The following is a 57,566-nucleotide window of genomic DNA, read 5'->3' on the forward strand; positions in this document are numbered from 1 at the left end:
TGCGCTCTCCTTCGCGTTCGCGTGGCTCATTCACCAGCTGCCGAGGAGCATCCGCGACTATTTCTCGCTGGCCGTATACGCCCCGTCCATCATGGCAACTTCGGTGGCGCTTACGATGGTGTGGAACGCCGCGTTCAGCGGGGATAGCGTCGGTTACCTGAACCAAATCCTGCTGGGTCTGGGGCTGATCGATACTCCGCAGCTGTGGCTTCAGGATCCGAAATATCTGATGACGTTCATGATCGTCGTGACGCTGTGGACGAATATGGGCGTCGGCTTTCTGGCCATGCTCGGCGGGCTGCAGACGGTGAATACCGAGCTGTACGAAGCGGGCCGAATCGACGGCGTCAAGAACAGCCTGCAGGAAGTGTACTACATTACGATTCCGAGCATGAAGCCACAGATGCTGTTCAGCGCGGTGATGGCGATCGTCGGCGCAATCAAGGCGGGCTCGATCTCGAGCGGGCTCTCGGGCATGGCGATTACGCCGCAATATGCCGGGCACGTCATCAACAATCACATTTACGATTACGCGTTTCTGAGATACGAATGGGGTTACGCCTCCGCGCTGTCGGTCGTGCTGCTCCTGATGAGCTACGGCCTCATGAGGCTGAGCTACAAGCTGTTCGGCACGAAGGAGGGGGAGTAGATGCGGCCGGCTTTACGCAGACGGTTCTCCTGGTCCCGGATCGGGCTGATCGCGGTTATGGCGGCGGTCGGGATTTTTATGCTGCTGCCGATCGTCTTTCTCGTCAATAACGCCTTTAAGCCGTTAAACGAAATGTTTCTGTTTCCGCCGAGAATTTTCGTGCAAAATCCGACGACGTACAATTTCGAGCAGCTGTTCCTGCACAGCGCGGCTGGCGTCGTGCCGTTCAGCCGATACCTGTTCAACAGCGCCTTCATCTCGCTGGCGACGACGTTCGCCGTCATCGTCGTCAGCACGATGGCCGGCTACGTCCTGTCGAAGCACCGGTTCCACTTCAAGGCTTCCATCATGGGGGCGATTATGATAGCGCTGATGTTTACGCCGGAGACGGTATCGATTCCGCGTTATTTGATCGTCAGCGGGCTGGGGCTTAAGGATACGTACTGGGCCCACGTGCTTCCTTTTCTGGCTTCGCCGGTGGCGGTGTTCCTAATGAAGCAGTTCATCGATCAGATTCCCGATTCGCTGATCGAGGCGGCCAAGCTGGACGGCGCGGCGGAGCGGTATATTTTTCTCCGGATCATTCTTCCGCTGACCTCTCCGGCCGTCGCCACGACAGGAATCATTACGTTTCAACTGGTGTACATGGACGTGGAGGCATCTTCGCTCTATATGACTAAGGAAACGATGAAGACGCTGTCCTACTATGCGGAAGCGATGTCGCAGAACATTCCGGGGGCGGCTCAGGTCAGCATCGCGGCCGCTATCGGGCTGATGATGTTCGTGCCCAACCTGGTCATCTTCCTGATCTTCCAGCGGAGAATGATCCAGACGATGCTGCATTCCGGCGTGAAATGAACCCGAAGACGGAGAGGAGGGATCTCAGATGTTCGGACGAACCCGGAACGGGCTGGCGGCATTCGCGACGGCCGTCTTCCTGCTCCTCGGCGCATGGAGCCCGCAGCCGGCCTCGGCCCAGCTTCCGTACGACACGTGGTACAACGATCTTAATTCCGGCATGATCGCCACGCAGCCGATCTACGTGCCGGACCGAATCGTCGACGGCAACGGAATGGACGGATCGCTCTCTTCGCCGAGCGACCTCTTCATTGCCGACGACGACCGCGTGTATATCGCCGATACGGGCAACGACCGCATCGTGGAGCTGGACGCGAGCGGCGAATACGTGCGAAGCATCGGCCGGGAGGAGGGACCGGGCAAGCTGACCCAGCCGGAGGGCGTATTCGTCGCGGAAGACGGCACGATCTACGCGGCCAATACCGGGGGGCAGTCGATCGTCGTCTATGCGCCGGACGGAAGCTTCAAGCGCGAATTCAAGAAGCCGGAGTCGACGGCGCTGACGGCGGACTATCACTTCCTGCCGACCAAGATCGTAGCCGATCGGCGAGGCGTAATGTACATCGTCGTCAAGGACACGTTTCTCGGCCTGCTGCGCATGAGCCCCGAAGGGGAGTTCACCGGATTTTTCGGAGCGAACAAGGCGAAGCTGAGCTGGATGGACCGGCTGAAGCGGGCGCTTCTGAATGAGAGGCAGCTCGCCCAGGAGATAGCCAAGCAGCCGAATCCGATCCAGAACGTAACGCTCTCCGGCGACGGCTTCCTGGTGACGACCAGCTCGGGGACGGCCAGCGACGGACAGATCAAGAAGCTGAACGCCGGCGGCTTCGACGCCTTCCGCAACAAGGCGTTCTCCGAGACTCATCTCGTCGATACGGCGGTTGACGGCAGCGGCTTTCTGTACGGCCTGAACCGCAACTCTCCGATCAGCCTGTCGGTCTACGATCCTACGGGCGAGGTCGTCTTCTACTTCGGCTCGACGCAGAAGAACGCGCGCCAGTTCGGCGTTACCGACTACGGCGTCAGCGTCGAGATCAACAGCCGCAACGAGCTGTGGGTTGCCGACAATGCGTCGGGCCTCATCCAGGTGTTCAAAAGAACGAGCTTCGGAGAGACGTACATGACGGCGGCGCACTTGTATTTCGAAGGCGATTACGAGCGTAGCCGGCCTTATTGGGAAGAAGTGATCCGGCAGAACGGCATGCTCAATATCGCTTACAACGGCTTGGGCAAGATCGCCCTGCACGACGGGGATTACGCGGCGGCGCTCGAGTATTTCAAGCAGTCGAACGATCCTCAAGGGTATTCCGACGCTTACTGGTATATCCGGTACGAATGGCTGAACAAGCATTTTCTGCTTGCCGTTGTCGCTCTGTCGGCAGGCATCTGGGGATTGTCGTTCGCGGTTCGCCGCCTCTCGGCGTTCGTCCGCAGCCGCTCGTGGCCGCCTCTGCTGCGAAGATATGCGGGGGAGCTCAGAGATGCGCTTTATTTGACGGTGCGCCCCTACAGCGGCTTCTATCGGCTGAAAGACCGCAACATCTCCTACACGGTCGTCTTCTTCCTGCTCGCGATGGCTGTCGCCGTTCATATCGGTTCGGTGTTCGCCGCAGGTTTTATCGCTTATCCTTTCGACCTGGGAGATTACAATCTTCCGTTATCGCTGGCGTTCATGGCAGTGCCTTGGGCGACATGGGTAATCGCGAACTATTTGGTCAGCACGGTCAAGGGCGGCGAAGGCCGCTTCCGCGAAGTGCTGCAGGCGAGCGCCTTCGCGATCGTCCCCTATATCGTCGTCACGATTCCGGCGACGATTCTGACGAACTTCGTCGTGCTCGAGGAATGGATCGTCATCGATCTGCTTCGCCAGGCGATGTGGATCTGGATCCTCGTGCTGTTTTTCGTCATGACGCAGGTCATCCACAACTTCGACTTTACCGAAGCGGTCAGAAATGCGGTCATTACGCTGCTGACGATCGGGGTCATCTGGGTGTTCGCCATGATCGTCTCCGGTCTCGTCTACAATTTCTACGACTTTTTGACACAGGTGTATCGGGAGGTGACCTTCCGTGCTTAGAACGATCGGACCGATCTCTGGAAAGCGCCGGCTGCTGCTTGTTCTCGCCGCGGCAGGCATCCTTGCGGCGGCGCTCATCGTCTACGGCAGACGGGATACGCTTCCCCCGCTGCAGGCGATGGGCATCGGCGAACCGCTCCGCCAGTATGCCCCCGTCGCGGAAGGGGCGGTCTGGCAGCCGGGGGAGTTCGACCGGGAGGGGTTCGCCCTCGCGGCGGACAATGCGGGCTATTCGATTCTGCTCGAGCCGAAGACGAGCCGGCTCGCCGTCGTTGACAAGCGGAGCGGATACGTATGGCGGAGCAACCCTTCGCCGGAGCAGCTGGCGCAGGAGACGGTCAAGGGAGCGCTGCTGGAAAATCTGCAGTCGCCCTTCGTTGCCGAGGTGGTTGCCGCCGGACAGACGAGAAGGACGATTCTGAACACCCTCTCCAGCGGCGCGAAGATCGACTATGCGCCGATCGGCCGCGAGGGCGTGCAGGCGACCTATACGTTCGAGAAAGAGGGGCTGAGCTTCGTCATCCAGTTTCGGGTGACCGAGCACGGCATGGAGGCGGTCATTCCGACGGACGGCATTCGGGAGTCGGGCGATTACTGGCTGTATTCCCTCCAGCTGCTGCCTTATTTCGGAGCGGTACCGACCGGCGGCGAGGACGGCTATCTGTTCGTGCCGGACGGTCCGGGCGGGCTCATCTATTATGACCGGCTAAGACCGCCGGTTGCGAGCGGCTACGAATTTCCGATCTACGGAGACGATCCCGCCCATCTTCAGTTCGACGAGAACGCGCCGACGCGGCGGGAGCAGATCGCTTATCCTCTCTTCGGCTTGAAGCGGGGAGATCGGGCCTTCGCCGCGATTGTGAAGGAGGGGCCGTACACCGCCCGGATCAAAGCGGCGACGCCAAGCGGCACCTCCCGGTTTCATTCGGTCGGCGTCAGCTTCGGCTATCGCGAGGAATACGGGCGCAAGGTGAGCGGGATTACGAAAGAAACGGTCAAGTCGATCCGCCAGGAACGGACCCGGGAGGATCGCCGGGTGGAATATCGGCTTCTGTCCGGGGAAGAGGCCGATTACGTCGGCATGGCGCACGCCTACCGCGACTATCTGGAGAGCAGCGGGCAGCTTGGCTCGCCGCTGCCGAAGACGGATCACGTTCCGCTGATGCTGTCTCTCGTCGGAGGGGGCAGCAAGCCGAAGTTCGGCACTCGCGGCTTCGAGACGGCGACGACGTTCGAGCAGGCGGAGCGGATCGTCCGGCAGCTGCGGGAAGCCGGAGCGGCGAATATGACAGTGATCTACCAGGGGTGGCAGAGCAGCGGCCATGCGTACACGGACGAACGGTTCCCGATCGTCTCCGAGCTGGGGGGAGCGCAAGGGGCCAAGCGGTTCGTGCGCAGTATGCACGAGCTCGGAATCCCGGTGCTGTTCGCCGATTATATGGCTTGGAAGGGGGAGGCGCACAGCACCTTCTATAAGAAGGCGGACGGCATTCGGGGCATCGACTCGGCCGTGGTCGCGGGCCCCGGCGGCGAATTTATCGTCAACCCGGTGAAAGCGGTTCGTCAGCAGAAGCAGGTCGTCGATGCGCTGCAAAAGCTCGGGATCGACGGCATCCATTACGTCGACGGGCCGGGCAGCCTGACGTTCAGCGACTATCGGTCGAGCGCGCCGCTGACGAGAAGCGATACGGTTCATTACTATCAGGCGCTGCTGGATTACGTCCGGGAGTCGTTCGGGACCGCCGGCGTTCGGCGGGGCGAGCAGTACGCGCTGAAGCATGTCGACTATATCGAAGGGCTGCCGCATGCCTCCAGCGGAGATTTCATCATCGACGAGACGGTGCCCGTCTATCCGATCGCGATCCACGGCGCGGTCGTCTATACGGCGGCGCCGGGCAATCTGCGCGACGTCTACGACGACGAGCTGCTGAAGGCGATTGAATACGGCGCCGTGCCGGCCTTTACGCTCACTTACGCCGAGAGCCGCGTGCTTAAGCGCACCGATTACCAGAACTTGTACAGCACCGAGTTCGAGATCTGGAAGGACCGCGTCGTCGAGGACTACAACCGCTTCGATCGGCTGGCCGGGGTGCTCCACCAGCGGATCGCGAACCACGAGAAGGTGGCCGACGGCGTCTACGCGACGACGTACGAGGACGGCACCAAGGTTACCGTCAATTATCATACGAAGCAATTCGACGTGGAAGGAGGGAGGCGGGAATGAACGGGAAAACGTCGCGGCGAAGACAGCTGCTGCTGTTTCGCTGGAAGGAATACGGGATGGGCTATCTGTTTATGCTGCCTTGGATGATCGGGTTCGCCGCGTTCGTGGCGTTCCCGATCGGCTGGTCGCTGTGGAACAGCTTTAACCAGGTGTTCATTACGAGCGAGGGCTTTAAGTATACGTGGGTGGGACTGGACAATTTTCGAAGAATGCTGATTGAGAACAACGCTTATCCGATCATTTTGCTCACCTATTTTCAGGAAGTGCTGCTGATCATTCCGCTTATTCTCATTTTCTCCTTCCTTGTGTCGCTGCTGCTGAACGAGAAGTTTCCGGGAAGGGGCTGGATGCGCGCGCTTTTCTTTCTTCCGGTCATTTTCGCCACAGGCCAAGTCGTGATGGAGCTGTTCGTCCAGGGTGCCGGAGAGCTGCCGTTCATGGAGCAGTACAATCTGGATTTGATTTTGCGGCAGTACTTCAACGAGGGCACGGCCAGTATGCTGCTCGGCATTCTAAGCAAGGCCGTCATCATTCTCTGGTATTCCGGGGTGCAGATTCTGATCTTCATCGCCGGCTTCCAGACGATTCCGAAGACGGTGTACGAGGCGGTCAAGGTGGACGGAGCCTCTCCCTGGGAAAGCTTCTGGAAGATTACGTTCCCGGGCATGCTGCCTTTCATCGGACTGAATGCGGTGTACACGATCGTCGATTTGTTCACGTTCCCGTTTAACCCGGTGCTGGAGATCGTCCGCAACAACATGTTCTCGCCGACGACGGGCTACGGCTACGCAAGCGCGATGGCATGGCTGTATTTTGCTCTCGTGCTGATGCTGCTCGGGCTTGCGCTGTGGCTGACTTATCGCGCGACCAAGGGAAGGGGAGAGCTTCGATGAAGCTGGAAGAGACGTTCAAGCAGGTGAGGCTCGAGATCTCGGAGACGCTCGCGCACCGGAGGACGCAGAAGCTGAAGAGAGCGGTTCTCGGCCAGAACGTGAAGGACGGGATGATCGCCAAGCTGGTCCTATTCGCGCTGCTGACCGTGATCGCTTTTCTGTACGTCAAACCGATTTTGTACATGATCTCGACCAGTCTCAAGAGCGTGGCCGACATGATCGATCCCGTCGTCGGCCTCATTCCCCGCGAGCTCCATCTGGGCCATTATGCGGATGCGTGGCGCGGCCTCAACTATCCCGAGGGCTTCCTCGACACGATGACGATCGCGCTCGTCGGCTCAATTTTTCAGGTGTTCACGTGCGCGCTGACCGGTTATGCGCTGGCGAGGCTGAAGTTTCCGGGAAAAAACCTGATGTTTTTCCTGATTCTTGTCGCCTTTCTGATTCCGCCGCAGCTGACGATCGTTCCGCTTTATATGATCTACAGCGAGCTCGGGTGGATCAACACCCCGTTCGTGTTTCTCGTGCCGGCGCTGTTCGGGCAAGGCTTGCGGGGAGCGCTGTTCATCATCATTTTCAGGCAGTTTTTCCACTCGCAGCCGAAGGCGCTGGAGGAAGCGGCGAGGATCGACGGAGCTTCGGCCTTCCGCCTGTTCTTCCGCATCATGATGCCGCTGGCCGGAGCCGCATGCCTGGTCGTCTTCCTGTTCTCGTTCGTCTGGTACTGGAATATGAGTTACGAAGCCGCGCTGTTTCTGAGCAAGGATTTTACCCCGCTGTCGCTTCGGCTCAGCTCGATGCAGATGGAGCTGGTCGGCAACAAGGCGATCGACTACAGCGCGGGGGTCGGCCAGGACCCGATCTCCGAAGGGCCGCGCATGGCCGGAGCTTTCCTGGTGATTATGCCGCCCCTTATCGTCTATCTGATCGCGCAGCGCTGGTTCACCGAGGGGATCGAGCGCACCGGATTAGTGGAGTAGGAGACGTCCGCGGCGTCGATGGGGCTGGCCCCGCGGGCGCGTAGAACGCCGCAGAGGCAGGCGCTCGCCCGCGCCAAAGCCTCGGCGGGGTGTCGACAGAAAGGGCGGGCGGCCCGGGAAGGAACGGGCCGCCCGCCTCGGAAGAGGGGAGAGGAAGGGGCAAGGGGCCATGTTGCTGGCTAAGCAAACGGTCAAAAAGGAGCCTAGCAGGAAAACATCTGGGTCGGCAATTGGCCAACCGGCTCATCGAGACGGTGCTAGAAGAAGACGATGCGAAAAGGGGACATCCTGCACGAACGATTCCTCGACGAGCTGCAACGCCATATGGTTCCCATCGTCACGTCGACGACTTCGAACCGCTCCTTCAAACGCGCTAAACAGACTGGAGCCAACAAATTCACGAAGCTCAAGAGGCGGAGGCTACAGGCGCCGCCGGCGGGGTCCTGACGCTCATCGCCGAACTTACGCCAACTTGCGTCAACTTGTGTCACTCGCGCCAACCTGCGCCAGCTCGAGCCGACTTGAGCCAACTGCACCAACTTGCGTCAACTCGAGCCGACTTGAGCCGACTGCGCCAACTTGCGTCAACTTGCCAACCTGCGCCAACCTGCGCCAGCTCGAGCCAACTGCGTCAACTCGAGCCGACTTGAGCCAACTGCACCAACTTGCGTCAACTCGAGCCGACTTGAGCCAACCTGCGCCAGCTCGAGCCAACTGCGTCAACTTGCACCGGCTTGCGCCAACTCGAGCTGACTTGAGCCGACTTGAGCCAACTGCGCCAACTTGCGTCAACTTGCCAACCTGCGCCAGCTCGAGCCAACTGCGTCAACTTGCGCCAACTTACGCCACCCCGCTAACGTAACGGTTGCCAGAGCCGCTAATCGTGCCGTTTTCACAATATGGAGATTGTAACGGTTGCGACAGCGGCTATTTCAGCCGAAACCGCTCCGTTTCGCTCAACAACCCCAAAATAAGCGCGGTGGCAACCGTTAGCTTTTCCTTTTTCAAGAAAACGATCGATTAAGCGCCACTGTAACCGTTAGACGTTGCCGGCAGGATGCGCGCCTTCGATCGCATACGACAACGGCTAAAACCTGACAACAATGAAGACGAAGGGGCCCCCTTCCCGTCCCTTCCGAACGGCTTGCGGGCCCCCCCTATCGTCTTGTCGCGTTAGGGCTTGTTGGCCAGTTCCATCTCGATCGCCTTGTTAAGCTCGGTCTCCGCCGACTGCAGCGCTTCCTCGACGCTGAGCTCTCCGAGAATGACCTTCTCGAACTCGTAGGCGAGAAGCGACGGGGCGTTCAAAGTAAGCGTCGGGTGAATGGCGGGCGTAGGCGCGAATGAATTGTAGTAGATGGCGGCGGCGTTTTTCCCTTGCAGCAGGGGCACCTCGGCGCCGAACGCCTTGCGGATCTCCGCGTTCAACAGCGGGGTCGGCCTGCCCTCCTTGGCCGCCGCGAGCTGGGCTTCGTCGGACAGCAGCTCGTTCACAGCCTGAAGCGCCGCTTCCTTGTTCGCCGCCGTATCCGTAATATAGATCATCGTCGGAAGCGACTGGAAGCCGACGCCGCCGTTGTCCTCGAAGGTCGGAGCGGCGACCATATCCCAGTTCAGCTGCTCGAAGCCCGGACGCTTGTAGCTGGAGCTCAGGGACAGCACCATGGCGATGTTTTTCTGCTCGTAGAACTTGTTCAGCTCCAGACCGGAGTCGCGTTCGTAGCCCTCCATGTTGCCGGGAATCTGGTAGAAGCGGGAGAGGTTCTCGAAGATTCGCTTCCAGCCTTCGTTCTGGACGGCGGCCTTGCCGGTCTCCGCGTCGATAATCGGCAGGGAAAACTCGTTGCTTAGCAGGGCGAACCGATAAAACATGCTGATGCCGCGGTAATGGACGCCGTCCTTCGTTCCGGTGACCTGCCGGGCGAGCTCATAGAGCTGATCCCAGGTCATGCCGTCCGTCGGGTAGGGGGCGTTAAACTTGTCGAACACGTCTTTGTTGTAGAACAGCACCATCGGGTTGGAGCTTTCCGGCAAGCCGTACAGCTTGCCTCCGGAATAGTTTCTCGCCGTCTCGATCGAGAAAGGGTCGAAGCGGCTCAGGTCGACGATTCCGGAATCGACGAGAGGGGTCAAGTCCGTCTGCAGATTGTCGGCGAGCAGCACCCGCAGATCGCCTTCGGCGGCGCCGTAATGAATGTCGGGCGTCACGTTCTTCTGAGCTTTCAGGTCGGGAATGTTCAGGATGCAGGAGCAGTAGTAGGTCAGCTTGAAGTGCGGATATTTCGCCGTCACCCAGTTGTTGATCTGGGGATCGAAGGCCTCTTCCGGGATGGAGCCGAATACGCTCAGCTCGACCGGCTCCGGCTCCGGAGACGGGGATTCCGAAGGGCTGGGCGTCGGCGTAGCCGAGGGAGAAGCGCTTTCAGTCGCCGCCGGGCTGGAGGACGTGGCCGCTTCGTTCCTGCTGCAGGCGGACAGCGCCGCTGTCAGCAGCAGAAGGGTTGCGGCCAGTGCGGCAACGATTCGGGACTTGTGAACCATTCTTGTAACCTCCCTGAGTATCTGATCGGAATGTCTGCATAGATGAATATCCGTTGCTTCAATTTTGCAGAAAAACAGGGAGCCGGTATATGGAATAAAGGTGGATTGTCATGGATAAAAAGTTGAAAAATTGTTTTATATTCGTGAAAACGGTGAGGGGATGCCCGTGTACGAGTTTTTTGACCGCTTTTATCCGCAAATTCTGGACGTTATTCACGGAAAGCTGGAGCACTGGGAGACGCAGGGGACGCAGATCTACAGGAAGTCGTCCGGAAGGCTCTGTCTGTTCTATGTGTACGAGGGCCGCGGAAGAATGGAGCTCGACGGACAGAGCCACCCGCTCAAGGAGGGCTGCATCGCCCAAATTCCGGTCAAGCGCAAGTTTATTCTGCGCAATATTCCCCCGGGACCGCTTCGTTACTTTATGATCGAATACGACTTCAAGCTGATCCGATGGCAGGGGGAGTTGACGCGATGCGAGGAGCCGCCCGAGAAGCGCCTGCCTTTCGAACTGGTCGTGCCGATGATGGACCACAGGGGGCTGCGCTCGGACCTGCAGCTGCTGTGGCGAATCTGGCAGGAGAAGAGGAGCGGGCACGCCGGACAGGCCAAGCTGCTGTTCTTCAATCTGCTGCTGCGGATCAGCGAGCAGCTGCAGGAGCGGCAGCAGGACGATTCGGCCGAACGTTCGATCATGGAATGCGTCAACTATATTAACAACCACTACCAGGAATCGTTGGAGCGGGAGCTGCTGGCCCGCAAAGTGTCGCTGTCCAGAAGCTATTTCTCGGTGCTGTTCAAGCGGTATGTCGGCTGCTCTCCGGTGCAGTACATTACCAGAGTCAGGCTGGATAAAGCGATGCAGCTGTTAAGGGGGAGCAACAAGCCGATAGCGGTTGTCGCGCTGGAGGTGGGCTTCCGTGATCCGCTCTATTTCAGCCGGGTGTTCGCCCGGGAGATCGGCGTAACGCCGCGCGCGTACCGGGAGGCGTAAGGAGAAGCTAGCGGAAGCGGGCAACGGGGGGCCGCGAACGTCCCGCTGGCCCGCCTCCGGGGATTATTTTTGGTAGCCGTACACTTTCGTGCTCAATTCTTCGCAAGCCCGTTTGATCCAATCGTGGACTTTGCCCCATACCTCTCCGGTAATGCGTACGACCGGAATCGAGATGCTGACCGAGGCGACAGCACGGCCGTCGGCGTCGTGAATCGGTCCGGCCACGCAGTGAACGCCGTCCACCGTCTCCCCCATGTTGTAGCCGAATCCTTGGGCCCGCACCTTGTTCAGCTCCTTTATCAGGTCCTGGAACGTGGAGATCGTTTTGTCGGTCACCTTCTCGAGCTCGTCTTGCGGATAGAGCGCGCGCAGTTCGTCCATCGTCAGGTCGGCCAGCATGATTTTGCCGGAGGCGGTGGCGTGCAGCGGCAGCGTCGTTCCGACGTTCGGATTGAACCGCAGCGCCTGCGTGCTGACCTTCTCGCCGATGTAGAGCAGGTCGCTCCCCGCCTTAATGGCGAGACTGGTCGTTTCGTTCAGATCGTCGATAATTTTCTCCGCGATTAGATTGAATTCTCCGGTCAGGCTCGAGCTGCGCATATAACCCGAACGGATCGTGAACAGCTTGTAGCCGATGCGGAACTGCTTGCCGGAACGATCCGTCTCCAAGTAGCCGCGATGCAGCATGTTCTGAAGAATCAAGTAGGTGCTGCTCGGCGGCATGTTCAAGCCTTTGGCAATCTCGGTGAGATTGTACGAATCCTTATCGCCGGTGAACAGCTCGAATATATCCAGTACACGGTCGGCTGATTTGACTTTTGGCGTCGGTTGTTTCATGGGTTTAACACCTTTCTTGAAATGAGTTCATCAATATGAAACATAAATCCATATTACCTCACTCCTTGCATCTTGTCGATAGCGCTGCCGCGTTTTATGATCCAGAATATTCCTTCTACTTTGGACTTGATCCCGCCTGCGAGATGCTCGCAACAGTTCCTTCTTTCTCTATTTTTTGAAAAGATATTCATAGATATGAAATCAATAGTTTTGTATATATGAAATGAATGTGATGATGTGAAATGATTGTCCATCATTTACGAGATCCGCCAGCCGGCTTTCGTCAGGATCCGGTAGAACGGTACTTCCGGACGCCGAATCTCCACAGCAGCAGACAGGGAACGATGAATAGGCAGCCGGCCAGCGGGGCGAGCATATACTCGGCGCCGCCTTCCGTCTTGCCGAGAATGTATTGAACCGGCAAGTCGTTGACGCAGCCGAACGGAATGACGTAGGTGAAGAAGCGGGTGATCCATTTGTGATAAATGTTCAGCGGATACTGTGCCATCTCCCGTCCGCCGTCCGTGAAGATGCTGCCGAGCTCCAGCCCCTGCACCGTCCAGAAGCACATCGTCGCCATAACGATAAAGATGCCGGTGAAGATCAGGACGCCGCTGGCAATCATAAGCAGAAGCGTAACGCCCTTCAGGAACGTCCAGTCGGCTTCTACCCGACTGATCGCCCAGACGAGCACGATCAAGCTCTGCAGCAGTCTGCCGACCCGGGTAAACTCGAATTTCGAGCCGAGCACCTGAAGCACGGTGCCGCGCGGGCGAACGAGCAGCCGGTCGAAGTCTCCGTTCACGATCAGGTCGGAAAACATATCGAATCCCCGTCCCAGGCATTCGGCGATCGCGAACGCCATATGGATGACGCCGAATACGAGCGCCACCTCGTAAAATTCCCAGCCCTGAATCTGTCCGAACCGTTCGAACAGAATGTACAATCCCGCGAATACGGAGAACGGAATAAAAAATTGTCCGAAGGACAGCAGCCAGAACGACGTCCGGTACTGCATCTGGGATTTGAACAAAATGAGCAAATATTTGCCGAAGAGTCTCACGCCGGGTTAACCTCCTTGAACGACGACACGCCGGAGCGCTCTGTTCATCGCGAATCTGCCGACTCCGACAAGCGCGGTCAGCCACAGCAGCTGCACCGGAATCGTGGCAAGCGCCTCCTCGACGGGAATGTGGCCGGAGTAGACGCGGAACGGAAAGTCGGCCGCCAGCCGGAACGGGAGCGCATAGACGATCGATTGCAGCCAGATCGGCATCAGCGGCACGGGAACGATCATGCCGGCGAGAAACTCTCCGGCCACTCCGAACATGAGCAGCGAGCCGGCTGCAGACATCGTGATGAAAGTAGAAATATAGATCAGCATGGAGATGGCGACGAGGATGAACAGTCCGAGCAGAAGCGCGAGCAGGAACAGCAGGGCGGTCGCCGGATCGTGCGGCAGGCTTAGCCGGTAAGGCGCAGGCAGAAGAAGGGCGACGAAGAGAATCGGAACGCATCGCAGCGCCGCGCTGGACAGCCGCTGGGCGAGCAGCTTGGCGTACCAGAAGCCGTACAGTCCGCTCGGACGGCAGAGCTCGTACGCGATGTTGCCAGTCGTTATCAATTGAAACAGCTCGTTGTCGCGGAACCAGAGCGCGATAAAGGCGAGGAAAGCCTGCTGAAGCCAGATGTAGGTGACGATCTGCTGCAGCGAGATCGGCGGTTCGACCATCGTCCCGTTATAGAAAGCCTGATAGACCATGATGAGAATGAAGCCCCAGAAAAATTGGGTCGCGACGCCGGCCAGCGCGGCGGAGCGGTACTGGAAGCCCGTCGCGAGCTTCAGCCGGAAGACGGACAAGACGGCCCTCATGAGATCTCGTACTCCTTGTACATCTTAAGGAGCGCTTCCTCGATCGCCGAGCCGCCGCCCGCCCGTCCGTCTTCGACGGCTCCGTATTTCGCGCGCATGGCAGCGAGGTCGCCGTCGTAGAGCAGCCTGCCTTTGCCGATTAGCAAAATCCGGCTCGCCAGCGCTTCGATGTCGTTCATATCGTGCGTGGTCAAAATGACGGTTACGCCTTTCTCTTTGTTAATCGCGGAGATGAACCGTCTGACCGCGATTTTGGATACGGCGTCGAGGCCGATCGTCGGCTCGTCAAGGAACAGGATGCCGGGACCGTGCAGGAGGGAAGCGGCGATCTCGCAGCGCATGCGCTGGCCGAGGCTCAGCTGCCTCACCGGCGTTCGGAGCAGGCCGCCCAGATCGAGCGTCTCGGTGAGCAGCTCCAGGTTGCTCTGGTACTCCGCCTGCGTTACGTCGTAGATGTCGCGAAGCAGCTCGAACGAGTCGATGACGGGCACGTCCCACCAGAGCTGGGAGCGCTGGCCGAACACGACGCCGATGTTCCGCACGTATTTGACCCGGTCAAGCCAGGGCGTGTACCCCATAATGCTGCAGGTGCCGCTGTCGGGAACGAGAATGCCGCTCATCACTTTGATCGTCGTCGATTTGCCGGCCCCGTTCGGTCCGATGTAGCCGACAATTTCCCCGGGCTCGATCGAGAACGAGACGTCGCTCAGCGCGGCGACCTCGGTATACTCCCTGCGAAACAGCGCCTTGAACGCGCTTCCGAAACCGGAGGCTCTGCGGGCCACCTTAAAGCTTTTGCTGATTCCGCTGACGGTAATCAAGGGTAAAATCCTCCTATGTAAAATAAAAGCGAAAGGAAGAAGATGTTACCACTGCGCGTGAAATGCTGTCAAGCGCTTTTTTGGCATAAACGCCAAAGGGCCCCGGTCCGCAATCGCGGACAACGAGGCTGGAATGCGACCCTTCGTCTCGGCTCAACCGCCCGCGCGATTGGCGAGCTGGTGGCGGAAGCCGGCAAGCAGCACGTCGAAAGCCTGCCGGAAGGTCGGCGTCAGCCGGTCCATCAGCTGCTCCGCCGACTCTTCGGACTCCGCGTAAGTGGCTGCGATGCCGTTAAGACCGTACATATAGATCCGGGCGAACTCGAGCGCCTGCGGGTCGTCCGCCCTCATGCCCAGACACGCCCGCACCGCCCCTTTCAGCTTGCCGAACATGCTGTTGCGCAGTTGGTTCAGCTCGAGATCGGGCGCTTCTTCGTCCACTCTTACCGATTTCGTCCCGAAAAAAAGGCCGTACAGGCTGCGATGGGCCAGACAGAAGCCGATAAATTCGAGGCTGATGGCCGCCAACCTCTGCTCGGGAGGGCGATCCTCGTTCAGCAGCGCATCGAAGGTTTGCAGAAGCGTCAGCAGCGGAGGCATGGAAAGCTGCGTCAGCAGCGCCTCCTTGTCTTTAAAATAGATATAAATCGCCGTATGGGAGCAGTGCGCCGCCTTCGCGATCTCGCGCATCGTCACGGCCTGGTAGCCTTTGCTTGCGAAGAGCCTGCCGGCCGCTTCGACGATCTTTCTTTTCGTTTCCTCCGACCGGGCTTTCTGTTTGGTCGCCGTCATTTCATAGACCGCCTTTCCGATGATAAGGACATTGTAGCCAGCGAATTCTCGCTCGTCAAACAAGCCCTTCTCCCGGGGAAGGGGCATGTTGACAGGTTAAGCAAAGCGTGACGGCGTCGACTTCGGGCCGCTCCTTCGAACGCGCGAAACAGACCAGAGCCAACAAATTCACGAAGCCCAAGAGGCGGGGGCTATAGGCTCCGCCGGCGGAGTCCCGACGGTCATCGCGAACAAAGGCCCACCCGCGCCAACTCTCGCCAACTTACGCCAACCAACGCCAACCAACGCCACCCCATGCCAACTCGCGCCAACCCACGCCAACCGACGCCAACCTGCGCCACTCGCGCCAACCCACGCCAACCGACGCCAACCTACGCCAACCTACGCCAACCTACGCCAACCTACGCCAATCCGCTAACGTAACGGTTGCCAGAGCCTCTAATTGTGCCATTTTCGCAGTACGGAGGTTGTAACGGTTGCAGCAGCGGCTATTTCAGCTGAAAACGCGCCGTTTGGCTCGATAACCCCAAAATAAGCGCGGTGGCAACCGTTAGCTTTTTCTTCTTCGGAAAAACGATCGATTAAGCGCCACTGCAACCGTTAGACGTCGCCGGCGAGTTGCACGCCGGCGATCGCATACGATAAGCCCGACGGCCACCGCTACTACCTTTTCCTTTCTCAAGAAAACGTTCAATTAAGCGCCGCTGCATCCGTTAGACATAGCCGGCAGGATGCGCGCCGTCGATCCCATACGACAACGGCTTAACCTGACGACGGCCGTCTTCTCGGGCACGTTTCAGAACAAACCCCATACGTCCTGTGCGAGCGCAAGCGCCAGCAGCACGCCCAGCGCCCCGGACGCCGCATAGGCGGACGTTTTGCTTTTGCCCTTCCTGCTCTTGAAGGCGAACGACACGTACATCGCAAACCCGATGGCGAGCAGCGCGGCTTCCAGACCGATCGACAGCCCGATGTAGCGCCATACGCCGAAGCCCAGCAAAGGCAGATCCCCCCAGTTTCCCGGCAGAAGGGGCATGTCCTCGCGGTGCACGATCAGGTCGAGCAGCCAGTGGCTGAAGGAGACGGCTCCGACCGCGTATCCCGCGCGCTTGCCCCATAGCCGCCGGGCCAACAGGCCGACCGCCAGGGAGAGCAGCAGCGCCCCGAGCAGCGAGTGCGTGTAGTCGGCATGAATGATATTGCCCCCGTAGCCGCCTCCGGAGCTGTCGTCAATCGTCTCGATGCCGGCCATCGCCAGCGGGATAAACACCAGATCCAGCCACTGCGTGGCGACGATCAGCGCCCAGAGCGGCACCTCCGGCGTCTTCGCCTTGACCGCCGCCGCCACTCCGAAATGTCCTGCGAACATGATGAGATCACCCTTTCGAATCGTCATTCATAATTATAACCAATGGTTACTAACCATTGGTTATAATATAAGCGAAAACGGGTTTTCCGTCAATCCCAGGCAGGCCGACAACGCCGGATTTTGCGAAGCGCTCGTCCGGAATCGGCATGGGGAGGCGAATTGTCCATTTTTATCCCTTCATTATCGGAATTCCGTCTTATCGGCTTGCCGGCATAACATTATAATGAGGGAAGCGGAACGTTTGATCGTCTAGGATCGCATTCCCCGGCTAGCGTAAGCGAGACGACATTAATCGAGAGGACCGGCGCCTGAAGATGAGTCTGAGCAAACGGATTTTCGCCGCCTTTATCGCCTTTATTATCGTACCTTTGTTCGTGCTCGGAAGCGTCTCGTACCTGGTGTCGCAGAAGGTGACGGAGGAGAAGTACGCGGAGCAGACCGAGCTTACGCTCAAGGCCATCGGCCGCAATATTAACAACATGTTCAAGGAAGCGAACTACTTCTCGGATTTCTGGGTGACGATGGAAGACAGCGTGGAGGTGGCCGAACAGTCTATCGACGACGCCGGAACAGGCACCGGAGATGCCGGAGCGGGCACTGGAGACGCCGGAGCGGGAGAAGCCTCCCGAAGCTCGGACTCCTACTATCAGCTGCTGGAGAAGGAGAAGCTTCGGCAGCGCGTGCTGCTGACGTATCCCGGCATCCATTCGGTGACGCTCTATCGCAACGACGACCAGCAGGTCACCGTCAACTTCTCCTCGTTGGACGCCCCGATCGCCCGGGAGGAGCTGGAGAGCCATCCGATCTATCAGGAGGTTCTGCGGAAGAACGGCGCTCCCGTATGGGTCGGCCCGAACGAAGATACGAATCTGACCGGGGAGAACAACCTGTTTACGCAGATTCGCGTGCTGCTTGACATCGAGACGCTGAAGAGCAAGGGCGTGCTCGTCACGCGGTTTCAGTTGAACGAGCTGAACAAGATTTTCAGCTTCTACAACAGTCAAGGCAAGATCGACCGCCGCTTCCTGATTGTGGCCGGCAACGGGAATATCGTGTACGACAGCGACAAAAGCCCGGAAGGACGCCGAATATCCGACTACATGGACGCGGAGGACGGCTTCGACATGAACAGCGTCTCAACGCAGAGCAAGACGATCTCCTTCGACGAGCACAAAAGCCTCGTGTCGGTTCAGGATCTGCAGCTGCAGCGACTGGGGGTCGGCGATTGGAAGCTGGTCATGGTCACCTCCTGGCAATACTTGTCCGGAGATATGGCGATCGTGCTGCGGTGGATGGTCGTCATCACCTCGATCTCGCTCGCGCTTGCGCTGGCGTTTAATCTCATTTTCGTCCGGCGCATGGTGACGTTTATCGTGCGCGTCGTTCGCGCGATGCGGAAAGTGGAGCGCGGGGATTTATCGACGAGAGTGCCGGTCGTCGGCAGCGACGAGACGACGGCCTTGTCCAGAGGCTTCAACAGCCTCGTCCGGCGCGTGTCCGAGCTGCTCGACGACGTCAAGGAGGAGCAGTCGCGCAAGCGCAAGGCGGAGATGATGCTGCTGCAGGCGCAGATCAAGCCGCACTTCCTGTTTAACGCGCTGGAATCGATCAATATTTTGGCGGTGCAGAACGAAGGGCGCAAAGTCAGCAAAATGGTGCAGCGTCTGGCGAATATTTTCCGCATCAGCATCCAGCAGAAGGAAGAGATTACGATCGAGCAGGAGCTCGAGCACTTGACGAGCTATCTGGAAATTCAGAAGTACCGGTTCGAGGAGCTGTTCGAATATGCCATCGAGGTTCCGAAGGAGCTAATGAGCTGTACGATCTTGAAGCTGACGCTGCAGCCGCTCGTCGAGAACAGCATTCAGCACGGCTTCGAGGGCATCGAGTACTTGGGAAAAATTGAAGTGAGAGCAGCGCTCGAAGGTCGTCATATCGCCTTCTATATCGAGGACAACGGCATCGGCATACCGGATCGGCAGCTTGCGCAGTTCGCGGCCAGAGGCCTTACGACGCTGCAGGAGATGTACGCGGAGTCTCCGGAGACCGGCGAACGCCGCGGGCTGGGCATCGGCAACGTCGCGGACCGGCTGCGCATCCATTACGGCAGCGGCTTCGGGCTGATGCTTTGCAGCGCCCCGGGCTACGGCACGACGATCAAATGTGTGATCCCTCTAGAGGCAAGGAGTGACACCGATGAGATTAAAAGCGTTGTTGATCGACGATGAAGTGAACATTCTGAAAAATCTGCAGGCGGTCGTTCCGTGGGAGGAGCTGAACATCGAGCTGGCCGGAACGGCCCGAAACGGAGAGCAGGCGCTCGAGCTCGCCCGGACGCATCGCCCGCAGCTCATTCTGTGCGATATTCGCATGCCGGTGATGGACGGGATCGAGTTTCTGAGCGAGCTTAGGCAATTCGACCCCGAAGCGGAGGTCATCATGATGACCGGCTATCAGGATTTCAGCTATGTCCGTTCGGTCATTCGCTTCGAGGTGAAGGACTACATTCTGAAGCCGATCGATTACGACGTGCTGGTGGAGACGATCCGCAGACTGGCCGACGCCGTGCGCGAGAGAAGCCTCGAGCAGCGCTCGATGCAGCAGGAATGGAATCAGGTGTTCCGCCTGGCATACGAGAAGGTGCTGTACGACCAGATCACCGATCTGGGCGGGACGTCCGGCAGACCGCTTCTGCGGCTCGGGGAGCTTGAGGACGAGCATCTCGCTTTCGCCATGATGCTGGTCGACGTCGAGGAGTACTCCAAGCGTGAAAGGTTCTGGGAGGACAAGGAAAGAAAGCTGTGGAATTTCGCGATTCATAACATTCTTCAGGAAAACCTTGCGGCTTTCGGCGTTGCCTATACCGTCATCCAGGTGAGAAGCGGGGAATGGTGCGTGCTCATCGAGCGCTCCGCTCCGGAATGGTTCGACCGCGAGCAAGGCCTGGCCTGGGCGGAGACGCTGCGACAGGCCGTTCGAAGCTACCTCAAGCTGAACATCCGGGTTGCGCTGCACCCCGGGGAGGTGACGATCAGGCAGCTGGCCAGGACGTACAAGAGCTTGCAGCGATCGCTGTATTTGACCTCCTCGGCCCACGAAGGCGTCATCGTCTCGGAGAGAGCTCGCAGCAGCTACGACACGACGCAGCAGCTGTGGGACACGATCGAGGAGATGGCGACCGGTTTAAAGCGATGCGACCGGCATCGGACCGAAGCGGCGCTTAAGGAGCTGAACGAGAGCTTCCGGTCGCTGCCGGAACAGTCGTTCGAACGGGTCGCCCCGATCGTCCACTATCTGTGCATCCATCTTCTTCGGGAGATGCGGGAGATGGGGGTGATCGAGCGCGACGAGGAGACCGAAATCTGGCGGCAGATCGACCGCCACCAAGGCATCCGCGAGACGCTGCAGGTCGTTAATCGGCTCGTCGACCGGTCGCTGGAAAGCGTCATGAAGAAAAAGACGAGCGACGTGTTGATGCTGTCCGCCAAGGATTACATCGAAAGAAATCTGGCCGCCGAGCTGAGCATCGACATGCTGGCCGAATATTTGGGCATTAGCGGCAGCTATTTCAGCCTGCTGTTCAAGCAGCACTTCGGGGAAACGTTCGTCGAATACGTGACCAAGCAAAGAATGGAGATGGCCCGGTCGCTGCTTGCGTTGAGCGACAAGAGCGTCACCCAGGTCGGCCAGATGGTCGGCTATGCGGAACGGCGATATTTTACCCGCGTGTTCAGCAAGCATACCGGCATGCTTCCGTCGGAATACCGGGAGCGGCAGCAAAACAAATTCGGAGCCGCGAAGCCGGCATGGACGAATTCAGAGGGATGAGGAGAGAGGGAGATGGCGACAACGAAGAGCTTCGGGGAGCTGACCCTGAAGCAGAAGATCGGCCAGCTGTTTATGTGCGGATTCGAGGGGACGGAGCCGTCGGAGGAGATCGAGCGTCTGATTCGGGCGTACGGCGTCGGCGGCATCCTCTATTTCCGCCGGAACCTGAAGGAGGCGCAGCAGGTTCGGCGGCTGTCGGACCGGCTGCAGCGGGCTTCCGAGCATCCGCTCTTCATCGCGATCGATCAGGAGGGCGGCATGGTCGTCCGTCTGGAGGAGGGCGTGACGGTCATGCCCGGCGGCATGGCCCAGGGCGCGGCGGCCAGCGAGGCGCTGACCCGCGAAGCGGCCAAGCTGTCCGGCGCGGAGCTGCGGGAGATCGGCATCAATATGAATTTCGCGCCTTGTCTCGACGTGAACAACAATCCGCTTAATCCGGTCATCGGCGTCCGTTCCTACGGGGAGGATCCGAAGCGGGTGGCGTCTCTCGGCGCTGCGGCCATTCAAGGGTATAGGGAGGGCGGCGTCGTGGCGGTGGCGAAACATTTCCCGGGACATGGAGACACGGCGGTCGATTCGCATCACGCGCTGCCTCTCGTGCCGCACGACGCCGATCGTCTGAGCGAGGTGGAGCTGTATCCGTTCCGCCATGCGATCGAGTGCCGTGCGGACGCGTTGATGACGGCCCACGTCGTGTTCCCGGCCTTCGAAGCCGACCCGGCGATTCCGGCGACGCTCTCGGAGCGGATTTTGACCGGATTGCTGCGCAAGCGGCTCGGCTTCGAGGGCGTCATCGTCACGGACTGTCTGGAGATGAACGCCATCTCCGAGACGATCGGCGTGGCGCGAGGAGCGGTCGAGGCGATCAAGGCGGGGGCGGATCTCGTTCTCGTCAGCCACAGGCTGACGAGGCAGACGGCGGCGCTCGAAGCGGTGATGGAAGCGGTCATGACGGGGGAAATCCCCGAGAGCCGGATCGACGAGGCGGCAGGCCGGATCTGGCGCTTAAAGCAGGCCCGGGGCTTGTTCGGCAGCGAGCTTCCGGCGGCGGACCGGACGAGAGCCGAAGCGGTGCGGAAGGAGCTGAGCGAAGCGGCGGTCACCGTCGTCAAGGGCGGGAGGCATTTGCCGCTTGCCAAGACGGGCAGAACGCTTGTCGTCTGGACGGAGCCTCGGGCCAGAACGGAGGTGATCGAGGTCGTTCCGCAGGAATGGACGCTGGGCAAGGCGCTCCTCGCTGCCGGATACGATGCGGAGGAAATCCGTATCGGAACCGATCCGACGGAGGCGGAGGCGGCTGCGGTCCGAAGCTCGGCGCGCGGCGCGAGCCGCATCGTGTTCGTGTCGTACGACGCGGCTTTCTGGAAGGGGCAATCCGAACTGATCCGCGAGCTGGGCTCGCTCGGAGCGGAGCCGTTCGTCTGGATCGCGGCTCGAACGCCCTACGATCTGCTGGAGATGCCCGAAGCGCCGGTCTACTTGTGCACCTACGAGAACAAGCCGGCGATGATGACGGCGCTGGCCCGCGTGCTGTCCGGCGAGCTGGCCGCGAAAGCCCGGCAGCCGGTGACGATCGGAGCGCACCCGAGAGCGTCCGGTCAAGCTTGACGAATAGAGGTCCGAACGACGATTTTTTCCCGATTTGGGTCGGGAGGAAATCGTTTTTTTATGAGGCTTGTTGTATAATTACGGGCAAGGGAAGGAGGACGGTTAAAGTTGACAACTTATTCGCGAGCGAGAACGCACCTGGAGAAGAAAGCGAGGCGCCGGGGGAAAACCCGGATGCTGCTCGTCGTCAACGGGTTTCTGCTCGTCTGCATCGCCGTCGTCGTGTTCCTCGTCTGGAAGGGCAGCGAGGGCGGATTCCGGAACGCAGGGCCGGCTGGCACGGCCCAGGCTCCGTCCGGGCCGTCCGGACCGCCCGGAGCGGACGATCTGCCTGCGTCGTCGCCATCGGCCGGCGCCCCGGAGGGCGACGGACAAGCGTCGCCGTCTGCGGAGCCCTCGTCGCCGCCTGCCGGCTCCGGGGAGGAAGAGGGGGAAGGCGGCACGGTGTCGCTGGCGCTGGTCGGCGATATTTTGCCGGCGGCGAGAGTGCTCGAGCTGATGAAGAAGAACGGCTACGATTATCCGTTTCGCGAGTCGAAGGCGCTGCTGGAGGCTGCCGACATCGCCGCCGGGAATCTGGAAGCCCCGATCACGGAACGGGGGATTCCCGCAGAGGACAAGCAGTACGTGTTCCGGGGAACCGTCGAATCGCTGCAAGCGGTGAAGGACGCGGGCTTTGACTTTGTATCGCTGGCCAACAACCATACGCTGGATTATGGGTGGGAAGGGCTAAGCGACACGATGGACGCCCTCGACGACCTTGGGATCAAGCATGCCGGCTCGGGCAACGACGACAAGGAAGCGTTCGAGCCGTCCTACATCGAAGCGAACGGACTTACGGTCGCGTTCGTCAGCGTGACGCGGGTCGTTCCGGTGGTGGAGTGGAAGGCGGACAGGAATCATCCGGGAGTGGCGGAAGCCTATTCGCCCGAGCGGGCGGTCGCCGCGATCGAGAAAGCGAAAAGCAACGCCGACGTTGTCGTTGTAATGGCCCATTGGGGGAAGGAGAGGGAGGAGAAGCCGGTCGACCATCAAATCGATCTGGCCCACCGCTTCGTCGATGCCGGCGCGGATCTGGTCGTCGGCAGCCATCCCCATGTGCTGCAGGGCTTCGAGAGCTATAAGGGGAAGTGGATCGCATACAGCCTCGGCAACTTCGTGTTTTCGACGACCAGCGTCCGTTCGTCCGAGACCGGCATCCTTCATGCCGAATGCCGCGCGGACGGATCTTGCGAATTGTCGTTTAGGCCGATGTTCGCGACGTATTCGCAGCCTGCGCCGATGGCGGAAGCCGACGGCAAGGCGCTGCTGGCCAGACTGTCGTCCTTGTCGATCGGGGCGTCGGTAGAGGAGGACGGGTCGATTGTGGCGCGGCGTTAAGAGCTATGTAAAAGGAATGCGCAATTTGCCTTTCAGATATCACTTGATTGGAAGAAGGGTCGAGATGGACAAACAAACGAAAGCCTCGCTTCATCCTTGTGTGGCGCATCGCGGATTCTCCGGCAAAGCTCCCGAGAATACGATGGCCGCCTTTAAGCTCGCGCTGAGCTATCCGTACGTACAGTGGATAGAGCTGGACGTGCAGCTTTCCCGCGACGGCGTCCCGGTCGTCTTTCACGACAGCACGCTGGACCGCACCACCAACGGCAAGGGAAGAGTCGCCGACTACAGCGCCGAAGAGCTGGCGCGCCTCGACGCCGGCGGCTGGATGGACGCCGCCTACTCGTCGGAAGGCGTTCCCGCGCTGGATCAGGTGCTCGAGCTGGCGGACGGCAGATGCAGGCTGAACATCGAGCTGAAAGCCGGCCAATCCGATTTCGATCGTCTGGCGTTGCGGGCGGTGGAGGTGATTCGCTCCCGGGGGAAGGAAGAGGAGCATATGGTGACGTCGTTCGAGCCGGACATTCTGCGCGCCGTCCGCAAGTACTCCCCTACGCTGAGAACAGGCCTTATTATTAACGATCATCCCGACGATTTGTTCGACAGGCTCAGAGAGCTTGACTGCTCCTGCTTGTCGATCGGCTTCCGGCATCTGACCGGGAAGCTGCTGGAGCAAGCGGCGCGAGCCTCCATCGACGTCATGGCATGGACGGTCAACTCCGTCTCCGATCTGAGGAGGCTCGGAAGCCGTCCGGAAGCTTTTATGCTGTGCACGAATTATCCGGATCTTTGGCTGGCGGCGCTGGAAGGAGCAGGCGAGCCATGAACGAACGAACGGCAAGCCGGCCTGCGGCTTGGCGCAACATCTACTGCGTCGGTCGCAACTATCGGCTTCACGCCGCCGAGCTCGGCAACGAGGTTCCGACGAAGCCGATGATCTTCACGAAGCCGACCCACGCTGTTGCCGGCATCGAGGGAGGCGAGCTTCGTCTTCCCGGCGCGCAGGGCAGCGTGCATTACGAAGCGGAGCTCGTGTTTGCGGTCGGAGAGCCTTACGAAGCCGGAATGCGCTTCGACGAGCTGGTCTCGGCGTTCACCGTCGGACTCGATCTGACGCTGCGCGACGTGCAGGACCGTCTGAAGGAGAAGGGACATCCGTGGCTCGCAGCCAAAGGCTTTCGCCGCTCCGCCGTCCTCGGGCGCTGGCTGGCGTATCCCGGCCTCGAGGAGATCGCGAGGCACGACTTCGGTCTCCGCCTGAACGATCGCGAAGTCCAGCGGGGCAACGTCCGCGACATGGTGTTCGATCTGCAGACGCTCGCCGATTTTGTCGCCCGCCATTACGGACTGGGGCCCGGCGATCTGCTGTTTACCGGGACGCCGGCGGGAGTCGGCGCGCTAAGCGAGGGAGATCGTCTGGACGTCAGGTGGAACGAAGAGAGCCTCGGCACGGCCGTGGTCCGATTCGACGTTTAGCAACGAACAGAGGAGCCAGGGCGGCTGCGGCCGCCGCTGGCTCCTCTGCTTCGTTATTCGGTGCCGGAGGCGGAGGGAAACCATGCGGCCTCCTCGCTGTCGTCCGCGAATCGTTCGCGAATGGCCAGCAGCTGCGGCAGACGGGAGAAGAACGCGTCGACGACTCGGGGATCGAAATGCCGTCCCCTCTCTTCCCGGAAGAAGGTCTCGATCCGTTCGATCGGCCAGGCCTTCTTGTACACTCGCTCCGCGCTTAAAGCGTCGAAGACGTCGGCTACGGCCGTGATGCGACCGAAGATGTGAATGTCCTCGCCCTTGCGTCCGGCGGGATATCCGCTTCCGTCCCACTTCTCATGATGCTGCTCGGCGACGATGGAGGCGGCACGCAGCAGCTCGCGCTTGGAGCCGCTGAGCAGCCGGAAGCCGATTTCGGTATGCGACTTGACCGTCTCGTATTCCTCGGGCGTCAGCTTGCCTGGCTTGTTCAGGATGGCGTCCGGGATGGCGACCTTGCCGATATCGTGCATGGGGGAGGCGGTCCGAAGCAGCTCGGCTTCCGCGGGACTTAAGCCCAGCTCCACCGCCAGAACGTAGGAGTATTCGGCCACTCTCTTGACGTGATTGGCGGTTTCCTTGGAACGGATCTCGCCGACCTCGCCCATTTTGGCGATTATCTCGCGCTGCGTGTCGATAATTTCCTGATGCAGCATAACGGATTCGAGCGATTTGCCCGCATAGGAGGCCGCCAAGGAAAGAAGCTCCAGATCGCGAGGCGTGAAGTGGCCGACCTCGGTCATCTTGTTGATGGCTTGATAGGCTCCGATCATGTTTCCGTCGTTGTTGCGGAACGGAACCGTAATAATGGATTTGGTGCGATATCCGGTCTTTCTGTCGTTCTCCGCGTTATGTCTCGGGTCCTGATAGGCGTCTTCGATAATGATCGGTTCCCCGGATATGATCGAGGTGCCCACCAGTCCGGTGCCGTAAGGGATGCGGATTTCGTCGACGCCGTGGGCCACTGTCGTGTACAGCTGGTTTTTCTCCTCGTCGATCAGCCATACCGTGCAGCGGTCCGATAAAATCAATTCGCGTCCCATATTGGCCATATGGACGAGAACGGCGTTCAATTGTCGCTCGTTGGCGATTTTAGCCGTGTAGTCGAAGATAATCCCGAGAAGATCTTCGGAACTTAATTCTTGTTTGTACATGCCAATGTCACTCCTTAACCGCTCCCTTCCATGTGTATTCGTGATCCTTTTGTCGAATCCTGCTGAGCTCGATAAAATGAAAAAGCTCTGCCGGAATTTTCCGCGCAGAGCCGATATCAGTTAAAATTGGCGTACAATCCATCGATATAATAAGAAATCGATTTGGCCAGGCTTTCCATCAAATCCTCCTTCATCTGGAAGCCGCCGGCCGCTTCCAGAGAGGCAAAGCCGTGAACCATGCTCCGCAGCCCGCGAACGGCGTGAACCGCTTCCTCGGGAGCGACCCCTAGCGGCTGCATCAGACGAACGAACAGCTTGAGAACGTCGTCGGAAGCTTGCTCGAACGCTTCCGGTTTCGGAGAAGCGACCCGGTTGACCGCTTCGTAGAGGCCCGGATGCTGCCGTACATACTGCACATAGCTGCGGCCGACTTCGACGAGCGCCTCTTTGCCGGAACGGCCGATCGCGGCGTCGTGAAGACGGTCTCTCAGCAGCGTGATCGCATAGGCGGCCAGCCTCTGGCGCAAGTCCGCCAGCCCCTCTACGTGATTATAGAGCGAAGGCGTTCTAATGCCGAGGGCGCCCGCCACGTTGGCCAGCGTCAGCTGGTCCCATCCGTCCCGGTCGGCGATGTCGGCTGCGGCGGCGATGACGGTCTCGGGCTTGACCCCGAATCTCATCCGGCATTCCTCCTTCCTGCGGCCGCCTGGGCGGCATCAATCGCCTGCGCGATGGCGGACTCCGGCCGATTGAGGGCAGGGCCGTGGCCGACGGCGAGCACGTTCGGACGAAGCTCGAGCAGCTTCCGCGCGGTGTCGACGGCCGTTGGAGGATGCCAGGTGGCCAGCGCGGGGAAAGGAAACGTCCACTTTAGATGGCCCGCCACGGCCAGTCCGCCCTTCGTATGGAAAGCGTCGCCCGCGATCAGCACCCGGGTTTCGCTCTCGAGGAAGCAGCAATGTCCGGGCGTATGTCCCGGCGAGGCGATCGCCCGCAGCGAGCCGATCTGCTCGCCGTCCTCGAACAGGAAGTCGGGCTCGAACGGCGGGCTCTTCGGAATGCCGCCTTTAGGCGGGCTTTGCGCTTCGTGGGGCAGCAGGCTGCGATCTCCGCGCAAGAGCGCGGCATCCCTGCGGGAAATTCCGATTCGGGCATCGGGATATTTCGTCTTCAGGTAAGAGACCGCGCCGATGTGATCCTCATGGGCATGCGTAAGCAAGATCCGCGCAAGCGGCTTGCCGGTCGTCCGAATCGCGGCTTCGATCCCTTTGCCGACGAAGGGCATGCCGGCGTCGATCAGCGTCATTCCGTCTTCCTCTTCGACCAGAAAACAGTTAAGCGGAAACAGACGAGGCAGAAAGCTGAGCTGGGTGACGCGACCCCATGCGGTGACGTTCATCGCTAATCCCTCCATTTGCTAATTGTATTATCATAATAACTAATCACATTAGTTTTTGCAAGGGGGAGATTTATGCGATTACGCCACAGGGGGAGAATCGTCGAAAGAGGGGGAAAAACCGCTCCAATCCGCAAGATAATCTTATCCCTTCGTTAGCCGTTTAACTCCCTTACAGCGGCTAGAAATGAACTTACAATAAAGGTGCAAGCCTTAATCAAATTCCTTTTTGGGAGGGTCCTAAGTTGAAGAAGAAATGGGTTACCGTCATGGCCTCCGTTCTTATGCTGTCCTCGGTGCTGAGCGCATGCGGCGGCGGAAACAAGAGCAGCGAAGCGTCGCCGTCCGCGTCGCCTTCGTCCAGCCCGAGCGCCAGCCCGAGCGAAACGGCCGCCTCTCCGGCGCCCGTCGAAAGATTCGACATCTCTCTGCGCCACATTCAGATCGGCGAGCTGCAGAAGTTCCGCAAGGCGATTCTTGACGAAGTGGTGCAGAAAGCCGAGGCCGAGGTGCCGGGCGCGAACTTCGAGATGGATGCCGTCGAGGACAGCTTTAACCGCTGGACGAAGCTTCCGGCGGAAATGGCGGCAGGCAATCCTCCGAAAATCTTCGACCTGTTCGGCGGACCGGGAGACGGACAGAAATACGCTCGCGCCAACAAGCTGCTCGATCTGACGCCGATTCTCGACGAGCTTGGCATCAAGGATCAGTTCACGGACTACTCCACCTTCGTCGTTGACGGCAAAGTATACGGCCTTCCGATCGGAGCCGGCTCCGAGGGCTGGTTCTACAACAAGGAAATTTTGGACGCCAACGGCATCTCGGTGCCGAAGACGCTCGAAGAGCTCGAAGCGGCCTTCGAGACGCTTAAGGGCAAAGGCATTACGCCGATCGCGATGGGCTCGCAAGCGGCGTGGGTTCCGTTTATGCTGCTTAACACGCTCATACCGAGATACGCCGGCGAAGACATTCAGGCGGGCGTAGCCAACGGCACTCGCAAGATGACGGAGCCCGAAGTCGTCGCCGCCTTCGCCAAATATAAAGAGTGGGTCGACAAGGGCTACTTCACGAAGGGCGAGCTCGGCATCGATTATACGGGGCAGACGAACGAGTTCATCGCCGGCAAGGCGGGCTTCCTGTTCGACGGAACCTGGAGAATCTCCACGTTTAACGCGGACGGCGTAGGCGGCGCGCTGAACGGCAAAGTCGGCTACTTCGCGATGCCGGCCGTGCCGGGCGGCAAAGGCGACCAAACGGCGGTCAACTATAACCAGAACAACGGCTACGGCTTCTCGGCCGACGTGAACGACAACGAAAAAGCGGCCATCAAAGCGTTCATCAAGCATCTGTATACGGAAGAGTATCAGGTTCGCGGCTTCCAGGAGGATGGCGTTCTGCCGTCCATGAAGGTCGATTCCTCCAAGCTGACTTCCGACAATCCGATCATGCAGCAGGTGCTGGCTACGAACGCAGCCGCAGGCAAAGTGTTCCCGCACTTCGATTCGCTTGTGCCGGGTACGGTGAACGGAGAGTTCGAAAAGCAAATCCAGAACCTGATCGCGGGCAAAGCGACGCCGGAAAAAGCGGCGGAAGAAATTCAGAAGGCGATGGACGCGGAGCTGGCGACATTGAACTAGTCCGGAACGGCGTGGAAGACGGGCGTCGTCCGCAATGGACGGACGGCGCCCTCTGATGTCACGGGGTGGGGGGAAACATGAACAAAACGTTGAGAAATCCGTACGTATACCTGCTCTTCGTCCTGCCGACGCTCTGCTTGTACGGTTTGTTTTTCGTCTATCCGGTCTTTCAGTCGGTGTTCTACGGACTGACGAATTGGGACGGTTTGACGCCGGCCAGGTACACCGGGTTCGCTAACTTCGAGAAGGCTTTTGGCGATGAGGATTTCTGGGTTTCCGTCAAAAACAACATGTATTTCATTTTGTTTTCAATTTTCGTGCAGGTACCGTTAATTATCGTGTTTTCGCTGCTGATCAGCGGAGTGAAGCGTCTGCAGGGCTTCTACAAAACGACGGTGTTCATGCCGTCCATCTTATCGACCTCGATCATCGGGATTCTGTGGGGGTTCATGTATCACCCGAGCATCGGTTTGTTCAACAGCTTCCTGGACTGGTTCGGCATCGAGCCGATCTACTGGCTGTCCGATACGAGATGGGCGATGCTGTCCATTCTCATCACCAACGCCTGGCAATGGATGGGCTTCTACATCGTGCTGGTGCTTGCCGCCATCCTGGCCATTCCGAAGGAAATCAACGAAGCGGCGGAGATCGACGGAGCCACCGGGTTCCAGAGAGCCTACCGGATTACGACGCCGCTCATTATGCCTGTGATATCGGTCGTTGTCATGCTTTCCATCGCCGGAGCGATGCGCGTCGTCGACATCGTGCTCGTCATGACGAACGGCGGTCCGGCCGGGGCGACGGAAGTGATGGCGTCCTATATGGTCAACAAAGCGATCAAATACGGTCAATACGGCTACGGTACGGCCCTTTCGATTATGATCTTCGCGATCGCGCTGCTGCTAACGGCGATCTATCAAATCTTGTTTGCCAGAAGGCAGGAAAGGATCGAGTACTGATGCCCAAAGCCGTAATAAAAGCCCTGCCTCATCTGGTGCTGCTCGCGTACGTATTCGTTATTTTGTTTCCGTTCGTATTCGTCGTCTTCTCCTCGCTGAAGGAGACGAACGACCAGATTGTGAACGCTCCGTTCGGCTTTCCGGTCCAACTGGCCGTCGACAACTACGCGGATGCCTGGAGCCAGGCGAAAATCAGCAAATATTTTTTCAACAGCGCCTACCTGTCCGTCACCGCGGCCGTAGCGGCGATTCTGCTCGCGGCGGCGACGGCTTACGCGCTCTCCCGAATGAGGCTGACGAGAACGAGCAAAGCGATCTACCAGTTTATTTTGCTCGGCATGCTGATTCCCGGCAACGTTCTGTTCATAGCCCAGTATATTCTCATTCAGAAGATGGGCTTGCTGGATACGCACTGGGCGCTGTTTCTGCCTTACACGGCCGGCGCGCTGCCGTTCAGCGTCCTGCTGATCGTCGCCTTCATGAAGGCGATCCCGTCGGAGATGGAGGAGGCGGCGATCGTGGACGGACTGGGCGTCATTCGGTCGTTCTTCCAGATTATTCTGCCGCTGACGATGCCGGCGCTCGTCACCGTCTTCATCATCAACCTGCTGGGCAACTGGAACGAATACTTGCTGGCCAACTTTTTCATCAGCAAAGACGCGCTAAAGACGCTGCCCACGGGAATGGTCGGCTTTCGCGACGCCTTCCAGACGAATTATCCGCTCGTCTTCACCGGGGTCGTCATCAGCGTGGCGCCGATCTTGGCGATTTACGCGTTTCTGCAGCGGACGATTATCGAGGGCTTGACGGCCGGGAGCGTGAAGGGCTGATTTGGCGAGAGAACGACAGCGAATCGGCGGCTGACTGCGGCGCAATTCTCCGAAGGGGAATTTGCGCTTTTTGGCGTGAACGGCTTATGATGGGGGGAGAATAGCGGCTATAGAAAGGAGGGAGGGGGGCGTTGATCGTTCATTCGTTCCCGCCGATCATCGACGCCGGCTGCAGAATGCTGATTCTCGGCAGCATGCCTGGAGCGGCCTCCTTGAAGGCGCACCGGTACTACTGGAATCCCCGCAACTACATGTGGCGGATTTTGTACGCCTTGTTCGGCGACGGGAGAGAGCCGGACGACGAGTACGAGAGCCGGATTGCGTTCGCGCTCCGCAGCGGCGTCGCCCTGTGGGATACGATCGCAAGCTGCGAGAGAGAGGGAAGTCTGGACAGCGAGATTCGCCAGGCGATACCGAACGACATTCCCGGGCTGCTGGCCGAATATCCCCGCGTGCGGGCCGTCGTCTGCAACGGAACGAAGTCGTTCTCGGAGCTGATCAAGCATTACGGCGAGCATCCCGAGGTTCGCAAGCGCGAGCTGCTGCGCATGCCCTCCACCAGTCCAATTCCGACGCGGGACTACCGGGGGCTGGAAGACCGGCTGGAAGCCTGGAAGCGTCTGTTGGACATTCAGGCCTGACCGGCTCGCGGCGTCTGAGGCCCGGCGGCGGTAACGCGTTAAGACGCGGACTTCGGAGCGTGAGCGTTATCGCGACGGAATGCTTCGAATGACGGGAAAAACGCCGGCGGCAAGCGGGGAAGCCCGCTCGCTGCCGGCGTTTTTTCGTTTTGGGTGTGCGCCGCTTCAGGAGGTCAGCTGCTCCATCTGGCGGATCAAGCTCTCGAAGACGCTCATCGCCTGGCGAATCGGCTCCGGCGAGGACATGTCGACGCCGGCTTGCTTCAGAATGTGGATCGAATAGTCTTTGCCCCCGCTTCTGAGGAAGCCGAGATAACGGTCGACGGCGGGCTGGCCTTCGTCGAGAATCTGCTTCGCGAAGCTGGTCGCGGCGGAGAAGCCCGTAGCGTACTTATAGACGTAGAAGCTGGTGTAGAAGTGGGGGATACGGGCCCACTCCATCTCGATGTCCTTGTCGACGACCATGCCCTCGCCGTAATACTGCACATTCAGATCGTAGTAGATCGAGCAAAGCTCCTGAGGCGTCAGAGCCTCGCCCTTCTCCGCTTTTTCGTGAATGATTTTTTCAAACTCGGCGAACATCGTCTGACGGAACACCGTCGTGCGGAACTGATCGGCGTAGTAGGTTAGAAGGTACATTTTCTCCTTCGGATCGGTCGACTTGCCCAGCAAGTAGTCCATCAGCAGCGCTTCGTTCAGCGTGGAGGCGACCTCCGCCAGGAAGATCGTGTACTGCGCGTCGCGATATTCGTTGCTCTCGTCGGAGAAGTACGAATGCAGGGCGTGGCCCATTTCGTGCGTCAGCGTGAACATGCTGTTCAGGTTGTCGTTATGGTTGAGCAGGACGTACGGATGGGTGCCGTAGGCGCCCCAGCTGTACGCGCCGCTGCGCTTGCCCTGATTCTCGTAGATATCGATCCAGCCTCCGTCGAAGCCTTCCTGAAGCACCTTGCGGTAGTGGTCTCCCAGCGGAGCGAGGCTGTCGTACACCGTCTTCTTCGCCTCGTCGTATGGAATGTTCAGGTCGAACTCTTCGACGAGCGGCGCGAACAGGTCGTACATATGTAATTCGTCCAGCTTGAGCAGCTTCTTGCGCAAGTTCATGTAACGGTGCATGAGCGGCAGAAACTCGTGAATGGTCGATATCAGATTGTCGTAGACCGACTTCGGAATGTTGTCGCCGAACAGCGACATTTCCAGAGCGGATGGATATCGTCTCGCTTTGGCGTAGAACAGGTTTTTCGTCACGTTGGCGTTCAAGGTGGCGGCCAGCGTATTCCGCCATTTGCCGTACGTGTCGTACATCGCCTTGAAGGCGTCCCGTCTGACGTCGCGATTTTTGCTTTCCAGAAACTGAATGTACCGGCCGTGGGTCAGCTCGACCTCTTCGCCCTGCTCGTTCTTCACCTTCGGGAACTTCAGATCCGCGTTGTTCAGCATGCCGAAGATCGTGCCCGGCGCCTGCGAGACGTTGCCGACCTGGGCCAGCAGCGCCTCCTCGCTTTTGGAGAGCGTATGCGGCTTCTGGCGGAGCATCTCCTCAAGCGTGCGCTTGTATTTGGCCAGGGAAGGCTCCGCGATCCATTCCTTCAACTGCTGCTCGGACAGGCTGAGAATTTCGGGGGTGATGAACGAGGTCGCCTCGCCGACTTCCACGCCCAGCTTCTTGGATTTGTCGGACAGCCCTTGATATTTCGGCTCCGCCATATCCTCGTGATGGCGCATATTCGCGTATACGTAGAGCCGTTCGGTCAGCAGAGAAATCTCGTCCTCGAGCTTGAAGCAGCGGGCGAGGGCGTCTGCGTCCCGCAGCTTGCCCTGGTAGCCGGCGATTTCTCCGATCCGCTGCTTGACCAGATTGTACTCGGCATCCCAAGCTTCCTGGTTCGGATACAGATCCTCCAGCTTCCAGCGGTGTTCCTGCGGCACTTCGGATCTGACGGCGACTTGTTTCATAGACATATTCAACCTCCTGAATGATGGATCGTAATCGGCCGATACGGCAGTGCACAGCAAGGACAGTGCCGCAGCCGCAGCGGTCAGCGGCAGAGCGAGCTTCTTCATGGCGGGCCTCCGGTCAAAGAGATAGGTTGCCGGAGTAGTATGCCCGAACTAAGCGCCCATCATAAAGAAGTGATAGACGATAAGGAAGAAGGCGAACAGAACGAGAAAAATCGATAGAATGGCCATCGGCCGCCGCATCCGCTCCGGAATCCGATCCCGGGTCAGAATAAGGACGACCGCCAGGCAGAACGAAGAAATAATGAAAATCAGATTGGCTTCGGTAGGCATGAAGAGGGGCTCCTTTGGCTATCGTCACTTCGAGAAGTGCGGGTTTAGATGCTTTTCAGCTTCTCCAGCGCAGTGCGGAGTCCTTCCTCCCCGTCGGGAAAATCTTCGGGCAGAAACCGTTTCTCGGCCCAATTCATCATCTCGGGGCGGCTGAGAAATTTGTGGCAGGTTTCGCCCCATTGCTCGGAGATCTCCCGGACGACGAGCGTTTTGCCTTGAACTTCTACAGTCAGCATATTGTAGTTGTCGTGTTTGTAGACGGTATGTTTGGCGAACATGGGGGACACTCCTGATCGGCGGCATCGAATGCCGTTTTATTCATCATAGAAGAGTTCCACGGAGAAATCAACGACGCCCGGAGAAAGGCGCTTGACAGACGGGACTTCCTGTGGAAATCTAATCTTGACTCCGCCGGGCGGCGGAGAAGCGATAGACGAGCCGAGACGAGTCAGATGAGATGAGAGGAGATCAGACGAGATGGAAAATGAAAAAGCGGCGCCCGGGGCGTATCCGCAGACGGGAGTCGCCTCGACTTGCCGTTCGTTCGACGAGTATGGCGCGATGTTTAAGCTGGAGCCCTCGGACTGGACGGGGCCCGTGCTCGACGTGGCCGGAGGAGCCGCCTCCTTCACGGCCAGCCTGCACGCGAAAGGCGTGCAGGCCGTGGCCGCCGATCCCTGGTACGGCGGGGATGCGGACGAGATCGCGGCAAGCGGCTTCGCCGAGCTTAAGACGGCGTCGGACAAGGTCGCCCGGATGGCCGATCAGTTCGATTGGAGCTATTACGGCTCGCCGGAGGGACAGCGGGCGCTAAGGGAACGCTCCCTGGCGCTGTTCGCCGAAGATTTCCGCAAGGCGGACGCGGGAACCCGTTATGTCGCGGCCGCGCTTCCCGATCTGCCGTTTGCCGACGATACGTTCGGCCTGGTGCTGTGCAGCCACTTTCTCTTTTTATACGCCGACCAATTTGACGAGGATTTCCACCTGGCCGCCTTGAGGGAGCTCATTCGCGTGACTCGCCCCGGCGGACAGGTGCGGATCTATCCGCTCGTCACGCTGAAGTGGGAGAGATGCTTCTTCGTCGAGAAGCTGGTCGACGAGCTTCGAGACGTCGCCGAGCATGCGTATATCCCTTCGGGCTTGCCCTTTATTCCGGTTCGCAGCCCTCTGCTGCAATTGCTCAAAAAGACGGGCCGAGCCGGCGGGAAAGCCCGGGATTGACGGCAAATTCGGCTTCATTTGTCGAGCGGAATATTGGGCTGAATATCTTGCAAAAAAGGGTAATTTCGGGTATAATCATCGTATTCGCCGATCGACGGCGAGATTTTAGGAGGTTTTTCATTTGAGAGGAATAGTGAAATGGTTTAACGCTGAAAAGGGATACGGATTCATTTCCGTCGAGGACGGCAACGACGTGTTCGTCCACTTCTCGGCAATCCAAGGCGAAGGCTTCAAAACTTTGGAAGAAGGTCAAGAAGTCGAATTCGAAATTACGCAAGGAAATCGCGGTCCTCAAGCTTCCAACGTGGTTAAACTGTAAGTCGCGCTCGCGCGGACTTGCTTCTCATATCACGAACAGCAGCGAAACCCCTGGTCATGCACCAGGGGTTTCGCTTTACGTTCCTTGCCCGCTCCGTCCCGGAGCGGGCTTGAGCGGGGCCGCCGGCCTCCTCCCCTTTGACCGTTCGGCGGCCGAAGTGGTACACTAATTTGAGATTTTTATCGATACTTTATGTTGTCCGGGGGTACAAGGAGATGCCAAAATTCAAGCTGTTCGCCGACCGCAAAGGGAAAGCGGACCAAGCCAAAAACAACCGCTTCGTGAAGCTGGCGCGCGAGATCTACGTGCAAGCGCGCAAGGGCGGCCCGAACCCGGAGTCCAATTATGGGCTCAGGAGCGCGATCGCGAGCGCGCGGGCAATCCAGATGCCGGCAGAAAATATTGAAAGAGCGATCAAGAAGGCAATCGGTGCGGCGGACAGCGTCGATTACGAGGAAATTATGTACGAAGGCTACGGTCCCGGCGGCGTCGCCATCATGGTGAAATGCTTAACCGACAACCGCAACCGCACCGCTTCCGACGTCCGGGCGATCTTCGGCAAGCGGGGAGGAAACCTCGGCGAATCGGGATGCGTATCGTACATGTTCGATCACAAGGGGCTGCTCGTCATCGGGCGCGACGAGCAGTCGCCCGACGAGGACAGCTTTATGATGGAAGCGTTGGAGGCGGGAGCGGAGGACGTCGTCGTCAGCGAAGAGAGCTTCGAGGTGCTGACGGCTCCCGAGGACTACGAGACAGTGAAAAACAAGCTGGAGGAAGCAGGGTATTCATTGGAGACGGCGAGCTTGCGATGGCTGCCCCAAAATACGGTCGCCGCGGAAGGCGAGAATGCGGAGAAGCTGCTGAAGATGATGGACGCGTTCGAAGATAACGACGATGTGCAGGACGTCTATCACAACTTCGAGATCAGCGACGACGAGATCCGTCGGCTGAGCTGAGGCCCGGCCCGGACGAGCGGGACTGCCGATCGGCAGCCAATGAACAATGGCGGCGTGGAGAAAACGATCTCCGCGCCGCCATTGCCCGTTCCGGGCCGGCTTTCTCGGGATTACAGAAAGAATAAAAATCGCTATCCTGATCTGAATCCCCTCCGACAAAAACGCGATTCTGCGTCTAGAGGGCGCCGAACGCGTTTTTGCTTGAGCTAGTTGCGGCCTTATGGGGAGCCGCTTATGTCGCCGCTGCGGGCTCCAGCCTGTGAACCTGGTCGATCGTTCCCCCGCCGAGGCAGGCTTCTCCGTCGTAAAACACGACCGCTTGTCCCGGCGTGATCGCCTTCTGCGGCGCGTCGAAATCGACCCGGTACGCGCGATCGCCCAGCGGGGTCAGCGTGACGCCTTGATCGGGCTGCCGGTAGCGGAACTTGGCGGTGCAGCGAAGCGGGGTCGGCGGCTCCTCCGGGCGAATCCAATTGACGCCGGTTGCGGTCAAGCCTGTGGAATACAGGCTGGGATGGGCGTCCCCCTGAACGACGTACAGCGTGTTCGTCTCCAAATCCTTGCTCGCGACGAACCAGGGCTCGCCGGTGCCGGAGCCGCCTATGCCGAGCCCTTGCCGCTGACCGAGCGTGTAGTACATCAGCCCGTCGTGCCGGCCCTTCGTCTCCCCGGTGACGAGATCGACCATATGGCCGGGCTTGGCGGGCAAATACTGGCTCAGAAATTCCTTGAAGTTGCGCTCGCCGATGAAGCAGACGCCGGTGCTGTCCTTCTTCTTGGCCGTGGCCAGCCCGGCCTCCTCGGCGATTCTGCGGACGTCCGGCTTCTGCAGGTGCCCGATCGGGAACATGGCGCGGGAAAGCTGAGCCTGGTTCAACGCGTGAAGGAAATAGGTCTGGTCTTTGTTCGCGTCGATTCCCCGCAGCAGCTCGTGCTTGCCGTCCCGCAGCTCGAGGCGCGCATAGTGCCCGGTCGCGATCGCGTCGGCGCCGAGCTCGAGCGCCTTCTGCAAAAACTCGCCGAATTTGATCTCGCGATTGCACATGACGTCCGGGTTGGGCGTACGGCCGGCGCGATACTCCGCCAGAAAATATTCGAATACCTTATCGTAATATTCCTTCTCGAAATTAACGGTATAGGAAGGGATCCCGATCTGGCTGCACACCCGGCGCACGTCTTCGGCGTCTTCCTCCGCCGTGCAGACGCCGAATTCGTCGGTATCGTCCCAGTTTTTCATGAAGACTCCGACCACGTCGAAGCCTTGCTTTTTGAGCAGCAGCGCAGTTACCGAGGAATCGACGCCGCCGGACATGCCGACGACGACGCGTACCCGGGACGGGTCCGGAAACCGGGCCGCGTGCGACGCCGTTATCGCTTCAAGATTGTTCATCCGCTTCTCACTCCTTGCCGCTTGCTTAGCAGACTGTACGAGCCGAACCCGGGAGCCGGAAGTCCGTTCCCGCCGATTGGCGCCGCCCGACATGACGTCGGCGTGTCGCGGTTCACCCCGTATCGATCTATTTTAGCACAAAGATCGCCTTTTCTCACAAGCGAAGCGGCGTTTCGTGAATATCTCGCGTTTTTTTTGCCCAAAAAGAGAGTAGTTATGATAACATATATTTATTATGGGGATACCCTCTATTCCGATTATTTCCTGCGCCCGTCCGGCGCGAATCGGAGCTTCCCACCCTTTAAACCTAATGCTGACGGCATGAAAGCAGGTGTTCGAATTGAAAATTTCGACCAAGGGCCGCTACGGCTTGACCATCATGATGGAGCTTGCGGCCAAATTCGGCGAAGGGCCGATTTCGTTAAAAAGCATCGCCGAGAAAAACAATCTATCCGAGCATTATCTGGAACAGCTGATCGCCCCGCTTCGCAACGCGGGAATGGTCAAAAGCGTTCGCGGCGCATACGGTGGCTACATTCTCTCGAAGGCTCCCGAGACAATCTCCTCCGGCGACGTGATCCGCATTCTCGAGGGACCGATCAGCCCGGTCGATTTCACCGAGGAAGACGATCCGGCCAAGCGCGATCTGTGGCTGAGAATTCGCGACAGCATCGCCGAGGTGCTCGATTCGACGACGCTCCAGGATCTGATCTCGTTCAAGGGCGAGAATAAGCTCGACAACTACATGTTCTACATCTAAAAGAGAAGGTGCAAGGCTTGAATTCGATTTATTTCGATCATGCGGCTACGACTCCGATGCACCCTGCGGCGATCGAAGCCTACGTCGAGGCGGCGTCTGCGGGACCGAGCAATCCTTCCAGCCTTCACGCGTCCGGTCGTGCCGCGAGGGAGCGCGTCTCCGTCGCAAGGGACCGACTGGCGGAGATGCTCGGCTGTTCGCCCGCGGAGATCGTCTTCACCGGCAGCGGAACCGAGAGCGACAACGCCGCGCTGTTCGGAGCCGCCCGCGCTCAGCGGAGCCGGGGGCGCAGCGCCGTCGTTACGACGGCGGTCGAGCATCATGCGGTGCTGAACGCCTGCCGACAGCTCGAGCAGGAAGGCTTCGAGCTGACGATTCTTCCGGTGGACGAATACGGCCGAGTTCGCCTCGAAGATGCCCGGGCGGCGATCGGAGAGCGGACTGCGATCGTCAGCGCGATGGCGGCCAACAACGAGACGGGCACGCTGCAGCCGATCGCCGAGATCGGCGAATGGGCCCGCCGACACGGGGCGCTGATGCATGTCGACGCGGTTCAGGCGTTCGGCTATTTGCCGATTGACCTTCGCGAGCTGCCGATCGACCTGCTCAGCGTCTCCGCTCATAAGGTCAACGGACCTCAAGGCGTAGGCCTGCTCTACGTGCGCAAGGGCACCCCGTGGCAGCCGATGCTGCGCGGAGGCTCTCAAGAGCGTAGCCGCAGAGCCGGAACGGAGAACGTGGCCGGCATCGCCGCTTTCGCTGCGGCGGCCGACATCGCGGTGCGGCAGCGGCAGGACCGCTGGGATCACGCAGAGCGCGTAAGGGCCGAGGCGCTGCGCCAATTGTCGGCGCAGCTCGGAGCGGAGCGGTTCGCCGTGAACGGACATCCGGACGATCGGCTTCCCCACATTCTGAACGTCAGCTTTCCCGGCATTTCCTCCGAAAGCATGCTGATGAGCCTGGATCTCGCGGGTCTGGCCGCTTCGGGCGGTTCCGCGTGCAATTCGGGCTCATTGAAACCTTCCCATGTGCTAGAGGCCATGCGTCTTCCTTCCGACAAAATCGCTTCCGCGGTTCGATTCAGCTTCGGTTTGGGCAATACTATGGAACAAGCCGAAAAAATGGCGAAAATTATTGCAACTATTTCAGCGCGGTATGCGTAATAAATAACAAGACGCTGAAGTCAGGAGCCCGCATGTTTCAAGTGGAGCGCATTCTCGATTTGCCGGTTCTTCTCGAGAGCGGCAAGAGCGTCGGGAAAGTCAAGGATTTGTGGTTTGACGAGTTTTGGCGGCTGACCGGCATTGTGTTGGACAGGTATTCGCAAACCGGTTTATTCCGCAAATTGTCCAAGATTGTCTACTGGAAGGATATCGTTCATCTAGGCGAAGACGCCTTGTTGATTCGCAACGGTGCGGCTGTCGCGTCGATTCGCGGCCAGGAGCTGCTGCGGACATTCCATACCGGGGTCGTCCGGTTGAAGGATATGCCAGTCTATACGGTTGATGGACAATACTTAGGCAAAGTGTCGGATGTTTATTTTAGACCATCCGAGGGTACACCAATAATAGGATACGAGTTGACGGACGGTTTTCTCGCGGACGTGCTGGAAGGAAGGCGGAAGCTGTTTCTGCCCGACGCTCCGGACAAGATGACATTGGGCGACGATGCCATCCTCGTTCCGGCGTCTTACGAGCGGATACTGACGAGAGAGCCCTACGCGGAAAGTGACAGGTGAAGACGGATGATGAGATGTCCGAATTGCGGTTCCAAAGATATCGGTAAAATCGGTTCCCATCAATTTTATTGCTGGAGCTGCTTTATCGAGCTGACGGTGAACGGAGAGAAGATGTCGGTCTACCAAGTGGAGGAGGACGGCACGCTGAGCTCGCTCGACGACCTGTTCTTCGACGAGCCGATTCCGGCCCATATTCACGCGAACGGCATGTAAGCGAGAGCGCTCCGCCCCGGTTGGGGCGGAGCGCTTTTTTTATTTCCGCGGCTGGTTTACGCGCAAGGACAAGTACATATACTGAAAAGGAATGTGCGGCCGCGGAAAGGGGATGGGAGAGATGGAGACGTTCGCGAAGAGCCGCTTGTTTCGCGCGCTCGTGTACACGATCCTCCTGCTTGTCGTCTTGTTCCTGATCGTGCTTGTTCGTCCGATGCTGATGTCCGTCTACGGCTTTCTCAAGGCGGTGCTGGCTCCATTTCTCGTCGCGATGATCATCTCCTACACGTTAAATCCGATCGTCAATATGCTGCACGACCGCAAAGTGCCGCGGACGGCCGCCGTGCTGCTCATCTATGCCGTTTTCCTCTCGGCGTCGGTAGTCATTCTGATGAACGTTATTCCGATGTTCATGAAGCAGGCGGAGGAATTAAACGAGCATATGCCCGAGCTGACGATGAGGGCGCAGGGGCTGGTCGATCATTTCAACAACAACAACGTGCTGCCGGAGGCGGTCAGAGACGGGATCAATCGGTCGATCGGCACGCTGGAAAAACGGATCGAGCAGTGGATCGCGAATTTCCTCAACAATATCGATTCCGTCGTCAACGTGCTGTTTATCGTCATGATCGTGCCGTTTCTCGCGTTTTATATGATGAAGGATCTCGACGTATTCGAGCGCGCGGCTTTGCAGTATGTGCCCAGGGCCAGGCGCAAGCATGCCGTTCGGCTGCTGAAGGATATCGACGCCGCATTGGGCAGCTACATTCGCGGGCAGCTGATCGTGTCTTTTTGCGTCGGAGCGCTCGCCTACGTCGGCTATTTGATGATCGGCATGCCATATCCGCTGCTGATGGCCGGATTCGTCTCGCTGTTCGACATTATCCCCTACCTCGGTCCGTTCTTCGGAGCGCTGCCGGCGCTCATTATGGCGACGACGATCTCCTGGAAAATGGTGCTGATGGTCGTCATCGTCAACCTGATCTGCCAGAACCTCGAGAGCAACGTCATCAGCCCGCAGGTCGTCGGCAAAACGATGAGAATGCATCCTCTGACCATCATTCTCGTTCTGCTTGTCGGCGGGGAATTGGCGGGCATCGTGGGGATGATTCTGGCCGTGCCGTTCTATGCCGCGATGAAAGTGGTCGTGCAGCACGTGTCGGCTTACTACATCCATCGAAAAACCGTTTGACAGCGCCGAACGGCGTTGTCTATAATTTTATGAGGCATAACCCCATATGACGTAATGCGTTGACGAAGCATAAGTACTTCGCAGTCCGCATCGCCAGAGAGAGGATTCCTTGCCCGGACGTCGGATATCGCCGACGGCAGACCGGCATGGCTGGAAGAATCTTCGTTGCGAAGGGCGCGGGAAGCTCGCTTCGGAGCGCGGATGCAAATCCGCCGGCACGGGCCGTTATCCCGTCAGAGGAGATCGCTTCCGCGGAGGCGATAACCAGGGTGGTACCGCGAAGCTATTCGTCCCTGATTTTGGGGGCGTTTTTTTATTTTTTTCGAGACAGTCGAGGAGGATTCCGTAGATGAAACCGATGAAAGCAGCAGAAATTCGCAGCAAATGGCTGGCCTTCTTCGAAAGCAAAGGCCACAAAATCGAACCGAGCTCCCCGCTCGTCCCGCACAACGATCCGTCCCTGCTCTGGATCAACGCCGGCATGGCGCCGCTCAAGGCCTATTTCGACGGGCGGGTCATTCCGGACAATCCCCGGATCGCCAATTCGCAGAAATGCATTCGCACGAACGATATCGAGAACGTCGGCAAGACGCGCAGACACCATACTTTTTTCGAGATGCTCGGCAATTTCTCTATCGGCGACTACTTCAAGGAGGAGGCGATCACCTGGGCGTGGGAATTTCTGACGAGCCCGGAGTGGATCGGATTCGATCCGGAGAAGCTTTCCGTCACCGTCTATCCGGAGGACGAGGAGGCTTACCGCTATTGGCACGAGAAGATCGGCATCCCTGCGGAACGGATCGTGAAGCTCGAGGACAATTTCTGGGACATCGGGGAAGGCCCCTGCGGTCCATGTACGGAAATTTTCTACGACCGCGGCGACAAGTACGGGGATCTGTCCGATCCGGAGTGCACCCCCGGGGGCGAGAACGAGCGCTTCCTCGAGGTGTGGAACCTCGTATTCTCGCAGTTCAACCATAACAAGGACGGCAGCTACACTCCGCTGCCGAACAAGAATATCGATACCGGCGCAGGACTCGAGCGCTTCGCCTCCATTCTTCAGGACGTGGATTCGAACTTCGATACCGACTTGTTCCAGCCGATTATCGAACGCGCGAGCGCGATTGCGGGCGTGAAGTACAAGACGAGCGAGGAGCACGACGTCGCGCTGAAGGTGATCGCCGACCATATTCGCACCGTCGCCTTCTCCGTAGGAGACGGCGTGCTGCCGTCCAACGAAGGCCGGGGCTACATTATCCGCCGTCTGCTCCGCCGCGCCGTCCGCTACGGCAAGGTGCTCGGCATCGACCGTCCGTTCCTGTGGGAGCTGACGCCGACCGTAGGCGAGATTATGGGCGTTTATTATCCGGAAGTGGTGGAAAAGCGCGAGTTTATCGAGAAGGTGATCCGCACCGAGGAGGAGCGGTTCCACGAGACGCTGTCCGACGGCCTGGCGATTCTGGCCGATCTGTGCGCCAAGGCGCGCGCCGAAGGCCGTTCCGAGATTACCGGCCCGGACGCGTTTAAGCTGTACGATACGTACGGGTTCCCGCTCGACCTGACGGAGGACTATGCGGCCGAGCAGGGCATGACCGTAGACCGCGACGGCTTCGACCAGGCGATGCAGGAGCAGAGAGACCGCGCCCGCGCCGCCCGGCAGGAAACCGACAGCATGAAGGTGCAGGGCGGACCGCTGGCCGATTATACCGACAAGAGCGACTTCATCGGCTACGACCGGCTGACCGCGGAAGCTCGCGTGCAGGCGATCGTGGCGGAGGGCGAATTCGTCGATGTCGCCGGAGTCGACCAGAAGGTGCTCGTCGTGCTCGATCGCACGCCGTTCTATGCCGAAAGCGGCGGCCAGGTGAGCGACCGGGGAACGCTGTCCGGAAGCGGCGTCAGCGCCGAAGTTGTCGGCTTGAGCAAAGCGCCGCACGGACAGCCGGTCCATCAAGTCGTCGTGACCGGAGGGTTTCTGAAGGCGGGCGATACGCTTACGGCGTCGGTCAACGCGTCCGAACGCGGAGATACGATCCGCAACCATACGGCGACCCATCTGCTTCACCGAGCGTTGAAGGATGTGTTGGGCGATCACGTCAACCAGGCGGGCTCCCTGGTCGAGCCCGAGCGGCTTCGCTTCGACTTCTCGCATTTCGGCGCGGTATCCCCCGAGGAGCTGGCCGAAATCGAGCGCAGAGTGAACGAGCAAATCTGGCTCGGCACGGAGCTGGACATCAGCCTGAAGCCGATCGCGGAAGCGAAGGCGTTGGGGGCGATGGCGCTGTTCGGCGAGAAATACGGCGACATCGTGCGCGTCGTCCGCGTCGGCGACTACAGCCTGGAGCTGTGCGGCGGCTGCCACGTCGGCAATACGTCGCAGATCGGCCTGTTCAAGCTCGTCAGCGAGGGCGGCATCGGCTCCGGCGTGCGCCGGATCGAGGCGGTGACAGGACGCCATGCGTACCGCTACCTCGACGATCAGCTGACGCTGTTGAAAGATGCGGCCGCCCTGCTGAGAAGCAGCGTCGCCGACGTGCCGAAGCGGATCGAGGCGCTGCAGGGAGAGCTGCGCCAGACGCAGCGGGACAACGAATCGCTGCAGGGCAAGCTTAGCCGCCTGGAGGCGGCGGAGCTCGTCTCCTCGGCCAAGAAGGTGGGCGAAGTGACGCTGCTGGCCGCCCAGGTGAACGCGCCCGGCATGGACGCCTTGCGCGGAGTTGCCGACGAGCTGAAGCTGAAGCTGGGCTCGGCGGTGCTCGTGCTCGGGGCTGTGGAAGGCGAGAAGGTCCATCTGGTCGCGGCGGTGACGGCCGATCTGGTCAAGCGCGGGCTGCACGCCGGCAAGCTGATCAAGGAGATTTCGGCGATCTGCGGCGGCGGGGGCGGAGGCAAGCCGGAGCTGGCCCAGGCCGGAGGCAAGGAGCCTTCCAAGCTGTCCGAGGCGCTGCAAGCGGCAGAATCGCTCGTGAAGTCCCAGATTTCCTAGCCACTAATTTCCTGTCGAACGCGGATTGTGTTATGATGAGAGTAGGTTCTTGGAGTAGTTATTGAAAGCGAGGTGCTGGAGATGAGCACGTCGGATAAAAACCATTTCGACCAAACCGTCAAGTTCGATGTCGTCGCCGACCCTCACGAAGTTTCGTCCCGCGACATTCTATTCACGGTGCACGACGCGCTGGTAGAGAAAGAGTACAATCCGATCAACCAGATCGTCGGTTATCTGCTGTCCGGCGATCCCGCCTTTATCCCGAGGCACAACAACGCGCGCAGCCTGATCCGCAAGAAGGAGCGCGACGAGTTGATCGAAGAGCTCGTTCGCTTCTATCTTCAGCAAAACCGTTGACGATGCGGATTATGGGACTGGACTTCGGCGAGAGACGGATCGGCGTGGCGATGAGCGATCTGTTCGGCTGGACCGCGCAGGGGCTGGAAGTGATCGACCGGAAAGCGGTCGCCGATCCGGAGGCGCGTATCGAGGAGCTGGTCGGGCAGTATGAAGTCGGAACGATCGTCGTCGGCTTGCCGAAGAACATGAACGGCACGATAGGGCCAAGTGGGGAAAATTGCATGGCATTCGCGGAACGTCTTCGGCAAACCCTAGATTTGCCGGTGCATCTGTGGGATGAAAGGCTCACCACGGTATCCGCGGAGCGAACGCTGCTTGAAGCGGACGTAAGCAGAAGCAAACGCAAACAAGTCATCGACAAGATGGCCGCGGCAATCCTGCTGCAAAGCTATCTTGATTCGGTATCGAAGCGAGGGACCGCCAATGACGGATATGAATTCTAACGAAGAAGAAGCCGAATTGATCTACATTACGGACGACGAAGGCAACGACGAGCCGTTCGAGGTCGTAATGCGCTTCGAACTGGACGACGGCACCGACCGGAAATATATGATGGTCGTGCCGGCCGAAGAGGACGAAGGAGAAGAGCAGGAAGTGTTCGCGTTCCGCTACGACGAGGACGACACCGGGGAGATCAAGCTGTACCCGATCGAGGACCCGGCGGAATGGGACATGGTCGAGGAGACGTTTAATACGCTGATCGGGGAGTTCGGGGAAGCCAATGACTGACATTCGCAGCGCCGGCTCTTCTCAGGAAGGGCTGCGTCGCCGTTACGGAGACCGCGTCGGCCTGCTGTCCGAAGACGGGGAAGAACGGGTCTATCGCCTCGCGGCCGAGCTGGCCGTCGGCGGCCGCCGCTACGCGGTGCTGCAGACGGAGGAGCTGGAGCGGGACGACGAGATCGAGGTGTTTCGCATCGTCGCCGCTCCCGACGGCGAAGAGCAGCTCGAGTCCGTCGCGGACGAGGACGAATGGGAGCAAGTCGCCGAAGCGTTCGACGACCTGCAGTTCGGCAGCGACGAACAGCCTTAGGTCCATCGATTAAGAGCGGGCGACCGCTCTTTTTCTCGGTGATTCAGAAAGGATAAAATGCGCTATCCTGATCTGAATCACCTCCGACATAAACGTTATCCCGCCGATCCTAAGGACGGCGTAAGCCGTTTATGCTTGGTGATTCAGAAAAAATTCGCTATCCCTATCTGAATCACCTCCGACAAAAACGCGATTCTGCGTCTAGAGGACGCCGAGAGCGTTTTTGCATGGTGACGACAGGTTTTGCTGGAGGGGAAGAAGCTTGAATAGAGACGATGAATCGACAACGGGATGGAGATCCATATACGACGACAAGAACAAGGAACGGATCCACAGACCGGCGGACAGAAGGGAGACCGCTGCGGCGGCGGAGACGGGGCGGCTGCCTTCGCTGTCCCGTTCGGCCTCTTCGCGTTCCGAAGATCCGGGCTGGAGCCCGGCGTCGGATCGCTCCGCGGCCGGTCGTGATTTGCCTCCCCGGCAAGAGCCGGAGGCGAGGACGACGTCGGTGCCGGCGGAGCGCCGCCGCAAGCCGAGAGTGGTGCTCTGGTCTTTCCTGATCGCGTTGAGCCTTGTGCTATCGGTGGCGGGCGGCACCTTGTTTTACATCTGGAACGGCCTGAGGCCGGCTCCGGCGCAATCGGCGCCGGTGAAGTTCACAGTCACGTCCGGTATGCGCGCGCAGAAAGTGGCCGAATTGCTGGAGGAGCAGGGACTTATACGTAACGCTTTTCTATTCAGCACCTGGTTGAAGATCGAAGGAGAAGGCTCCCGGTTTCAGGCGGGCGAGTACGAGCTGACGCCAGGCATGACCCGCGAGGAAATCGTGGCCAAGCTGAACGCGGGAGATACGGTCGCCGCAGAGACGATGAAGTTCACGATTCCCGAAGGCTTTACCGTGACGCAGATCGCCGAGCGGCTTGCGGAGAGAAACGGCATCGACAAAAACAAGTTCCTGGAGGCGGCAAGCAATCCGGAGCTGTGGACCGGGTCGATCTGGACGAAGGGGCTGCCGCTGGACAGCGATCTCCGGTATCCGCTGGAAGGGTATCTGTTCCCGGAAACTTACGAGATGAAGGCGGGCAGCACGGAGATCGAGATCATCAACCGCATGCTTGCCGAGCTGGACCGCAAGCTCGACCAGCTGCCCGAGGATTGGCTGAGCGTCATGGAGGATCGCGGCTTGACCGTGCACCAGCTGCTGACGATCGCTTCGCTGGTGGAGCGCGAAGTCATGGTCGACGAAGAGAGACCGATCGTGGCGGGCGTCATTCAGAACCGGCTCACGAAGAAGATGCCGCTGCAGATCGACGCGACGATCCAGTATTTGCTCGACAAGCAAAAAGAGAGACTGCTCGAGGCGGACTTGAAGGTAGACAGTCCCTATAACACGTATTTGAACGGCGGGCTTCCTCCGGGGCCGATCGCGACTCCGAGCCTGAAGTCGATCGAAGCTGCGCTTTATCCGGATCAGACCGATTACTTGTATTACGTGACGAAGAAGGACGGAACGAATACCCACCTCTTCGCGGAGACCTACGCGCAGCATCAGAAGAACATCCGGCTGAGCGAGCAGAACGTCAATCCATAATCCGCATTCCTGCGAATGCGCGCCGACCCGGCCAGCCGTTCCTACGCATCCGCGCGATGTACAGGGGCCGCTGGCCGGGTCGAAGATTTCCCGGAGGTGCCATACGATGACGACAACGATTCCCGAGCTGCTCATATCCGCCGGCTCTATGGCGCAGATGGAACGTTATATTCGGGCCGGAGCTTCGGCCGTTCTGATCGGCGAAGCCCGGTTCGGGATGAGGCAGCCGGCCGATATCGGACAGGACGCGCTGAAAGAGGCCGCAGAGACGGCTCATAAGCTCGGCGCGAAACTGTACGTTAACATGAACAAGCTGTTCCGCAACCACGAGCTGGAAGGGCTGCCCGATTACTTGCGCGCGGTGCGCGCGGCGGAAGCCGACGCCGTCGTCTTCGGCGACCCGGCCGTGTGGATGAACGTTCGGGAGCACGCTCCCGATCTGACCTTGTTCTGGAATGCCGAGATGACCGGGACGAATTCGTCGTCCGCCTCCTACTGGGGGAGACGCGGGGCGGCTCGGGCCGTGATCGCCCGGGAGCTGAACGAGGAGGAGATCGCCGATCTGAAGGCAAAGGCGGGGATGGAGATCCAGGTTCAGGTTCACGGGATGACGAACATTTATCATTCCCACCGCAACTTGTTAGAAAGCTACATGCAGCATCTCGGCCGCGAGGCGACGCTGATACGCAGAGGACCGGACAGAGGGCTGTTCCTCGTCGAGGCGGAGCGCCCGGACGAGAAGTTCCCGGTGTACGAGGACGCCAACGGAACCCATGTCATGAGCCCCGACGACATCTGCCTGCTCGAAGCGCTCCCCGAGCTGATCCGTGCGGGCGTCGACAGCTTCTATATCGAGCCGCTGCTCCAGACCGACGAATATAACGAGACCGTGCTCCGCGGCTACCGAGAGGCGCTGGACCGCTGGCGGGAAGCTCCCGACGCTTACGCGTTCGACGAGCAGGCCCTGGAGCGCATTCGTCGGCTGCAGAACCCGGACCGGGAGCTGGGCTTCGGATTTTTGTACAAGGAGCAGGTCTATTAAACCGAACGAGACGAGGAGGGAGAAGGATGGTTCAAGCCGCAGTTCGGGATAAGCCCAAATACGCAGGCAGAAGGACGCGCCTGGACAAGCCGGAATTGCTTGCCCCGGCCGGCAGCCTGGAGAAATTGAAATTCGCCGTTCATTACGGAGCCGATGCCGTCTACATCGGCGGGCGAAAATACGGCCTGAGGTCCAATGCCGACAACTTTAGCCTCGAGGAGATGCGGGAAGGCGTGGAGTTCGCCGCCCGCTATGGGGCTAAAGTATTCGTGGCGACGAATATTTACGCTCATCAGGAGGATTTGGACGGCGTGGCCGACTATTTGCGGCAGCTGGAGAGCGTCGGCATCGCCGCCATAATCGCCGCGGATCCCGCCATCGTGGAGACCGCTCAGAAGGTTGCCCCCGGACTGGAGGTTCATCTGAGCACGCAGCAGTCGACGATGAACTGGCAGGCGGTGCAGTTCTGGAAGGAGGAAGGGCTGCCGCGCGTCGTGCTGGCCAGGGAGACGACGATGGAGGAGATCGCGGAGATGAAAGCCCGGGTCGACATCGAGCTCGAAGTGTTTATTCACGGAGCGATGTGCTCTTCCGTATCCGGCCGCTGCGTGCTGTCCAACCATTTTACCGACCGGGATTCGAATCGGGGAGGCTGCTGCCAGTCGTGCCGCTGGAAGTACGATCTTCACGCCGACGAGCAGTCCGTCGCGAAGCCGGGAGAGAATCTGTTCACGATGGGCTCCAAAGATCTGTGCATGATCAAGCATATTCCCGATTTGATCGATGCGGGCGTCGACAGCTTTAAGATCGAAGGCCGCATGAAAAGTCTCCATTATGTCGCATCGGTCGTCAACGCTTACCGTCAGGCGATCGACGCGTATATGGCCGACCCCGAGCGCTACGAGCTGAGGGCCGAGTGGGTCGACGAGATCGGCAAGGCGGCGAATCGTCCGCTGAATACCGGATTTTTCTACACGACGCCCGGCGCGGAGGAGCACATCTACGAGCCGGAGGAGAAGCCGGCTCCGTACGATTTCGCGGCAGTCGTGACCGGCTATGACGAAGCCTCGGGCGTCGCCACCGTTCAGCAGCGCAGTCCGTTCCGGCCCGGGATGGAGGTTGAATTTTTCGGTCCGGGAGGCCGGAGCTTCGTTCAGCGTCTGGACGAGCTTGCCGACGAGGAGGGGCGCGGCCTGGCGGTCGCCCGACATCCGCTGCAGGCCGTTCGAATTCGAACCGCCCAGCCCGTTCAGCCTATGGATCTGATGCGCAAGAGACTATAGCCTCAATTGGGCGCAAATATTTTTTGGGAAATACCGGAGGAATAAAGAGGAAAAAGAAATAGACTTGTCGAATTTGTTCACCTAAAGGTAAACTTGACCGCCCGGACGGCCGATAATTACCTTGTTGCGTGGTTCAAAAGGCAGGTCTATTTTCTGATGCCGCCAGATCGTCGTCACTACATAGTCGTCACTACATAGTTGGAGGGTAATAGCAGATGAAACAATCGTGGCGTGAAAAATTAGGATCGGTAAATTGGAAGAAAGCTTCCCAATCGGTAGGCGGATTATCCAAGCGCGTGGGCGGACAGTTCAAGGAGTCCAGATTCGAGAACCCGATACGCTCCGTAGGAATGAAGCTCTTTCTGCTCATATTCTGCAGCATTCTGGCGTGCGTATTGATTCTGGGATGGTTTTCCTACTCCAAGTCCAGCTCCATCATTCAGCAGAAGGTGGCCGATTCGAGCAGTCAGACCGCCGTTCAGACGGCCGGCAAGATCGCCCTGATGCTGCAGGGCTACGAGCGCCAGTCGCTGCAGTTCATCACCGATTCCTCGTTCATCAACCTTCTCGGAACGCTTGCGGTTTCGAAGGACGATTACGAGACGTTCGATACGGCGCGGCAGCTGACGGAGAAGATGAACAGCGTCGCGATGGCCGATACGAGCTATGAATCGATTTCTTTGATTCCGATGTACGAAGGCGGACAGTTTATTTCTACGGGCACTTCGCTGAACCGGGAAGGCGTCGCCGAGCAGCAGTTCCTCCAGACGATCTCGGAGGCGAACGGCAGAGCGGTCTGGATCCCGACGCTGGCCAAAGGACTGGACAACAACCGCTCCGCGCCGACCTTCGTGCTCGGCCGCCTTCTGAACCAGGGCAAGCCTTATCTGATGATTATGGAGATCAAAATCAAGACGCTCCAGGACGAGATGAAGTCGGTCAACTTCGGAGAAGGCAGCTCCGCCTTCATCGTCGCGGAAGACAATACGATCGTGTACGCGGCGGAGACGGAGCAGATGGGCACCGCTTATCAATACGAGCTCCCGGGTCAGGATGCATCTTCCGCTACGATCACGGTTAACGATACGAAAGTGCTGTCGTCTGCGGGTCTGCTGGAGAACAACGGATGGAAGCTGATCGGCAACATCCCGGTGTCGGCTCTTGTCAAAGACGCCAAAGCGATCAGCAATCTCACCTGGCTGATGTCCCTGATCGCCGCTTTGATCGCGGCCGGTATCGGCATGATCGTCATGCTGACGGTGGGTCGTCCGCTGGCTCAGCTGCGCACGCTGATGAATCAGGGTGAGCAGGGCAATCTGACCGTCCGTTCCACGATCCGTTCCAAGGACGAGATCGGCCAAGTGTCCGACAGCTTTAACAGTATGATGGAGAAGATTACCGACCTTGTTCGTCAGACGAACCTGTCTGCGCAGGAAGTGCTGGAGACGGCGTCGTCGCTGTCGGACGCCTCCCGCAAGACGGCCGGCGCGGCGAAGGAAATCGCGGTAGCGACCGAGGAGATCGCGGGCGGCGCGACGAATCTGGCGGTAGAGGCGGAGAAGGGCTCCGATCTGACCGTTCAGATCGGCACGCAGGTGCAGACGGTCATCGACTCCAACACGGAGATGGGCCAGTCCGCGAACGAGGTGGAAGAAGCCGGACGCACCGGCTCGGTTTATATGGACAACCTGATCCAGAAGACCGGTCAGACAGAAGAGATGACGCGCTCGATGGTCGAGAAGGTCGACAAGCTGCAGGAGAGCACCGGCTCGATTCGCAAAATTCTCGACGTTCTCGGCAACATTACGAAGCAGACGAACATTCTGTCCCTGAACGCGACGATCGAAGCGGCGAGAGCCGGAGCGGCAGGCAAAGGCTTCATGGTCGTCGCCGACGAAATTCGCAAGCTGGCCGACCAGTCCCGCGAATCAATCGGCGTCGTCGGAGATATCGTGGAGACGATATCCCGCGAAATCGAGGAAACGGTCAGCGTATTGTCCGAAGCGTATCCGATTTTCCAAGAGCAGATCGACTCGGTGCGCGAAGCCAATCAGATCTTCGTCACGGTGCAGGACAATATGAGCGGATTTATTAGCAGGCTGAGCTCGGCTACGGATTCCGTCCGGCAGCTCGAGAACGCGCAGGGGACGCTGGCGATGGCGATGAGCAACGTCAGCGCCGTGGCCGAAGAGGCGTCCGCGACGTCCGAGGAGGTCGCTTCCTTGAGCAACGAGCAGCTGAGCATTAGCGACGGGCTGGTGCAGCTGTCGAACCGCCTGGAGGCCGTATCCGGCAAGCTGCGCGAATCGCTGAGCAAGTTTACCGTCGCTTAACGTTATGGATGAAGAGGTTCTTCCGGCCGCAGTCGGAGGGACCTCTTTTTTTGGGATTCAGACAGTATAAAATTCGTTTCCGTATCTGAATCGCCGCCGGCATAAACGTGATCCCGCCGATCCTGAGGACGGACAAAAACGCGATTTTGCGTCTGGAGGACGCCGAAGGCGTTTTTGCTTTCACTCCAATATGGAAATGCTAGGGAGGAGAACAGGAAAGGGGCGACGATCATGGGCGGTTACAGAGTCAGGGCGTTTCGAACGCTGGTGCTGATGGCGGCTTTGTTCGGCATCGTGTGGGCGAGGCTGACGTGGCTGCAGATCGGAGGCGGCGAGAAGAAGGGGGGCGGATCGCTGAGCGCGGCTGCCGTTCTGCAGCATTCCGACGCGCTGCTGCTCGACAGCGGCCGCGGACAATTCCGCGACCGGCGCGGGCGGCCGCTGACCGGACAAACGGTGAACGCCTTGGCGGCCTTTCCCGCCAACGGGCTGCCCAGAGGGGAGGAGCGCGCCGTTCGCGAGCTGGCGGCCGGCCTGAATGTCGAGGCGGCGGAGCTGCAGGAGTGGCTGGGAGCGCTGCGGGAGCCGGACGTTTGGCGACGGCCCGGCTCGTCGACGGCCGCCGACCTGACTAAGGAGCAGGCGGTCCGGGTCAAGCGGGCGAACCTGCTCGGCGTGGACGTGCTGCCCTACCTGAACCGCTACCCTTCGGACATCGCGCCTCTCCATGCGATCGGTTATATTTCACAGCACCCGGAGCGCGTGAAGGCCGTCTACGGAAATCGAATCTTGCGCCATCAGATGAAGGAGACCGCGCAGATCGGGGGCATCGGCCTGGAGAAGTCGCTGGACCGGCTGCTCCAGGGGAGGACCGCAACGACGGTCAAGCAGGTGACGGACGCGGCCAGAAGGCCGCTGCAGGGGCTTGGCTTAAGGCTGAACGCATCGGACAACCCGCACTTTCCGCTTCAGGTCACGACGACTATCGACCTGGACATTCAGCGCATCGCCGAGAGGACGATGCGCGAAGCCGGCATCGGCAAGGGGGCGGTCGTCGTGCTCGATGCCGCCAACGCCGATATTCTGGCGATGGTGTCGCTGCCGCGTCTCGATCCCTATCATGTCGGGGCGAGCGGAACCGACGAGCGCAACCATGCGATTACCGCCGTCCCGCCCGGCTCGGTGTTCAAGACGGTGACGCTGGCGGCGGCGCTGGAGGCCGGAGAGACGGGCTGGGAGGAAACGTTCTACTGCGACGGAGCCTACGGAAAGTACGGATTGAAATGCTGGAAGGAGGGCGGCCACGGCCGTCTGACGCTGGAGCAGGCCTATGCGCAATCGTGCAACGTCGCTTTCGCGGCGCTGGCCGAACGTCTCGATCCGGCATGGCTGCAGATTACGGCCGAACGCATGGGCTTCGCCAGACGCATCGGCTGGCACGACGACCGCTTCGTCGACGGGAAGCCGCTTCGGCTGCTGGAGGAAGAAGAGAGAGGGGCCGTTTTTTTGAGCAGGCGCATCGCCGAGGACGGGGGAGCGAGGGCCGGGTCCGGCATCGGCCAGCGGGACGTAAGAATTACCCCGCTGCAAGCGGCCAATCTGGCGGTGACGATCGTTAATGACGGCCGCGTTCTCGCCCCCCGCCTGGTAAAAGAGGTGCGCTATGCGGACGGAGGGCTGCTGGCCGTGCTGAACGAACAGCCGGCGCCCTCGAAGCATGGGGCGATCGAGCCGGAGACGGCTGCCGCGCTGCGCAGGGGGATGCTGGCGGTCGCGCGGGAGGGGACGGCCGCCGGCGCGCTGCGCAAGGCCGGGTGGCCGCTGGCGGGCAAATCGGGCACGGCGGAGCTGGCCGGCAAGCGGCAAGGCCGCAACGACCATTGGTTCGTCGGCTACGGGCCGGTCGGCCGCCAGCCGCGGTACGCGGCCGCCGTGCTGATCGAGGATCAGCCGGCAGGACTGCGCAACCGCGCGGCGGCCGTCTTCGGCCGGATTATGGACGGGATTCGCGATCTGGAGCTTCGGCAGCGGCCGTCTGCGGAGCGAGCGGATGAACGTTAAACTCGTCATTCGGAAACCGGATCCACTTGTGGAAATAGCCTTGGTCGTACAAGGCTTTCAATAGAATCATCAGAATCGGGGCCAGAATCAACCCGGCAACGCCGAACAGCGACAAGGAAACCATCATAAACGCCAGCATCGTGAAGGCGGACACGCCGACGGTCTGGCCGGTAATTCTCGGCTCCAGAAACTGCCGGGTCAGCGTGACGACGAGCAGCAGCGCCGTCAGCCAGATGGCGAGCGTCAGATCCCCGACGATGAACAGGTAGACGATCCACGGGATGAACAGCGTATTGATCCCCAGCAGCGGGAGAACGTCCAAAATCCCCGCAAGCAAGGCGATCGAGAAAGCGTTATTGACGCCGAGAGCGAGCAGAGCGGCGAAAATCACGAGAAACGTAATGCTGATCAGCTTGCCCTGCGCTTTCAAGTAGGCGCCGATCCCCTTGAACACGTTGTTGCGCAAAAATTCGAACGCGATTTTCAACGTTTTGGGCGCCCGGTCGGTTCCGAGCTTCTTCCACGACTCGATTTCCAGGCTGAGGAAATAAGCGAGGATGATCGCGATCGAAATGTTCAAAATGAACGAAGAGAAGGAAGTCAGAAAGCCGACGAGCCATTTCAGAAACTGGCCGGCCCAGTTCGCGCCGAGGTCGGTCACGTAAGCGGCCGCCTCGGTCAGCTTCTGGGCGATGTCCGGCGGCAGCGCCTCGGCCTGATTTTGCAGACGCTCGGCGATCGATTTGACCTGGTTTTCCAGCAGATTTTGATATTTCGGCAGATCGTCGGCAAGCTGCGTGATCTGAATCGTAAAAATATAGCCGAGTCCGAAAAAAGCGGCCAGAATGACCAGCGTAAAAAACAGAATGCTGATGCCGGTGGCGATCGATTTGGGCAATCCGATGCGATTCAGCCGCCTGGCAAGCGGTTCGATAATCCAGAAAATAAGGAAGGAGAGAAACACGGGCGTGGCCAGATTGTACAAATAGCTGAATACGTACATCGTCAGCCACACGGTAAGCGCGATAACGCCAATGTCGAAGGCGGTTCTCCAATATTTTTGATACAATGTGAGCATTAGTCAGCCTTCCTTTTCCGATTCGTTAGTTGCTTGTCCAACCGATCTATTGCTATAGTACATGATAGCAAAAAAGATGCATATCGGCATGCCTATTTTTCGGGAGCATATGTTAAAATAAAAGGCAGGCCGACAACCGCGCGCTTAACTAATATGGCAATCAAGATGGTGGGGAAAGCATGGAACTCATCCTATGGATCGGTTTTTATTTTTTGACTTTTTACGCTTTTTTACCGGCTTTGATCAGTCGGATTTTCGGGTACAGAGTGTTCATGAACGGAAAATCGGCGGACGGGATTTCCCTTACGTTCGACGACGGGCCGGATCCGGAGTATACGCCCAAGCTTCTCGATCTCCTGAAAGCTCACGGAGCGAAAGGAACCTTCTTCGTCGTCGGGGAGAATGCGGAGAAGCATCCCGATCTGGTGGCGAGAATTCATGAGGAAGGGCACGTTCTGGGCATTCATAACTACGTCCATCATATGAACTGGTTCATGCGTCCGAGCACCGTCAAGCGGCATATTCGCCAGACGTCCGACATTATCGAACGGATTACGGGGAAAAAGCCGATGTACTACCGGCCTCCGTGGGGCATTGTGAACGTATTCGATTACGCCAGGCTGGGCCACCTGCAGATCGTGCTGTGGACTTCCTTGTTCGGAGATTGGAAAAAAAGGATCGGTCCGGACAAGCTTTACCGCCGCATGAAAAGAAAGCTCAAGCCCGGCGAGGTGTTTCTGCTGCATGATTGCGGGAGCACGTTCGGGGCGGATCGCGACGCGCCGGAGAATACGATCGCAGCCGTGGAGAGAATTCTGAACGACGGCCGCAAGCGGGGTTATCGGTTTATCGGTATCGACGAGATGATCGCGGTGACGGAGAAAGCCAAGAAAAAGACGAGAGCCGGCCGTGAGACGGCGGGCGCGGAGCCTGCGGCCAGAATCGGACCGTTCAAAAAGGTGGTCATCGGCCTATGGATGCTGTGGGAGAAGCTGTTTCACGTCGCGTTCCGGCTTCGTCCTGTCGGCGACACCGGGTTCTTCAACTACCGCATTCGCAAGTATTCGGGACCTCGTCTCAAGCTTCATGGCGGCAGCGAGTTGAATTCGGGGGATCGGATCATGGAGATCCATTTCGAGAACCGCATGCTCGTGGAGATCGGACACCGGTCCAAGACGCCGCTGCAGCTGGCCATTCGAATCATTCGCGAGATCGAGAAAGTGCTGCCCGACATGGCGAGGGAGCTGGCCGTCGTCCCGAGGGGCGGCGAGGTTAAAGCGCTCTACGGAGTCTCGATGATTCATCGCGGCGGCGAGAGTCTGGGCTTCGAGATGTTCGACCTGCCGAAGGGCCTGTTCGCATGGTCGACGAACCTGTACTTGCGGTTCATGATCCGGGTCGTCCATCCGTCCGGCAGTCGGCGGGTGCGGGAGCACGGAGAATCGTTGAACCCCCGGATGCTGATTATGGCGCGGGAGACGCTGCTTCGATGGGCGGACGAGTCCCGGAAGCTCCGCCGCGGGCGGGAGCGGGCCGCCTCCAAGCTCGGCAGCGGCATCGTGACAAGCGCGCGCGATGCGGCGTCGGACGGCGGCTCCGCCGGGGAGTTGGAGGAGACGGCGGCGGGCAGGCTGGTGTAACCTCGGCCTCGGCTAACCCAAATAGGCTTCCCTTCCAATCATCTGACGATGACGGAGGGAAAGCCTTTTTTTTGTGCTTCAGCGTACTATGTCAAGAAATTTTTTCTGAAATTTGAGCAACTCAAACACACCTAACCACTTACTTTTTCAAAAAGTTAGCAACCGACAGAGGAGCGATGCTTGGAACCGGCCTTTCTTGGACTT

51 protein-coding genes (1 of these 51 cut by a window edge) are annotated in these 57,566 nt (G+C 59.3%); 36 read left to right on the top strand and 15 right to left on the bottom strand.

Annotated features, from left to right (window positions below):
- The 6 genes in view from ACFO3S_RS17530 to ACFO3S_RS17555 are tightly spaced (at most 28 nt apart) and all read left to right on the top strand, a layout consistent with a single transcriptional unit that may run on beyond the window.
- Window positions 1-649, top strand: partial view of a carbohydrate ABC transporter permease gene (locus ACFO3S_RS17530; RefSeq protein ID WP_378098809.1) — the 3' portion only. The gene continues 332 nt to the left of window position 1, outside the view; 649 of the gene's 981 nt are visible here — the last part of the coding sequence; its start codon lies off the left edge, out of view; the stop codon is at window positions 647-649.
- A complete protein-coding gene (locus tag ACFO3S_RS17535) occupies window positions 650-1,507 on the top strand; it encodes a carbohydrate ABC transporter permease (RefSeq protein ID WP_378098811.1) in 858 nt (285 codons plus the stop codon).
- A gap of 28 nt (window positions 1,508-1,535) precedes the next feature.
- A complete protein-coding gene (locus tag ACFO3S_RS17540) occupies window positions 1,536-3,584 on the top strand; it encodes a YIP1 family protein (protein WP_378098813.1) in 2,049 nt (682 codons plus the stop codon).
- On the top strand, window positions 3,577-5,808 hold the full coding sequence (locus ACFO3S_RS17545; protein ID WP_378098815.1) for a DUF5696 domain-containing protein: 2,232 nt from the start codon (window positions 3,577-3,579) through the stop codon (window positions 5,806-5,808). The genes ACFO3S_RS17540 and ACFO3S_RS17545 overlap by 8 nt, the downstream gene beginning before the upstream one ends.
- Window positions 5,805-6,701 (top strand): carbohydrate ABC transporter permease, encoded by an 897-nt coding sequence (locus ACFO3S_RS17550; RefSeq protein WP_378098817.1) that lies wholly within the window; start codon window positions 5,805-5,807, stop codon window positions 6,699-6,701. Before ACFO3S_RS17545 ends, ACFO3S_RS17550 begins: the two co-directional genes overlap by 4 nt.
- Entirely contained in the window at window positions 6,698-7,681 is a 984-nt protein-coding gene (locus ACFO3S_RS17555; RefSeq protein WP_378098818.1) for a carbohydrate ABC transporter permease, read from the top strand. Before ACFO3S_RS17550 ends, ACFO3S_RS17555 begins: the two co-directional genes overlap by 4 nt.
- A 1,173-nt stretch (window positions 7,682-8,854) precedes the next feature.
- On the opposite strand, the gene ACFO3S_RS17560 is transcribed toward ACFO3S_RS17555, so the two are convergent.
- Entirely contained in the window at window positions 8,855-10,222 is a 1,368-nt protein-coding gene (locus tag ACFO3S_RS17560; protein WP_378098820.1) for an extracellular solute-binding protein, read from the bottom strand.
- Window positions 10,223-10,388: 166 nt separating this feature from the next.
- On the opposite strand from ACFO3S_RS17560, the gene ACFO3S_RS17565 reads away from it, so the two are divergent.
- Entirely contained in the window at window positions 10,389-11,216 is an 828-nt protein-coding gene (locus tag ACFO3S_RS17565) for an AraC family transcriptional regulator (RefSeq protein ID WP_378098821.1), read from the top strand.
- Window positions 11,217-11,279: 63 nt separating this feature from the next.
- Here the strand turns inward: ACFO3S_RS17565 and ACFO3S_RS17570 are convergent, their stop codons facing one another.
- From ACFO3S_RS17570 to ACFO3S_RS17595, 6 genes are all read right to left on the bottom strand, one after another.
- Window positions 11,280-12,053 carry an IclR family transcriptional regulator gene (locus tag ACFO3S_RS17570; protein ID WP_378098823.1) on the bottom strand — a complete coding sequence of 258 codons (774 nt, stop codon included), beginning with the start codon at window positions 12,051-12,053 and terminating at the stop codon, window positions 11,280-11,282.
- 283 nt (window positions 12,054-12,336) lie between these two features.
- Window positions 12,337-13,116 (bottom strand): ABC transporter permease, encoded by a 780-nt coding sequence (locus tag ACFO3S_RS17575; RefSeq protein ID WP_378098825.1) that lies wholly within the window; start codon window positions 13,114-13,116, stop codon window positions 12,337-12,339.
- A 6-nt stretch (window positions 13,117-13,122) separates the two neighbouring features.
- On the bottom strand, window positions 13,123-13,926 hold the full coding sequence (locus ACFO3S_RS17580) for an ABC transporter permease (RefSeq protein ID WP_378098826.1): 804 nt from the start codon (window positions 13,924-13,926) through the stop codon (window positions 13,123-13,125).
- Window positions 13,923-14,747, bottom strand: a complete 825-nt coding sequence (locus ACFO3S_RS17585; protein WP_378098828.1) for an ABC transporter ATP-binding protein — start codon at window positions 14,745-14,747, stop codon at window positions 13,923-13,925. The genes ACFO3S_RS17580 and ACFO3S_RS17585 overlap by 4 nt, the downstream gene beginning before the upstream one ends.
- A 153-nt stretch (window positions 14,748-14,900) precedes the next feature.
- Entirely contained in the window at window positions 14,901-15,539 is a 639-nt protein-coding gene (locus ACFO3S_RS17590) for a TetR/AcrR family transcriptional regulator (protein ID WP_378098830.1), read from the bottom strand.
- Window positions 15,540-16,335: 796 nt separating this feature from the next.
- The gene (locus ACFO3S_RS17595; protein WP_378098832.1) at window positions 16,336-16,908 is read right to left on the bottom strand and encodes a permease; all 573 of its coding nucleotides are present in this window, start codon (window positions 16,906-16,908) and stop codon (window positions 16,336-16,338) included.
- 314 nt (window positions 16,909-17,222) lie between these two features.
- Between ACFO3S_RS17595 and ACFO3S_RS17600 the strand changes: the two genes are divergently transcribed.
- The 6 genes from ACFO3S_RS17600 (at window position 17,223) to ACFO3S_RS17625 (ending at window position 25,200) form a co-directional block, all read left to right on the top strand.
- On the top strand, window positions 17,223-19,136 hold the full coding sequence (locus ACFO3S_RS17600) for a cache domain-containing sensor histidine kinase (protein ID WP_378098833.1): 1,914 nt from the start codon (window positions 17,223-17,225) through the stop codon (window positions 19,134-19,136).
- Entirely contained in the window at window positions 19,105-20,736 is a 1,632-nt protein-coding gene (locus ACFO3S_RS17605) for a response regulator (RefSeq protein WP_378098835.1), read from the top strand. Before ACFO3S_RS17600 ends, ACFO3S_RS17605 begins: the two co-directional genes overlap by 32 nt.
- A gap of 12 nt (window positions 20,737-20,748) precedes the next feature.
- Entirely contained in the window at window positions 20,749-22,344 is a 1,596-nt protein-coding gene (gene nagZ / locus ACFO3S_RS17610) for a beta-N-acetylhexosaminidase (protein ID WP_378098837.1), read from the top strand.
- Between the two features lie 108 nt (window positions 22,345-22,452).
- A complete protein-coding gene (locus tag ACFO3S_RS17615) occupies window positions 22,453-23,724 on the top strand; it encodes a CapA family protein (RefSeq protein ID WP_378098839.1) in 1,272 nt (423 codons plus the stop codon).
- 64 nt (window positions 23,725-23,788) lie between these two features.
- Entirely contained in the window at window positions 23,789-24,550 is a 762-nt protein-coding gene (locus ACFO3S_RS17620) for a glycerophosphodiester phosphodiesterase (RefSeq protein WP_378098840.1), read from the top strand.
- Window positions 24,547-25,200 (top strand): fumarylacetoacetate hydrolase family protein, encoded by a 654-nt coding sequence (locus tag ACFO3S_RS17625; protein WP_378098841.1) that lies wholly within the window; start codon window positions 24,547-24,549, stop codon window positions 25,198-25,200. Before ACFO3S_RS17620 ends, ACFO3S_RS17625 begins: the two co-directional genes overlap by 4 nt.
- A 53-nt stretch (window positions 25,201-25,253) precedes the next feature.
- Here the strand turns inward: ACFO3S_RS17625 and ACFO3S_RS17630 are convergent, their stop codons facing one another.
- The 3 genes from ACFO3S_RS17630 to ACFO3S_RS17640 form a co-directional block, all read right to left on the bottom strand.
- Window positions 25,254-26,408 (bottom strand): HD domain-containing phosphohydrolase, encoded by a 1,155-nt coding sequence (locus ACFO3S_RS17630; RefSeq protein WP_378098843.1) that lies wholly within the window; start codon window positions 26,406-26,408, stop codon window positions 25,254-25,256.
- A 116-nt stretch (window positions 26,409-26,524) separates the two neighbouring features.
- Window positions 26,525-27,088 (bottom strand): TetR-like C-terminal domain-containing protein, encoded by a 564-nt coding sequence (locus ACFO3S_RS17635; RefSeq protein WP_378098845.1) that lies wholly within the window; start codon window positions 27,086-27,088, stop codon window positions 26,525-26,527.
- A complete protein-coding gene (locus tag ACFO3S_RS17640) occupies window positions 27,085-27,807 on the bottom strand; it encodes an MBL fold metallo-hydrolase (RefSeq protein ID WP_378098847.1) in 723 nt (240 codons plus the stop codon). The genes ACFO3S_RS17635 and ACFO3S_RS17640 overlap by 4 nt, the downstream gene beginning before the upstream one ends.
- Before the next feature lie 242 nt (window positions 27,808-28,049).
- Here ACFO3S_RS17640 and ACFO3S_RS17645 point away from each other — a divergent pair, with 242 nt between their 5' ends.
- From ACFO3S_RS17645 to ACFO3S_RS17660, 4 genes are all read left to right on the top strand, one after another.
- Window positions 28,050-29,441, top strand: coding sequence for an extracellular solute-binding protein (locus tag ACFO3S_RS17645; protein WP_378098849.1), 1,392 nt, complete (start codon window positions 28,050-28,052; stop codon window positions 29,439-29,441).
- A 77-nt stretch (window positions 29,442-29,518) separates the two neighbouring features.
- Window positions 29,519-30,400: a carbohydrate ABC transporter permease gene (locus tag ACFO3S_RS17650; protein WP_378098851.1), complete on the top strand. Its 882-nt coding sequence runs from the start codon at window positions 29,519-29,521 to the stop codon at window positions 30,398-30,400.
- Window positions 30,400-31,230, top strand: coding sequence for a carbohydrate ABC transporter permease (locus tag ACFO3S_RS17655; protein WP_378098853.1), 831 nt, complete (start codon window positions 30,400-30,402; stop codon window positions 31,228-31,230). The genes ACFO3S_RS17650 and ACFO3S_RS17655 overlap by 1 nt, the downstream gene beginning before the upstream one ends.
- A gap of 131 nt (window positions 31,231-31,361) precedes the next feature.
- Window positions 31,362-31,871 carry a DNA-deoxyinosine glycosylase gene (locus ACFO3S_RS17660; RefSeq protein WP_378098855.1) on the top strand — a complete coding sequence of 170 codons (510 nt, stop codon included), beginning with the start codon at window positions 31,362-31,364 and terminating at the stop codon, window positions 31,869-31,871.
- Between the two features lie 165 nt (window positions 31,872-32,036).
- On the opposite strand, the gene pepF is transcribed toward ACFO3S_RS17660, so the two are convergent.
- The 3 genes from pepF to ACFO3S_RS17675 form a co-directional block, all read right to left on the bottom strand.
- Window positions 32,037-33,827, bottom strand: coding sequence for an oligoendopeptidase F (gene pepF / locus ACFO3S_RS17665; protein WP_378098903.1), 1,791 nt, complete (start codon window positions 33,825-33,827; stop codon window positions 32,037-32,039).
- A gap of 156 nt (window positions 33,828-33,983) precedes the next feature.
- Window positions 33,984-34,163 carry a hypothetical protein gene (locus ACFO3S_RS17670; protein ID WP_378098857.1) on the bottom strand — a complete coding sequence of 60 codons (180 nt, stop codon included), beginning with the start codon at window positions 34,161-34,163 and terminating at the stop codon, window positions 33,984-33,986.
- A 44-nt stretch (window positions 34,164-34,207) separates the two neighbouring features.
- Window positions 34,208-34,441, bottom strand: coding sequence for a hypothetical protein (locus ACFO3S_RS17675; protein WP_378098859.1), 234 nt, complete (start codon window positions 34,439-34,441; stop codon window positions 34,208-34,210).
- Between the two features lie 199 nt (window positions 34,442-34,640).
- Between ACFO3S_RS17675 and ACFO3S_RS17680 the strand changes: the two genes are divergently transcribed.
- From ACFO3S_RS17680 to ACFO3S_RS17690, 3 genes are all read left to right on the top strand, one after another.
- Entirely contained in the window at window positions 34,641-35,384 is a 744-nt protein-coding gene (locus tag ACFO3S_RS17680) for a class I SAM-dependent methyltransferase (protein ID WP_378098861.1), read from the top strand.
- Window positions 35,385-35,505: 121 nt separating this feature from the next.
- Window positions 35,506-35,703 carry a cold shock domain-containing protein gene (locus ACFO3S_RS17685; RefSeq protein ID WP_378098862.1) on the top strand — a complete coding sequence of 66 codons (198 nt, stop codon included), beginning with the start codon at window positions 35,506-35,508 and terminating at the stop codon, window positions 35,701-35,703.
- A 215-nt stretch (window positions 35,704-35,918) separates the two neighbouring features.
- On the top strand, window positions 35,919-36,662 hold the full coding sequence (locus ACFO3S_RS17690) for a YebC/PmpR family DNA-binding transcriptional regulator (RefSeq protein ID WP_378098864.1): 744 nt from the start codon (window positions 35,919-35,921) through the stop codon (window positions 36,660-36,662).
- A gap of 232 nt (window positions 36,663-36,894) precedes the next feature.
- Here ACFO3S_RS17690 and mnmA read toward each other — a convergent pair whose 3' ends face one another.
- Entirely contained in the window at window positions 36,895-38,052 is a 1,158-nt protein-coding gene (mnmA, locus tag ACFO3S_RS17695) for a tRNA 2-thiouridine(34) synthase MnmA (RefSeq protein ID WP_378098866.1), read from the bottom strand.
- A 340-nt stretch (window positions 38,053-38,392) separates the two neighbouring features.
- Here mnmA and cymR point away from each other — a divergent pair, with 340 nt between their 5' ends.
- From cymR to ACFO3S_RS17770, 15 genes are all read left to right on the top strand, one after another.
- Entirely contained in the window at window positions 38,393-38,812 is a 420-nt protein-coding gene (cymR, locus tag ACFO3S_RS17700; protein ID WP_378098868.1) for a cysteine metabolism transcriptional regulator CymR, read from the top strand.
- Between the two features lie 17 nt (window positions 38,813-38,829).
- The gene (locus ACFO3S_RS17705; RefSeq protein ID WP_378098870.1) at window positions 38,830-39,975 is read left to right on the top strand and encodes a cysteine desulfurase family protein; all 1,146 of its coding nucleotides are present in this window, start codon (window positions 38,830-38,832) and stop codon (window positions 39,973-39,975) included.
- A 32-nt stretch (window positions 39,976-40,007) separates the two neighbouring features.
- The gene (locus ACFO3S_RS17710; RefSeq protein WP_378098872.1) at window positions 40,008-40,550 is read left to right on the top strand and encodes a PRC-barrel domain-containing protein; all 543 of its coding nucleotides are present in this window, start codon (window positions 40,008-40,010) and stop codon (window positions 40,548-40,550) included.
- Between the two features lie 6 nt (window positions 40,551-40,556).
- Entirely contained in the window at window positions 40,557-40,763 is a 207-nt protein-coding gene (locus ACFO3S_RS17715) for a hypothetical protein (RefSeq protein ID WP_378098874.1), read from the top strand.
- A 121-nt stretch (window positions 40,764-40,884) separates the two neighbouring features.
- Window positions 40,885-41,955 carry an AI-2E family transporter gene (locus ACFO3S_RS17720; protein ID WP_378098876.1) on the top strand — a complete coding sequence of 357 codons (1,071 nt, stop codon included), beginning with the start codon at window positions 40,885-40,887 and terminating at the stop codon, window positions 41,953-41,955.
- Between the two features lie 358 nt (window positions 41,956-42,313).
- Window positions 42,314-44,941: an alanine--tRNA ligase gene (alaS, locus tag ACFO3S_RS17725; protein ID WP_378098905.1), complete on the top strand. Its 2,628-nt coding sequence runs from the start codon at window positions 42,314-42,316 to the stop codon at window positions 44,939-44,941.
- A gap of 81 nt (window positions 44,942-45,022) precedes the next feature.
- Entirely contained in the window at window positions 45,023-45,298 is a 276-nt protein-coding gene (locus ACFO3S_RS17730; RefSeq protein WP_378098878.1) for an IreB family regulatory phosphoprotein, read from the top strand.
- Between the two features lie 2 nt (window positions 45,299-45,300).
- On the top strand, window positions 45,301-45,744 hold the full coding sequence (ruvX, locus tag ACFO3S_RS17735) for a Holliday junction resolvase RuvX (protein WP_378098880.1): 444 nt from the start codon (window positions 45,301-45,303) through the stop codon (window positions 45,742-45,744).
- Complete coding sequence (locus ACFO3S_RS17740) at window positions 45,725-46,030, top strand: DUF1292 domain-containing protein (RefSeq protein ID WP_378098882.1); 306 nt, start codon at window positions 45,725-45,727, stop codon at window positions 46,028-46,030. Before ruvX ends, ACFO3S_RS17740 begins: the two co-directional genes overlap by 20 nt.
- Complete coding sequence (locus ACFO3S_RS17745) at window positions 46,023-46,334, top strand: DUF1292 domain-containing protein (RefSeq protein ID WP_378098884.1); 312 nt, start codon at window positions 46,023-46,025, stop codon at window positions 46,332-46,334. Before ACFO3S_RS17740 ends, ACFO3S_RS17745 begins: the two co-directional genes overlap by 8 nt.
- Before the next feature lie 262 nt (window positions 46,335-46,596).
- On the top strand, window positions 46,597-47,925 hold the full coding sequence (gene mltG, locus ACFO3S_RS17750) for an endolytic transglycosylase MltG (RefSeq protein ID WP_378098886.1): 1,329 nt from the start codon (window positions 46,597-46,599) through the stop codon (window positions 47,923-47,925).
- A gap of 106 nt (window positions 47,926-48,031) precedes the next feature.
- A complete protein-coding gene (locus ACFO3S_RS17755) occupies window positions 48,032-48,967 on the top strand; it encodes a peptidase U32 family protein (protein WP_378098888.1) in 936 nt (311 codons plus the stop codon).
- A 26-nt stretch (window positions 48,968-48,993) separates the two neighbouring features.
- The gene (locus ACFO3S_RS17760; protein WP_378098890.1) at window positions 48,994-50,250 is read left to right on the top strand and encodes a peptidase U32 family protein; all 1,257 of its coding nucleotides are present in this window, start codon (window positions 48,994-48,996) and stop codon (window positions 50,248-50,250) included.
- A gap of 215 nt (window positions 50,251-50,465) precedes the next feature.
- A complete protein-coding gene (locus ACFO3S_RS17765) occupies window positions 50,466-52,583 on the top strand; it encodes a methyl-accepting chemotaxis protein (RefSeq protein ID WP_378098892.1) in 2,118 nt (705 codons plus the stop codon).
- A gap of 231 nt (window positions 52,584-52,814) precedes the next feature.
- Window positions 52,815-54,644: a peptidoglycan D,D-transpeptidase FtsI family protein gene (locus tag ACFO3S_RS17770; protein ID WP_378098894.1), complete on the top strand. Its 1,830-nt coding sequence runs from the start codon at window positions 52,815-52,817 to the stop codon at window positions 54,642-54,644.
- Here ACFO3S_RS17770 and ACFO3S_RS17775 read toward each other — a convergent pair.
- On the bottom strand, window positions 54,577-55,722 hold the full coding sequence (locus tag ACFO3S_RS17775) for an AI-2E family transporter (protein ID WP_378098895.1): 1,146 nt from the start codon (window positions 55,720-55,722) through the stop codon (window positions 54,577-54,579). The genes ACFO3S_RS17770 and ACFO3S_RS17775 overlap by 68 nt on opposite strands.
- Before the next feature lie 179 nt (window positions 55,723-55,901).
- Between ACFO3S_RS17775 and ACFO3S_RS17780 the strand changes: the two genes are divergently transcribed.
- Entirely contained in the window at window positions 55,902-57,362 is a 1,461-nt protein-coding gene (locus ACFO3S_RS17780) for a polysaccharide deacetylase family protein (protein WP_378098897.1), read from the top strand.
- The last annotated feature ends 204 nt before the right edge of the window (window positions 57,363-57,566 follow it).

The sequence above is a fragment of the Cohnella hongkongensis genome, assembly GCF_042654645.1.
Lineage (GTDB): Bacteria > Bacillota > Bacilli > Paenibacillales > Paenibacillaceae > Cohnella > Cohnella hongkongensis.

Bases quoted from the DNA above. Each gene is read 5' to 3' on its own strand.
- ACFO3S_RS17745 (WP_378098884.1), top strand. From the start codon at position 46,023: ATGACTGACATTCGCAGCGCCGGCTCTTCTCAGGAAGGGCTGCGTCGC.
- ACFO3S_RS17550 (WP_378098817.1), top strand. From the start codon at position 5,805: ATGAACGGGAAAACGTCGCGGCGAAGACAGCTGCTGCTGTTTCGCTGG.
- ACFO3S_RS17775 (WP_378098895.1), bottom strand. From the start codon at position 55,722: ATGCTCACATTGTATCAAAAATATTGGAGAACCGCCTTCGACATTGGC.
- ACFO3S_RS17535 (WP_378098811.1), top strand. From the start codon at position 650: ATGCGGCCGGCTTTACGCAGACGGTTCTCCTGGTCCCGGATCGGGCTG.
- ACFO3S_RS17570 (WP_378098823.1), bottom strand. From the start codon at position 12,053: ATGAAACAACCGACGCCAAAAGTCAAATCAGCCGACCGTGTACTGGAT.
- ACFO3S_RS17635 (WP_378098845.1), bottom strand. From the start codon at position 27,088: ATGAGATTCGGGGTCAAGCCCGAGACCGTCATCGCCGCCGCAGCCGAC.
- ACFO3S_RS17540 (WP_378098813.1), top strand. From the start codon at position 1,536: ATGTTCGGACGAACCCGGAACGGGCTGGCGGCATTCGCGACGGCCGTC.
- ACFO3S_RS17640 (WP_378098847.1), bottom strand. From the start codon at position 27,807: ATGAACGTCACCGCATGGGGTCGCGTCACCCAGCTCAGCTTTCTGCCT.
- ACFO3S_RS17690 (WP_378098864.1), top strand. From the start codon at position 35,919: ATGCCAAAATTCAAGCTGTTCGCCGACCGCAAAGGGAAAGCGGACCAA.
- mnmA (WP_378098866.1), bottom strand. From the start codon at position 38,052: ATGAACAATCTTGAAGCGATAACGGCGTCGCACGCGGCCCGGTTTCCG.
- ACFO3S_RS17765 (WP_378098892.1), top strand. From the start codon at position 50,466: ATGAAACAATCGTGGCGTGAAAAATTAGGATCGGTAAATTGGAAGAAA.
- ACFO3S_RS17620 (WP_378098840.1), top strand. From the start codon at position 23,789: ATGGACAAACAAACGAAAGCCTCGCTTCATCCTTGTGTGGCGCATCGC.
- ACFO3S_RS17760 (WP_378098890.1), top strand. From the start codon at position 48,994: ATGGTTCAAGCCGCAGTTCGGGATAAGCCCAAATACGCAGGCAGAAGG.
- ACFO3S_RS17650 (WP_378098851.1), top strand. From the start codon at position 29,519: ATGAACAAAACGTTGAGAAATCCGTACGTATACCTGCTCTTCGTCCTG.
- ACFO3S_RS17740 (WP_378098882.1), top strand. From the start codon at position 45,725: ATGACGGATATGAATTCTAACGAAGAAGAAGCCGAATTGATCTACATT.
- ACFO3S_RS17605 (WP_378098835.1), top strand. From the start codon at position 19,105: ATGAGATTAAAAGCGTTGTTGATCGACGATGAAGTGAACATTCTGAAA.
- ACFO3S_RS17680 (WP_378098861.1), top strand. From the start codon at position 34,641: ATGGAAAATGAAAAAGCGGCGCCCGGGGCGTATCCGCAGACGGGAGTC.
- ACFO3S_RS17770 (WP_378098894.1), top strand. From the start codon at position 52,815: ATGGGCGGTTACAGAGTCAGGGCGTTTCGAACGCTGGTGCTGATGGCG.
- ACFO3S_RS17670 (WP_378098857.1), bottom strand. From the start codon at position 34,163: ATGCCTACCGAAGCCAATCTGATTTTCATTATTTCTTCGTTCTGCCTG.
- pepF (WP_378098903.1), bottom strand. From the start codon at position 33,827: ATGAAACAAGTCGCCGTCAGATCCGAAGTGCCGCAGGAACACCGCTGG.
- ACFO3S_RS17730 (WP_378098878.1), top strand. From the start codon at position 45,023: ATGAGCACGTCGGATAAAAACCATTTCGACCAAACCGTCAAGTTCGAT.
- ACFO3S_RS17625 (WP_378098841.1), top strand. From the start codon at position 24,547: ATGAACGAACGAACGGCAAGCCGGCCTGCGGCTTGGCGCAACATCTAC.
- ACFO3S_RS17710 (WP_378098872.1), top strand. From the start codon at position 40,008: ATGTTTCAAGTGGAGCGCATTCTCGATTTGCCGGTTCTTCTCGAGAGC.
- ACFO3S_RS17720 (WP_378098876.1), top strand. From the start codon at position 40,885: ATGGAGACGTTCGCGAAGAGCCGCTTGTTTCGCGCGCTCGTGTACACG.
- ACFO3S_RS17715 (WP_378098874.1), top strand. From the start codon at position 40,557: ATGATGAGATGTCCGAATTGCGGTTCCAAAGATATCGGTAAAATCGGT.
- ACFO3S_RS17780 (WP_378098897.1), top strand. From the start codon at position 55,902: ATGGAACTCATCCTATGGATCGGTTTTTATTTTTTGACTTTTTACGCT.
- ACFO3S_RS17555 (WP_378098818.1), top strand. From the start codon at position 6,698: ATGAAGCTGGAAGAGACGTTCAAGCAGGTGAGGCTCGAGATCTCGGAG.
- alaS (WP_378098905.1), top strand. From the start codon at position 42,314: ATGAAAGCAGCAGAAATTCGCAGCAAATGGCTGGCCTTCTTCGAAAGC.
- ACFO3S_RS17755 (WP_378098888.1), top strand. From the start codon at position 48,032: ATGACGACAACGATTCCCGAGCTGCTCATATCCGCCGGCTCTATGGCG.
- ACFO3S_RS17595 (WP_378098832.1), bottom strand. From the start codon at position 16,908: ATGTTCGCAGGACATTTCGGAGTGGCGGCGGCGGTCAAGGCGAAGACG.
- ACFO3S_RS17655 (WP_378098853.1), top strand. From the start codon at position 30,400: ATGCCCAAAGCCGTAATAAAAGCCCTGCCTCATCTGGTGCTGCTCGCG.
- ACFO3S_RS17590 (WP_378098830.1), bottom strand. From the start codon at position 15,539: ATGACGGCGACCAAACAGAAAGCCCGGTCGGAGGAAACGAAAAGAAAG.
- ACFO3S_RS17630 (WP_378098843.1), bottom strand. From the start codon at position 26,408: ATGTACAAACAAGAATTAAGTTCCGAAGATCTTCTCGGGATTATCTTC.
- ACFO3S_RS17580 (WP_378098826.1), bottom strand. From the start codon at position 13,926: ATGAGGGCCGTCTTGTCCGTCTTCCGGCTGAAGCTCGCGACGGGCTTC.
- ACFO3S_RS17600 (WP_378098833.1), top strand. From the start codon at position 17,223: ATGAGTCTGAGCAAACGGATTTTCGCCGCCTTTATCGCCTTTATTATC.
- ruvX (WP_378098880.1), top strand. From the start codon at position 45,301: ATGCGGATTATGGGACTGGACTTCGGCGAGAGACGGATCGGCGTGGCG.
- ACFO3S_RS17560 (WP_378098820.1), bottom strand. From the start codon at position 10,222: ATGGTTCACAAGTCCCGAATCGTTGCCGCACTGGCCGCAACCCTTCTG.
- ACFO3S_RS17675 (WP_378098859.1), bottom strand. From the start codon at position 34,441: ATGTTCGCCAAACATACCGTCTACAAACACGACAACTACAATATGCTG.
- nagZ (WP_378098837.1), top strand. From the start codon at position 20,749: ATGGCGACAACGAAGAGCTTCGGGGAGCTGACCCTGAAGCAGAAGATC.